Annotated in this window: 53 protein-coding genes (2 of these 53 running past the window's edge); 32 read left to right on the top strand and 21 right to left on the bottom strand. The window is 64.6% G+C overall.

What is annotated here, in order from left to right; all coding sequences use genetic code 11:
• Positions 1–986 carry the 3' portion of a M14 family metallopeptidase gene (locus NMB41_RS07715; RefSeq protein WP_494381885.1) on the top strand. 151 nt of this gene lie to the left of the window's left edge, so only the last 986 of its 1,137 coding nucleotides appear in the window; its start codon lies beyond the left edge, outside the window; its stop codon occupies positions 984–986.
• On the top strand, positions 976–1,452 hold the full coding sequence (locus NMB41_RS07720; protein ID WP_494381886.1) for a CYTH domain-containing protein: 477 nt from the start codon (positions 976–978) through the stop codon (positions 1,450–1,452). The genes NMB41_RS07715 and NMB41_RS07720 overlap by 11 nt, the downstream gene beginning before the upstream one ends.
• A 79-nt stretch (positions 1,453–1,531) precedes the next feature.
• On the opposite strand, the gene NMB41_RS07725 is transcribed toward NMB41_RS07720, so the two are convergent.
• Positions 1,532–2,794, bottom strand: coding sequence for a DUF2863 family protein (locus NMB41_RS07725; RefSeq protein WP_494381887.1), 1,263 nt, complete (start codon positions 2,792–2,794; stop codon positions 1,532–1,534).
• 301 nt (positions 2,795–3,095) lie between these two features.
• Here NMB41_RS07725 and NMB41_RS07730 point away from each other — a divergent pair, with 301 nt between their 5' ends.
• The 3 genes from NMB41_RS07730 to NMB41_RS07740 all read left to right on the top strand — a co-directional run bounded on the left by NMB41_RS07730 (position 3,096) and on the right by NMB41_RS07740 (position 6,717).
• Positions 3,096–5,429, top strand: coding sequence for a TonB-dependent receptor (locus NMB41_RS07730; RefSeq protein ID WP_494381888.1), 2,334 nt, complete (start codon positions 3,096–3,098; stop codon positions 5,427–5,429).
• A 77-nt stretch (positions 5,430–5,506) separates the two neighbouring features.
• The gene (locus tag NMB41_RS07735; RefSeq protein WP_494381889.1) at positions 5,507–6,187 is read left to right on the top strand and encodes a Fe2+-dependent dioxygenase; all 681 of its coding nucleotides are present in this window, start codon (positions 5,507–5,509) and stop codon (positions 6,185–6,187) included.
• Positions 6,187–6,717 (top strand): GNAT family N-acetyltransferase, encoded by a 531-nt coding sequence (locus tag NMB41_RS07740; RefSeq protein ID WP_494381890.1) that lies wholly within the window; start codon positions 6,187–6,189, stop codon positions 6,715–6,717. Before NMB41_RS07735 ends, NMB41_RS07740 begins: the two co-directional genes overlap by 1 nt.
• 220 nt (positions 6,718–6,937) lie before the next feature.
• Here NMB41_RS07740 and acnA read toward each other — a convergent pair whose 3' ends face one another.
• From acnA to NMB41_RS07760, 4 genes are all read right to left on the bottom strand, one after another.
• Positions 6,938–9,646 carry an aconitate hydratase AcnA gene (acnA, locus tag NMB41_RS07745; RefSeq protein ID WP_494381891.1) on the bottom strand — a complete coding sequence of 903 codons (2,709 nt, stop codon included), beginning with the start codon at positions 9,644–9,646 and terminating at the stop codon, positions 6,938–6,940.
• Between the two features lie 69 nt (positions 9,647–9,715).
• Complete coding sequence (locus NMB41_RS07750) at positions 9,716–10,258, bottom strand: hypothetical protein (RefSeq protein WP_494381892.1); 543 nt, start codon at positions 10,256–10,258, stop codon at positions 9,716–9,718.
• Positions 10,258–11,247: an HpcH/HpaI aldolase/citrate lyase family protein gene (locus tag NMB41_RS07755; protein WP_494381893.1), complete on the bottom strand. Its 990-nt coding sequence runs from the start codon at positions 11,245–11,247 to the stop codon at positions 10,258–10,260. The genes NMB41_RS07750 and NMB41_RS07755 overlap by 1 nt, the downstream gene beginning before the upstream one ends.
• Positions 11,248–11,359: 112 nt before the next feature.
• Entirely contained in the window at positions 11,360–12,349 is a 990-nt protein-coding gene (locus NMB41_RS07760; RefSeq protein WP_494381894.1) for a malate dehydrogenase, read from the bottom strand.
• A gap of 274 nt (positions 12,350–12,623) precedes the next feature.
• On the opposite strand from NMB41_RS07760, the gene NMB41_RS07765 reads away from it, so the two are divergent.
• From NMB41_RS07765 to rnk, 8 genes are all read left to right on the top strand, one after another.
• Positions 12,624–13,391 carry a GntR family transcriptional regulator gene (locus tag NMB41_RS07765; protein WP_494381895.1) on the top strand — a complete coding sequence of 256 codons (768 nt, stop codon included), beginning with the start codon at positions 12,624–12,626 and terminating at the stop codon, positions 13,389–13,391.
• Between the two features lie 192 nt (positions 13,392–13,583).
• Complete coding sequence (gene sdhC / locus NMB41_RS07770; RefSeq protein ID WP_494381896.1) at positions 13,584–14,009, top strand: succinate dehydrogenase, cytochrome b556 subunit; 426 nt, start codon at positions 13,584–13,586, stop codon at positions 14,007–14,009.
• A 1-nt stretch (position 14,010) separates the two neighbouring features.
• On the top strand, positions 14,011–14,379 hold the full coding sequence (gene sdhD, locus NMB41_RS07775) for a succinate dehydrogenase, hydrophobic membrane anchor protein (protein ID WP_494381897.1): 369 nt from the start codon (positions 14,011–14,013) through the stop codon (positions 14,377–14,379).
• Between the two features lie 2 nt (positions 14,380–14,381).
• Positions 14,382–16,163: a succinate dehydrogenase flavoprotein subunit gene (gene sdhA / locus NMB41_RS07780; RefSeq protein WP_494381898.1), complete on the top strand. Its 1,782-nt coding sequence runs from the start codon at positions 14,382–14,384 to the stop codon at positions 16,161–16,163.
• A 67-nt stretch (positions 16,164–16,230) separates the two neighbouring features.
• Positions 16,231–16,941 (top strand): succinate dehydrogenase iron-sulfur subunit, encoded by a 711-nt coding sequence (locus NMB41_RS07785; protein ID WP_494381899.1) that lies wholly within the window; start codon positions 16,231–16,233, stop codon positions 16,939–16,941.
• A gap of 206 nt (positions 16,942–17,147) precedes the next feature.
• Complete coding sequence (locus NMB41_RS07790; protein WP_494381900.1) at positions 17,148–17,414, top strand: FAD assembly factor SdhE; 267 nt, start codon at positions 17,148–17,150, stop codon at positions 17,412–17,414.
• A gap of 65 nt (positions 17,415–17,479) precedes the next feature.
• A complete protein-coding gene (gltA, locus tag NMB41_RS07795) occupies positions 17,480–18,781 on the top strand; it encodes a citrate synthase (protein ID WP_494381901.1) in 1,302 nt (433 codons plus the stop codon).
• Between the two features lie 449 nt (positions 18,782–19,230).
• Entirely contained in the window at positions 19,231–19,638 is a 408-nt protein-coding gene (gene rnk, locus NMB41_RS07800; RefSeq protein ID WP_494381902.1) for a nucleoside diphosphate kinase regulator, read from the top strand.
• A gap of 10 nt (positions 19,639–19,648) precedes the next feature.
• Here the strand turns inward: rnk and NMB41_RS07805 are convergent, their stop codons facing one another.
• The gene (locus tag NMB41_RS07805; protein ID WP_494381903.1) at positions 19,649–20,020 is read right to left on the bottom strand and encodes a hypothetical protein; all 372 of its coding nucleotides are present in this window, start codon (positions 20,018–20,020) and stop codon (positions 19,649–19,651) included.
• A gap of 6 nt (positions 20,021–20,026) precedes the next feature.
• On the bottom strand, positions 20,027–20,404 hold the full coding sequence (locus tag NMB41_RS07810; RefSeq protein ID WP_494381904.1) for a hypothetical protein: 378 nt from the start codon (positions 20,402–20,404) through the stop codon (positions 20,027–20,029).
• A gap of 123 nt (positions 20,405–20,527) precedes the next feature.
• On the opposite strand from NMB41_RS07810, the gene NMB41_RS07815 reads away from it, so the two are divergent.
• Positions 20,528–21,022, top strand: a complete 495-nt coding sequence (locus tag NMB41_RS07815) for a nuclear transport factor 2 family protein (RefSeq protein WP_494381905.1) — start codon at positions 20,528–20,530, stop codon at positions 21,020–21,022.
• 46 nt (positions 21,023–21,068) lie between these two features.
• Complete coding sequence (gene gluQRS, locus NMB41_RS07820) at positions 21,069–21,974, top strand: tRNA glutamyl-Q(34) synthetase GluQRS (protein WP_494381906.1); 906 nt, start codon at positions 21,069–21,071, stop codon at positions 21,972–21,974.
• On the opposite strand, the gene NMB41_RS07825 is transcribed toward gluQRS, so the two are convergent.
• The 3 genes from NMB41_RS07825 to NMB41_RS07835 all read right to left on the bottom strand — a co-directional run bounded on the left by NMB41_RS07825 (position 21,971) and on the right by NMB41_RS07835 (position 23,674).
• On the bottom strand, positions 21,971–22,399 hold the full coding sequence (locus NMB41_RS07825; protein ID WP_494382809.1) for a CHRD domain-containing protein: 429 nt from the start codon (positions 22,397–22,399) through the stop codon (positions 21,971–21,973). The genes gluQRS and NMB41_RS07825 overlap by 4 nt on opposite strands.
• A gap of 385 nt (positions 22,400–22,784) precedes the next feature.
• A complete protein-coding gene (locus NMB41_RS07830; RefSeq protein WP_494381907.1) occupies positions 22,785–23,246 on the bottom strand; it encodes a DUF421 domain-containing protein in 462 nt (153 codons plus the stop codon).
• 86 nt (positions 23,247–23,332) lie between these two features.
• Entirely contained in the window at positions 23,333–23,674 is a 342-nt protein-coding gene (locus NMB41_RS07835) for a hypothetical protein (RefSeq protein WP_494381908.1), read from the bottom strand.
• A 229-nt stretch (positions 23,675–23,903) separates the two neighbouring features.
• On the opposite strand from NMB41_RS07835, the gene NMB41_RS07840 reads away from it, so the two are divergent.
• Entirely contained in the window at positions 23,904–24,491 is a 588-nt protein-coding gene (locus NMB41_RS07840; RefSeq protein WP_494381909.1) for a PEP-CTERM sorting domain-containing protein, read from the top strand.
• Here NMB41_RS07840 and NMB41_RS07845 read toward each other — a convergent pair.
• From NMB41_RS07845 to NMB41_RS07880, 8 genes are all read right to left on the bottom strand, one after another.
• Complete coding sequence (locus NMB41_RS07845) at positions 24,473–25,126, bottom strand: response regulator (RefSeq protein ID WP_494381910.1); 654 nt, start codon at positions 25,124–25,126, stop codon at positions 24,473–24,475. The two genes, NMB41_RS07840 and NMB41_RS07845, sit on opposite strands and share 19 nt — an antisense overlap.
• The gene (locus tag NMB41_RS07850) at positions 25,123–26,658 is read right to left on the bottom strand and encodes an ATP-binding protein (protein ID WP_494381911.1); all 1,536 of its coding nucleotides are present in this window, start codon (positions 26,656–26,658) and stop codon (positions 25,123–25,125) included. The genes NMB41_RS07845 and NMB41_RS07850 overlap by 4 nt, the downstream gene beginning before the upstream one ends.
• Positions 26,659–26,774: 116 nt before the next feature.
• Positions 26,775–29,048 (bottom strand): catecholate siderophore receptor Fiu, encoded by a 2,274-nt coding sequence (locus NMB41_RS07855; protein ID WP_494381912.1) that lies wholly within the window; start codon positions 29,046–29,048, stop codon positions 26,775–26,777.
• A 386-nt stretch (positions 29,049–29,434) separates the two neighbouring features.
• Positions 29,435–30,772, bottom strand: coding sequence for a sulfite reductase subunit alpha (locus tag NMB41_RS07860; RefSeq protein WP_494381913.1), 1,338 nt, complete (start codon positions 30,770–30,772; stop codon positions 29,435–29,437).
• On the bottom strand, positions 30,769–31,770 hold the full coding sequence (locus NMB41_RS07865; RefSeq protein WP_494381914.1) for an FAD:protein FMN transferase: 1,002 nt from the start codon (positions 31,768–31,770) through the stop codon (positions 30,769–30,771). Before NMB41_RS07865 ends, NMB41_RS07860 begins: the two co-directional genes overlap by 4 nt.
• 7 nt (positions 31,771–31,777) lie before the next feature.
• Positions 31,778–32,608, bottom strand: coding sequence for a DUF4198 domain-containing protein (locus NMB41_RS07870; RefSeq protein ID WP_494381915.1), 831 nt, complete (start codon positions 32,606–32,608; stop codon positions 31,778–31,780).
• 13 nt (positions 32,609–32,621) lie between these two features.
• Positions 32,622–33,134, bottom strand: coding sequence for a DUF2271 domain-containing protein (locus tag NMB41_RS07875; RefSeq protein ID WP_494381916.1), 513 nt, complete (start codon positions 33,132–33,134; stop codon positions 32,622–32,624).
• Positions 33,135–33,160: 26 nt separating this feature from the next.
• Positions 33,161–33,853: a PepSY-associated TM helix domain-containing protein gene (locus tag NMB41_RS07880; protein ID WP_494381917.1), complete on the bottom strand. Its 693-nt coding sequence runs from the start codon at positions 33,851–33,853 to the stop codon at positions 33,161–33,163.
• A gap of 295 nt (positions 33,854–34,148) precedes the next feature.
• Here NMB41_RS07880 and NMB41_RS07885 point away from each other — a divergent pair, with 295 nt between their 5' ends.
• From NMB41_RS07885 to NMB41_RS07910, 6 genes are all read left to right on the top strand, one after another.
• Complete coding sequence (locus tag NMB41_RS07885; protein ID WP_494381918.1) at positions 34,149–37,010, top strand: 2-oxoglutarate dehydrogenase E1 component; 2,862 nt, start codon at positions 34,149–34,151, stop codon at positions 37,008–37,010.
• A 78-nt stretch (positions 37,011–37,088) separates the two neighbouring features.
• Entirely contained in the window at positions 37,089–38,366 is a 1,278-nt protein-coding gene (gene odhB, locus NMB41_RS07890) for a 2-oxoglutarate dehydrogenase complex dihydrolipoyllysine-residue succinyltransferase (RefSeq protein ID WP_494381919.1), read from the top strand.
• Between the two features lie 82 nt (positions 38,367–38,448).
• Positions 38,449–38,829, top strand: a complete 381-nt coding sequence (locus NMB41_RS07895) for a PspC domain-containing protein (RefSeq protein WP_494381920.1) — start codon at positions 38,449–38,451, stop codon at positions 38,827–38,829.
• 14 nt (positions 38,830–38,843) lie between these two features.
• Entirely contained in the window at positions 38,844–40,277 is a 1,434-nt protein-coding gene (gene lpdA, locus NMB41_RS07900; RefSeq protein WP_494381921.1) for a dihydrolipoyl dehydrogenase, read from the top strand.
• Between the two features lie 135 nt (positions 40,278–40,412).
• Positions 40,413–41,510, top strand: a complete 1,098-nt coding sequence (zapE, locus tag NMB41_RS07905; RefSeq protein ID WP_494381922.1) for a cell division protein ZapE — start codon at positions 40,413–40,415, stop codon at positions 41,508–41,510.
• A gap of 17 nt (positions 41,511–41,527) precedes the next feature.
• Positions 41,528–42,226, top strand: coding sequence for a hypothetical protein (locus tag NMB41_RS07910; protein WP_494381923.1), 699 nt, complete (start codon positions 41,528–41,530; stop codon positions 42,224–42,226).
• A gap of 40 nt (positions 42,227–42,266) precedes the next feature.
• Here the strand turns inward: NMB41_RS07910 and NMB41_RS07915 are convergent, their stop codons facing one another.
• The gene (locus NMB41_RS07915; RefSeq protein WP_494381924.1) at positions 42,267–43,067 is read right to left on the bottom strand and encodes a PP2C family protein-serine/threonine phosphatase; all 801 of its coding nucleotides are present in this window, start codon (positions 43,065–43,067) and stop codon (positions 42,267–42,269) included.
• A gap of 184 nt (positions 43,068–43,251) precedes the next feature.
• Here NMB41_RS07915 and NMB41_RS07920 point away from each other — a divergent pair, with 184 nt between their 5' ends.
• Positions 43,252–43,452 carry a YdcH family protein gene (locus NMB41_RS07920; protein ID WP_056333185.1) on the top strand — a complete coding sequence of 67 codons (201 nt, stop codon included), beginning with the start codon at positions 43,252–43,254 and terminating at the stop codon, positions 43,450–43,452.
• Positions 43,453–43,479: 27 nt separating this feature from the next.
• A complete protein-coding gene (gene yoaA / locus NMB41_RS07925) occupies positions 43,480–45,510 on the top strand; it encodes a DNA repair helicase YoaA (RefSeq protein ID WP_494381925.1) in 2,031 nt (676 codons plus the stop codon).
• 116 nt (positions 45,511–45,626) lie between these two features.
• Here the strand turns inward: yoaA and NMB41_RS07930 are convergent, their stop codons facing one another.
• Positions 45,627–46,601 carry an NADPH:quinone oxidoreductase family protein gene (locus NMB41_RS07930; RefSeq protein WP_494381926.1) on the bottom strand — a complete coding sequence of 325 codons (975 nt, stop codon included), beginning with the start codon at positions 46,599–46,601 and terminating at the stop codon, positions 45,627–45,629.
• 172 nt (positions 46,602–46,773) lie between these two features.
• Here NMB41_RS07930 and NMB41_RS07935 point away from each other — a divergent pair, with 172 nt between their 5' ends.
• The 7 genes from NMB41_RS07935 to rlmD all read left to right on the top strand — a co-directional run bounded on the left by NMB41_RS07935 (position 46,774) and on the right by rlmD (position 55,343).
• Positions 46,774–47,382, top strand: coding sequence for a toll/interleukin-1 receptor domain-containing protein (locus NMB41_RS07935; protein ID WP_494382810.1), 609 nt, complete (start codon positions 46,774–46,776; stop codon positions 47,380–47,382).
• 8 nt (positions 47,383–47,390) lie between these two features.
• Positions 47,391–50,042: a tetratricopeptide repeat protein gene (locus NMB41_RS07940; protein WP_494381927.1), complete on the top strand. Its 2,652-nt coding sequence runs from the start codon at positions 47,391–47,393 to the stop codon at positions 50,040–50,042.
• A gap of 178 nt (positions 50,043–50,220) precedes the next feature.
• Entirely contained in the window at positions 50,221–50,958 is a 738-nt protein-coding gene (gene surE, locus NMB41_RS07945; protein WP_494381928.1) for a 5'/3'-nucleotidase SurE, read from the top strand.
• Positions 50,955–51,845 (top strand): protein-L-isoaspartate(D-aspartate) O-methyltransferase, encoded by an 891-nt coding sequence (locus tag NMB41_RS07950; protein WP_494381929.1) that lies wholly within the window; start codon positions 50,955–50,957, stop codon positions 51,843–51,845. Before surE ends, NMB41_RS07950 begins: the two co-directional genes overlap by 4 nt.
• 34 nt (positions 51,846–51,879) lie before the next feature.
• On the top strand, positions 51,880–52,818 hold the full coding sequence (locus NMB41_RS07955) for a peptidoglycan DD-metalloendopeptidase family protein (protein ID WP_494381930.1): 939 nt from the start codon (positions 51,880–51,882) through the stop codon (positions 52,816–52,818).
• 9 nt (positions 52,819–52,827) lie between these two features.
• On the top strand, positions 52,828–53,838 hold the full coding sequence (gene rpoS / locus NMB41_RS07960) for an RNA polymerase sigma factor RpoS (protein WP_494381931.1): 1,011 nt from the start codon (positions 52,828–52,830) through the stop codon (positions 53,836–53,838).
• A gap of 158 nt (positions 53,839–53,996) precedes the next feature.
• Positions 53,997–55,343, top strand: a complete 1,347-nt coding sequence (rlmD, locus tag NMB41_RS07965; protein ID WP_494381932.1) for a 23S rRNA (uracil(1939)-C(5))-methyltransferase RlmD — start codon at positions 53,997–53,999, stop codon at positions 55,341–55,343.
• 74 nt (positions 55,344–55,417) lie between these two features.
• Here the strand turns inward: rlmD and NMB41_RS07970 are convergent, their stop codons facing one another.
• Positions 55,418–56,104, bottom strand: a complete 687-nt coding sequence (locus tag NMB41_RS07970; RefSeq protein ID WP_494381933.1) for a Bax inhibitor-1/YccA family protein — start codon at positions 56,102–56,104, stop codon at positions 55,418–55,420.
• Positions 56,105–56,360: 256 nt separating this feature from the next.
• On the opposite strand from NMB41_RS07970, the gene ndk reads away from it, so the two are divergent.
• A protein-coding gene (gene ndk, locus NMB41_RS07975; RefSeq protein WP_494381934.1) for a nucleoside-diphosphate kinase crosses the window boundary here: on the top strand, positions 56,361–56,541 show its 5' end (the start). It continues 233 nt past the right edge of the window; 181 of the gene's 414 nt are visible here — the first part of the coding sequence; it begins with the start codon at positions 56,361–56,363; its stop codon lies off the right edge, out of view.

The raw sequence follows: 56,541 nt of genomic DNA on the forward strand, positions 1-56,541 counted from the left end.
AGGCCTGCACGATCCGCTTCTTGAATGCCGGCCAGGCAACCTATCCGAAGGGCTTCGAGGACTACCAGGTCGCCGCCAGCTACGACACCGAGAACTGGTTCCGCGTGCCGACCAGTTTTGACGGGCAGGTGATGACGGTCAGTCATACGCCCGAGCTCGACAGCGTCTACTACGCCTATTTCGAGCCCTACACCTGGGAACGCCACCTGCGCCTCTTGGGCGAAGTAGCCGAAAACCCGATCGCGCGCGTGCACGACATCGGCACCACGATCGACGGCCGCGACATGAACCTGGTAGTGATCGGCAACCCTGCAGCCGAGAAAAAAATCTGGGTCATCGCACGCCAGCACCCGGGCGAGACGATGGCCGAATGGTATGTCGAAGGGCTGATGGATGCGCTGCTCGACGACGCGAATCCGATTGCGAGAAAACTCCTGCAGCGCGCCGTGTTCTACATCGTGCCGAACATGAACCCGGACGGCGCGGTGCGCGGCAACCTGCGCACCAATGCGGCCGGCGCCAACCTGAACCGCGAATGGATGACGCCGACCCTGGAACGCAGCCCGGAAGTGCTGTGCGTGAAGAACAAGATCCACGAAACCGGCGTCGACATGTTCTTCGATATCCATGGCGACGAGGCACTGCCGTACAACTTCGTCGCGGGCAACGAAATGCTGGCCGATTTCACGCCCGAGCGCGCAGCGCGCCAGAAGGCCTTCGTTGCGCAGTACATGGCGGCCAGCCCGGACTTCCAGAACGTGTATGGCTACGCCGCCAGCAAGTACAACGAAGAGCTGTTGACGCTGGCGTCGAAATACATCGGCCACACCTTCAAATGCCTGTCGCTGACCCTGGAAATGCCGTTCAAGGACAATGCCGATTTGCCCAACAGCTATACCGGCTGGAACGGCGCACGCAGCGCGGCCCTGGGCGCGGCACTGTTGCAGCCGATCCTGCAGTCGCTGGATTGCGCTGATGGGCGTTGAGATCGAGCGCAAGTTCCTGCTGGCCGGCGACGGCTGGCGGGAACTGGGCGAACCCGTCCTGCTGCGCCAGGGCTACCTCAGCGCCGACCCCGCGCGCGTGGTGCGCGTGCGCATCCAGGGCGAGGCCGCTTTCCTTACCATCAAGGGCAAGAGCCAGGGCGCCACACGCGGGGAGTGGGAATACCCGATTCCCGTGCTTGAAGCAGCCGAGCTGCTCGATACGCTGTGCCAGCAGCCTTTAGTCGAGAAATACCGCCGCCGTATTCCGGTCGGCGCGCACATCTGGGAAGTCGACGAGTTCCTCGGCGCGAATGCCGGGCTGGTCGTGGCCGAGATCGAACTGGCCAGCGAAGATGAAGCCTTCGAAAAGCCCGACTGGATCGGCGCGGAGGTCACGCACGAGGCGCGCTATTTTAATTCGAACCTGATTCGCCAGCCGTATTCCACCTGGACGGATAAAGGCTGACACGGCATCGGATTCAGATATAGGTAATATAAAACGGCACCAATTGGTGCCGTTTTTTCATCAATCCACGTTTAAAAAATCAGTGGAAGTGCTCGGTGCCGGCCGGCGTATCTTCCGGCATTTCCGCATGCACCAGTTCGCCGGTTGGATCGGCAAACAGGGGCGAGCCGCAATCGTCGCAATACTCGGCGACATACACCTCGTTGATGCGCTTGATGTGGGTGATGCCCGCTTCGTTCAGGTGCGCGGTGATCTCGTTGATCGGGCTCAAGGGGGCGGGCAGCAGGCCGCCGGCGCCGGGGCCGTCCATCGGCGTGCCTTCCTCGTCTTCCTGGCCGTACAGCGGCCAGACGATGCCGTAAACGACTTCGGCGCTCTGGCGCAGGGTGAAGCCGACGCGGTATTCGTCGATCTGGCCATCGGCTGCTTCCTCGCCGAAGCCGGCGATCACGGCGCGCAGGTCCGACGCTTCCAGGTCGAGGGTGTTGGTCAGGTAATGCACGGCGGCGCGGATCGAGATCGGGCGGATCGCCTTGTCGGCTTCGCGGCAAGCCACGTAATACGCTTCCGGCAGCAGCAGCTCGACGCCGCAGCCCGGCATCAGGCGCGCGACGTTGGCGGTGGCCTGGTCGCGCCAGGCGATGAGGGCGTTGCCGCGTTCGGCTTCGAAATTGATCTGGTGCTGGGGCTCCTGCCAGCGGAACAGCGGCGCGCCGACCGGGGCGACGATGGTTACCAGCAGATAGCGCGTATCGGCCAGGAAGGGCGCCGTTTCCGGAATGCGCACGGCCGCCTTGATGGGCGCGCCCTTGTGCGCCGCCTGCGCCAGCTTGTGGGTCAGGGCATAGGTTTCGGCATGGGTGCGCGGCAGCTGGTCGATCGCGTACAGCGTCGGCGCCATCGACATCTGCGTGCCTTCGGCCAGCAGGTGGGCCGAGAAATGGCTGGAGAGCGTGGTGAGCAGTTCGGCGGGAATCGTACCCGAGCCGATCGAGAAACGCGTCCACGCGAGAATCGGCGCGGCCACAAGCAGCGCCTGCCAGGTGACTTCGGCGCCGTCGTTGGCCTGCTCGACCATCGTCGATGATTCGCTCACCGCCTCGACACCATCCATCAGCACATCGTAGGCGGCCAGGTCGTCCTTGAACAGGGCGTTGAGCGCGGCGTCGATGCTTTCCTGATGATTGGTCTTGAGCAGTTTCTGCAGCTGCGCATCCAGTTGGCGCTCCCAGGTCCGCTCTTCGACGCGGCTGGCGGATTGCACGATAGCTTGGGCGATGCTGGAGAGACGCTGGCTTTCTGCGGAAAGTTTATTGGATGAATCTTTGGAAGGACGACGCATAGCGCTGAAGAGTCTCTTGTAAATAGGTGAGGATCAAAGTCCGAGGGGTCATGATAAACCCTTATCCCCGGTATTGTAGTTGATTCGGCCACATGCCATGAACACAACGGCCGGCGGGGCGCCCCGGGCGATGTGGCGGGAAGCGGACGTTGGAGCTTGCAGCGGGGCATGGTGGCGTCGAACAAGCCCAGCATAACTTGCCAAACTCGCCAATAGAAATCATAATGCGAATCGTTCTCATTTCTTCTCCGGTATCGCCAGTGCGGGCCGGCCGGACAGGCACACACATTCAACGATGACCATGACCACGACAGCAAGCCCAGCAGTCCAGAGCGCCACCTCCTTCATTCGCAGCCGCAAGCATGCGCGCACCAGCGCGCCTTGCCTCTCCGGCTCGGCGCTCGCAGTGCTGGCCACCCTGGTCTCGCCGCTGGCGCTGGCCGACGGCGGCAACAAGGACGTCGACCCGACGATCCCGAAAGTCGAAGTGACGGGCGCCGCGCGCCGCGACGTGCAGGCGCCGGTCGCATCAAACTCCGACAAGTTCACCGCGCCGCTGCTGGACACGCCGAAGTCGGTCACCGTCATCGGCCAGGAAGTGATCGCGCAAACGGCGGCCGTGTCCCTGACCGACGCCCTGCGTTCGGTGCCGGGCATCACCATCGGTGCGGGCGAGGGCGGCAATCCGGTCGGCGACAATGTCTTCATTCGCGGCTACAACGCCCAGACCGATACCTATGTCGACGGCATCCGCGACTCCGGCTCGCAATCGCGCGAAATCTTCAACCTCGAGCAGGTCGAAGTCGTGAAGGGCCCGAATTCGGCCTACGGCGGGCGTTCGTCGGCAGGCGGCGGCATCAACCTGATCAGCAAGTCGGCCCAGCTGGACAACTTCAGCAACGCCAGCATCGGCCTCGGTACCGACAAATACCGCCGCGTCACCGGCGACCTGAACCGCGCGCTGGGCAACAACGCCGCCTTCCGCCTGAACGTCATGGCGCACGAAGCGAACACGCCGGGCCGCGACGTCGTTGGCGGCGACCGTTGGGGCATCGCGCCAACGATGACCTTCGGCCTGAACGGTCCGACGAAAGCCATCCTCAGCTACTACCACATGCAATCAAACGAGATCCCGGACACCGGCATCCCGTTCAACAACCCCTTCGCAAGCGGCCCGAATGTCGCGCGCAACGGCGACGGCACCCCGATCAAGGTTGCCCGCGAAACCTTCTATGGCCTCGTGAACCGCGACTTCCGCGATACCGAGACCGACATCGGCACCATCGACCTGCGCCACGATTTCGGCAACAACCTGGTGCTGCGCAACGTCACGCGCTACGGCAAGTCGAAGAACGATTTCGTCTGGACCCAGCCCGACGATTCGAAGGGCAACGTGGCCCTGTACGGCACCGTCTGGCGCCGCGCCAACACCCGCGTGACCGACACCGAAACGATGGCGAATGCGACCAGCCTGTCCGGCAAGCTGACGACTGGCGGCATCAAGCACAGCTTCAACACCGGCGTGGAAATCAGCCGCGAGTCGACCGAGCGCAGTTCTTACCTGTTCACGCCGGGCACCAACAACCCGCTGACCAACACCTTTACCTGCCCGACTTCGGGCGCGGCCACGCTCTACAACTGCACGACGATCAATAACCCGAACCCGTACGACCCGTGGGTTTATACCCGCAGCGTGTCGCCGGCCCTCACCAACGTGAAGACGAATACCCGCGCCGTCTACGGTTTCGACACCATCGAATTCAATCCGCAGTGGATGCTGAACATCGGCCTGCGTTGGGACGAGTTCAAGACCGCGCTCGACACGCTGGCGGGCCCAACGACGGCCGCCACCCGCGCCCGCGTCGACACCAGCTTCACGACCTATCAGGCGGGCCTGGTCTACAAGCCAAGCACCAACGGCAGCATCTATGTCTCCTATGCCACCTCGGCCACGCCGCCGGGCAACGAGGGCGGCGACGGGCTGGATGCGCTGACGGTCGCCGTGCAGAACCTGCAGCCGCAGGAGAGCAAGAACTTCGAACTCGGCACCAAATGGGAAGTGCTCAACAGCCGCCTGTCGCTGAACGCTGCCGTGTTCAAGAGCGAGATGGACAATGCCCGCGTCACCGCACCGGACGGCACCAGCCAGAACGTCGGCCGCAAGGAATTGCAAGGCCTGGAACTGGGCTTCTCGGGCAAACTGACCAACGCCTGGCAAGTCTTCGGCGGCTATACCTTCCTGGATGGCGTGCTGGCGGACAATGGCTACCTGAACACCGGCACCACGGCCGCGCCCGTGTATGTGGTATCGCCCTACAACGGCAACGAGTTCCCGACCACGCCCAAGCACAGCGCCTCGCTCTGGACTTCATACGCGTTCAACAAGAGCCTGAGCGCAGGTCTCGGCATGAACTATGTCGACCGCGTCTATGCCAACATTAACAACACGAAATACGCGCCAAGCTATACGCGCTTCGATGCGATGGCCAGCTACACGCTCAACAAGAACGTGTCCTTCCAGCTGAACATCCAAAACCTGGGCGACAAGCTGTATTTCGACCGCGTCTCTTCGCCGCACTATGCGGGCGTTGGTCCGGGCCGTTCGGCGAGCCTGACGGCGAACCTGAAGTTCTAAGAGAATCGGATATGTTTTGCACGGCCCTCCTTGCTTGAAGCGGGGAGGGCCGTGCTTTTTGGGGGAGGAGTCAAACGATGATGCTGCACATCCCTGGCGTATTAAGCCAGGAACAGGTAACGCAAATGCGTACGCGCCTGGCGGCGACGGACTGGATCGACGGCCGCGCCAGCGTGGGCCCGCAAGGTGCGCAGGTGAAACGCAACCGCCAGCTGGCCGAAGGCTCGCCTCTCGCCCTCGAACTGGGGCAAATAGTCAGCGCAGCGCTGATGGCGCACCCGCTGTTCTTTTCCAGCGCGCTGCCGCTGCGCATCCTCGCGCCTTATTTCAACAGCTATGGCGGCGGCGAGCATTACGGCCTGCACGTGGACGGCGCGATCCGCGCCCAGCGGCCCGGCTTGCCGGCCATTCGCGCCGACGTCTCGACGACCGTCTTCCTGAGCGAGCCCGACGAATACGAGGGCGGCGAGCTGGTCGTGGTCGACGCCTACGGCACCCATGAAGTCAAACTGCCGGCAGGCGACGCCATCGTCTATCCCTCGGGCAGCCTGCACCAGGTGCTGCCGGTGACCAGCGGCGAACGCATCGCCTCCTTTCTCTGGACCCAGAGCATGGTGCGCGACGACGCCAAACGCGCCATGCTGTTCGAGCTCGACACCAACATCCAGGCGCTGCGCGCCGCGCACGGCGAGTCCGAAGCGACGGTCGGTTTGACCGGGCATTATCACAACCTGCTGCGCATGTGGGCCGAGGTCTGATGGCGCTCGTCTTGAGCCCGCCGACGCTGGCCGACGCCGAGGCCCTGTTCGCCTTTGAGCTGGAAAATCGCGCATTTTTCGAAGCCACGATCAACGCGCGGCCTGCCTCCTACTATTCGGCAGATGGCGTCGCGGAGGCGATAAAAAAGGCCATGCAGGATGCTGCGGACGATCTCGGCTACCAGTTCCTGGTGAAGGACGACGGGCAGATCGTCGGACGCATCAACCTCAGCAGCGTGCGGCGCGCCCATTTCCACAGCGCAGTGCTTGGCTACCGGATCGGGCAAGCTGCCTGCGGCAGGGGCCATGCGGGCGAAGCGGTGCGCCAGGTGCTGGGCATTGCCTTCGGCGCGCTGGGCCTGGCCAGGATCGAAGCCGATTGCCGGGTCGCGAACGCGGCCTCGGCACGTGTCCTGCTGCGCAATGGTTTTACGCAGTACGGACAGTCGCGGCGCAGTTTCGAGATGAAAGGCGTGTGGTATGACCGCCTGCATTTTGAATGCCACGCGACCCCAAGCGCAGGGACGTAGGGTGGGCGGGTTTCCCGCCCACGCGTTCAACGCACGGGTGATCTGTCGCGACGGATTACGGTTCGGTTGAACGCGTGGGCGGCAGAGCCGCCCACCCTACGTCCTGCCGCAAACGTCAGTGGAAAAATAAAAAGGGCTGGAACCCATCAAGGTTCCAGCCCTTTTTGTTGACTCTCAGGTTCGCCATCCGGCGCGCCTGAGAGTGCCTTTGCTTACTTCATTACGCAGCCAGCAGCTGGCGCAGCACGAACGGCAGGATGCCGCCATGCTTGTAGTAGTCGACTTCGATCGGGGTGTCGATACGCAGCAGGACTTGCACTTCCTGGGTGTCGCCGTTTTCGCGGTGGATCACCAGGGTGGCCAGTTGTTGCGGCTTGATCTCGCCTTCCAGGCCCTTCAGGTCGAAGATTTCCTTGCCGGTGATGCCCAGGGTTTCGACGCTGTCGGTGCCGATGAATTGCAGCGGCAGCACGCCCATGCCGACCAGGTTCGAGCGGTGGATGCGCTCGTACGAACGCACGACCACGGCCTTCACGCCCAGCAGCTGGGTGCCCTTGGCTGCCCAGTCGCGCGACGAGCCGGTGCCGTACTCTTCGCCGCCGAAGATCATGGTCGGGGTGCCGGCGGCCACGTACTGCATGGCTGCGTCATAGATCGACATCTGTTCGCCGCTCGGCTGGTGGATCGTGATGCCGCCTTCGACTGCCGAACCGTCAGGCTTGGCCGGGATCATCTTGTTCTTGATGCGCACGTTCGCAAACGTACCGCGCATCATGATCTCGTGGTTGCCGCGGCGCGAGCCGTAGGAGTTGAAGTCGGCCTTGAGTACGCCGTGATCCTTCAGCCACTTGCCTGCAGGACCGTCTTCCTTGATCGAACCGGCCGGGGAGATGTGGTCGGTGGTGATCGAGTCGCCGAACACGCCCAGTGCACGGGCGCCGGAGATGCCGGTGGCGGCCGCTTTCGGGGTCATCTCGAAGTCGGCGAAGAACGGTGGTTCGGCGATGTAGGTCGACTCAGGCCAGTTGTAGACCTGGCCTTCGGTCGTCGACACGCGCTCCCACAGTTCGCCCGGGTTGCCCTTGACGTCCGCGTAGTTCTTCTTGAACACTTCCGAGTTCATCGCGAAGCGCATCAGTGCGCCGATTTCCTGGCTGGTTGGCCAGATGTCGCCCAGGTAGACGTCGACACCGTTGGTGTCGCGGCCGACTGGTTCCGTCATCAGGTCGCGCGTCATGTTGCCGGCGATCGCGTAAGCGACGACCAGCGGTGGCGAGGCCAGGAAGTTCGAACGGATGTTCGGGTGGATACGTGCTTCGAAGTTACGGTTGCCCGACAGGACAGCCGACGCGACGATGTCGTTCTCGACGATCGTGGCGTTCAGTTCCGGGGTCAGGTCGCCGGCATTGCCGATGCAGGTGGTACAGCCGTAGGCGGTCACGCCAAAGCCCAGCTTGTCCAGGTAAGGCAGCAGGCCTGCGGCGGTCAGGTACTCGGTGACCACGCGCGAGCCAGGGGCCAGCGAGGACTTGATGTGCGGAGCGACCGTCAGGCCGCGCTCGACGGCTTTCTTGGCCAGCAGGCCCGCAGCCAGCAGCACGCTCGGGTTCGAGGTGTTGGTGCACGAGGTGATCGCGGCGATCAGGATGTCGCCATTCTTCACGCGCACGCCGTTGGTCGTCTCGTAGACCTTCGACAGGTCCTCGTGCGCCTTGTTGAAGCCGTTCTCGGTGGTCGGCTTGCTGAACAGTTCGGTGAAGTTGTTCTTCACGTTGCCCAGTTCAATACGGTCCTGTGGACGCTTGGGACCTGCCAGCGATGGCGTGACGGTCGACAGGTCGAGGTGGACGACGCGGGTGTAGTCGATCTCGCCGGCTTGCGGGATGCCGAACATGCCCTGCGCCTTGTAGTAGTTCTCGAAGGCGGCCAGTTCTTCTTCGGTACGGCCGGTGCCGCGGAAGTAGTCGACGGTCGCTTCGTCGACCGGGAAGAAGCCCATGGTCGCGCCGTATTCCGGCGCCATGTTGGCGATGGTCGCGCGGTCGGTGGTCGACAGCGAACGGGTGCCTTCGCCGAAGAACTCGACGAACTTGCCGACGACTTTCTCTTTACGCAGCAGTTCGGTGACGGTCAGCACCAGGTCGGTCGCGGTGCAGCCTTCGCGCAGCTTGCCGGTCAGGTTCACGCCGATGACGTCCGGGGTCAGGAAATAGACCGGCTGGCCCAGCATGCCGGCTTCGGCTTCGATGCCGCCCACGCCCCAGCCGACGACGCCGACGCCGTTGATCATGGTGGTGTGCGAGTCGGTGCCGACCAGGGTGTCAGGGTAATAGGTGTCGCCTTGCTTCATGACGCCGCGCGCCAGGTATTCCAGGTTGACCTGGTGGACGATGCCGAAGCCCGGCGGCACGACGCCGAAGGTGTCGAAGGCTTGCATGCCCCACTTCATGAACTGGTAGCGCTCGTTGTTGCGCGAGAATTCCAGCTTCATGTTCAGGTCGAGCGCGTTCGGCTCACGGAAGTGGTCGATCGTGACCGAGTGGTCGACGACCAGGTCGACCGGCACCAGCGGCTCGATCTTCTTGGCATCGACGCCCATCTTGTTGGCGACGTTGCGCATCGCGGCCAGGTCGGCCAGCAGTGGCACGCCGGTGAAATCCTGCAGCACGACGCGGGCAACGACGAAAGGAATCTCGTCGGTGCGCTCGGCGGTCGCGGCCCAGTTGGCTACCTGGCGGACGTGTTCTTCGGTGACCTTTTTGCCGTCGCAGTTACGCAGCACGGATTCGAGGACGATACGGATCGACACCGGCAGGCGCGACAGGTTCACGCCCAGGCTTTCGCCCAGCGCCGGCAGCGAATAGAACTGGCCGGACTGGCCCGCGCTCAGCGGGAAATCCTTCAGCGTGTTGAGGGTGTTGCGAGACATAAGCTCTCCTTCAGTGGGGTTTCTTGTTATTGCTTCAATAAACGAATATCGGGCAACGGGGTTGATGCGTCAGCTATTCTTCAGTTCCGACGCCGCCGATACCAGCGGCTTGCTTTGCTCGGCGCTCTTGCATTCATTGGCCAGCTGGCGGTTCAGGCGCGAGTCGAGCAGGATGCCCTTCGACGGGATGCCGATCCAGACCAGGCGGAAATTGGTGTTCTCGAAACGCAGCGCGCCGGTGGTCGTGCCGACCCGTTCCAGGCGGTGCAGGCGCTTCTTCCAACGCAGCGCGATGTGCGCGTCGTCTTTTTCGTTGGTGTAGATCGTGACCTTGTTATTGAGTTCGCACGTGTACTCGGTCACGACGGTGTCGGTGATGTCCGGTTCGGCTTCGTCGGCCGGGGCCCAGTTGTCTTCGGCTGCCGCGGCGGCCTTCTTTGGTTTGGCTTTCGACGCCGCTGCTTTTTTCGCCTTCAGGACGTCTTCGGCCTTCGGGTGGTTTTTCTCTGGAGCTGCGAACGCGGCGGCGGTCGCTACCGAGGCGTTGCACAGGCCGAGGGACGCAAGCACGAAGGCGCCGGCGGCGAGGATGGAGGTAGGGGAGGTGGCCATTAGTTCGATTCCGTTTGGTTGACGATTGCCGCCGCGGATTCGGGCAGCGCCAGGCCGGCCAGCTTCGCGCGCTGCAAAACGGTCCAATAATATCGGTAGCTGGCGCGGTCATGCAAGCGCCCATGTTGAGCGATCGGCCCCCAGTTCACCGCCATCGCCTCCTGCAAAATCGTGGTGGCTTCGTTTACTTCCGACAAGCGGGGCGTAAACGCCTTGACGACGGGTTTGATCTGGTCCGGATGGATGCTCCACATGCGCGTGAAACCGAATTCGGCGCCGGCGCGTTGTGCATCGTTTGCCACAATCGCGCTGTCTTTGATCTCGGTCGTCACATTATGGGAGGCCACCTTGCCGTGCGCATGACATGCCGCAACCATCTCCAGCTTGGCGCGGACAACTAATGGGTGAGTAAACTGTCCCGGCGTGCGCATCGCGCTGGCCGGAATCGCACCGAAGTGCGCGGAAACGAAATCCATGATGCCGAAGGACAGGCACTCGACCTGGGGCAGGGCGGCAATCTCGTAAGCATCGTGCAAGGCGCCGTGGGTTTCGATCAGCACGTGCACGGGCAGGGCCGGGCGGCCGTTCGGCACGGCGACGCGGTTAATTATCTCCAATGCGCGCCGCACGTCGTCGATGCCGTTCGGTTTTGGCAGGACGATATAGGCCAGGCGCGTGGCCGCGGCGCCGACGATGGCGACCACGTCCTGCACGAAGTGCGGGCTGTCGATGTCGTGCAGGCGTACGCCGATGCGGTTGTGGTGGTTGTCCTCGCTATTGACGAGCGCGGCGACCAGCTGCGCGTGCGCCGCTTCGGTACCGGCGGCGGCGCCGTCCTCGCAGTCGAAGGTGATGTCGAAGACGGGGCCAAGCTCTTGTTGCAGGGCCATCGACTTGCGCATCAGCTTCTCCGAGCCGCAATAGTGATCGCAGGCGGGAAGCAGGAGCGGCTGGCGTTTGCCCTGGAATAAAACCTCGGAAGGATGCATGGTTGTCAGTTGAAGACGGATATAAGCAAAAGCGAAAAAGCCGTGCCGCGAAAGGCGGCACGGCTTGGTCGGCGGATGGCCGGCTTGGCCGGTTTCATCCGCCGTTGGTAACTCAGGCCAGCAGGTGCGCCACGCCTTCGCGTTCTTCGGTCAGTTCCTTGAGCGTCAGGTTGATGCGCTCTTGCGAGAACGCGTCGATTTCCAGGCCCTGGACGATGGTGTACTCGCCGTTTTCAACGGTGACAGGGAAGCCGAACATGGTGTCCTTCGGGATGCCGTAGGAACCATCCGATGGGATGCCCATCGTGGTCCACTTGCCGCCCGTGCCGACGTGCCAGTCGTGCATGTGGTCGATCGCCGCGTTGGCGGCCGACGCTGCCGACGACAGGCCGCGCGCTTCGATGATCGCCGCGCCGCGCTTGCCGACGGTTGGCAGGAAGACGTCGCGGTTCCATGCGTCGTCGTTGATCATGTCCTTGACAGACTTGCCGTCGATGGTGGCGAAGCGGTAGTCGGCGTACATGGTTGGCGAGTGGTTGCCCCAGACGGCCAGCTTCTCGATCGACGACACAGGCTTGCCGGTCTTGGCAGCCACTTGCGACAGGGCGCGGTTGTGGTCCAGGCGCAGCATGGCAGTGAAGTTCTTCGCTGGCAGCGAAGGAGCCGATTTCATCGCGATATAGGCGTTGGTGTTGGCAGGGTTGCCGACCACCAGCACGCGCACGTTGCGCGAAGCGACGGCGTCGAGCGCCTTGCCCTGCACCGTGAAGATCTGGGCGTTCGCTTCCAGCAGGTCCTTGCGTTCCATGCCAGGGCCGCGTGGACGCGCGCCAACCAGCAGGGCGTAGTCGACGTCCTTGAAGGCTTCCATCGGGTCCGAGTGCGCGGTCATGCCGGCCAGCAGCGGGAAGGCGCAGTCGTCGATTTCCATCATGACGCCCTTCAGGGCCTTCTGTGCTTTTTCGTTGTCGATTTCGAGCAGTTGCAGGATGACCGGCTGGTCTTTGCCCAGCATGTCGCCGTTAGCGATACGGAACAGCAGCGAATAGCCGATCTGGCCGGCAGCGCCGGTAACGGCAACGCGCAGTGGGGTTTTAGCCATGATGAATCTCCAAAAGTGGGAATGAAAACGGTCGAAGCCGAGGATACGCCTGTCCCCGAGCGTCAGCCGGGGAAAACTCCAATGATACCAAAACCGGGCTCTCTTCTTGCGGGTGTCCGACGTGCAGCACGAGGCCTTCGCGGATACCCGGTCGACCGCGAGTGTAGTCCTCGCCCGTGCCGCCGTCAATCCATATCATATGTCTTATATAAGACACATGTGTTGCCACATGGTCACTGGACGGAAGGGGGCTTTTGTGGTGAAATCGTGGTCTATGAATTCCGTCCCGACCAACCCTGCCGGCGAGGGCCCAGGCAGCAATGCCTCGCCATCGTTCCGTCCGCTGTACCAGCAGATCAAGGCGCTCATCACGCAGAGCCTGCAATCCGGAGAATGGAAACCCGGCGAGCTGATGCCGAGCGAAGTCGAGCTTGCCGTGCGTTTCAAGGTCAGCCAGGGCACGGTGCGCAAAGCCATCGACGAGCTCGCGGCCGAGAACCTGGTCGTGCGCCGGCAGGGCAAGGGTACCTTTGTTGCCACCCATCACGAAGAGCGCGCCCACTTCCGTTTCCTCAAGCTCATGCCCGACGAGGGCGTGCCCCACCATCCCGACAACCGCATCATCGAAGTCAAGCGCATCCGTGCGCCGGCCGAGGTGACGCGCCTGCTCGAGCTGAAATCGGGCGACGCCGTGGTCTACATCAAGCGCCTGATGTCCTTCGACGGCGCGCCGACCATCCTCGAGGAGCTGTGGCTGCCGGGGCAGGTGTTCAAGGGGCTGACGGCCGAACGCCTGGTCGAGTACAAGGGTCCAATGTATGGCCTGTTCGAGTCGGAATTCGGCACGCGCATGATCCGCGCGACGGAAAAGATTCGCGCGGTCGGGGCCGATTCGGTGGCGGCGCAGTATCTGAACGTACCAGAGGGCACGCCCCTGCTGGTGGCGGACCGGGTGTCGTTCACCTACGGCGACCGGCCGGTCGAGCTGCGCCGGGGCTTGTACCTGACCGCGCAGCACCATTACCAGAACAATTTGTCGTAAGCGGCGCCGATCTGGGCGCCTTCGGCACGTTCCCAGCTATGCGTATAAAATATGTTGTTAGCAAGCAAGCGCCGAACAAAACCCGGTTCAGCATTTGTCCCGCCAATATTCCGCACACGGATCTTGGTGCGCCGCAAAAAATCGGCGAAAATTAAGGGTTAATCACATTTTGTCAGTTAAGGGAGGTGTTGTATGTCCGAAGCCGTGAGAGAGGCCACAAAAAAAGGACGGCCGGAGTTCCGTAACATCCACATTACGGATATCACTACGAAGTACAAGATGCCGCCGTCGGCGATCGTCTCGATCCTGCACCGCGTCAGCGGTTTCGGCATTTTCCTGATGTTGCCGTTCCTGCTGTACCTGCTGCAGGAAAGCCTGCGTTCGGAAATTTCGTACTACCACTTCGGTGGCATTGTTGACAACATCTTCACCAAGATCATCCTGCTCGGTTTGATTTGGGCCTACGCGCACCACTTCACCGCCGGCATCCGTCACCTGTTCATGGACAACCACATGGCCCTGGACAAGGACGCAGCCCAGAAGACCGCACGCTGGGTGCTGGTCATCAGCCTGGTCCTGACTGCGCTCTGCGGTCTGAAACTGTTCGGAGTTTTCTAACATGGCAAAGAAGAACAATATCGGCGTTAATCGCATGGTCGTCGGCGCGCACTATGGCGTGCGCGACTGGCTGGCACAGCGCGTCACCGCGATCGTCATGGTCGTCTATACCCTGGTCCTGCTGGGCACCTTCCTGACCGCACAGAATTTCACCTACGAAGGCTGGGCGTCGCTGTTCTCGCGCCAGTGGTTCAAGCTCTTCTCGCTCGTCACCTTCTTCGGCCTGTACTACCACGTCTGGGTCGGCATGCGTGATATCTGGATGGACTACGTCAAAAATGCCGGCATCAAGCTGGCCTTGCAGTTCGCTACCGTGCTCTGGCTGCTCGCCTGCGCCGCCTGGACTGTGCAAATTCTCTGGAGTGTGTAATCGTGGCAGCCATTAAAACTGCAATCCCTACCCGCCGCTTCGATGCGGTCATCGTCGGCGCCGGCGGTTCCGGCATGCGCGCCTCGCTGCAGCTGGCCGAAGCCGGCCTGAACGTCGCCGTGCTGTCGAAAGTCTTCCCGACCCGCTCGCACACGGTTGCCGCGCAGGGCGGTATCGGTGCTTCGCTGGGCAACATGAGCGAAGACGACTGGTACTGGCACATGTTCGACACCGTCAAGGGCGGCGACTACCTGGGCGACCAGGATGCGATCGAATTCATGTGCCGCGAAGCACCAAAGGTCGTCTACGAACTCGAACACTTCGGCATGCCGTTCGACCGTAACCCGGACGGCACGATTTACCAGCGTCCGTTCGGCGGCCACACCGCCAATTTCGGCGAGAAGCCGGTCCAGCGCGCCTGCGCCGCTGCCGACCGCACCGGCCACGCGCTGCTGCACACGCTGTACCAGCGTAACGTCCGCGCCCGCACCCACTTCTTCGTCGAATGGATGGCCCTGGACGTGGTGCGCGATGCCGACGGCGACGTCATCGGCGTGATCGCGCTGGAGATGGAAACCGGCGACACGATGATCCTGGAAGCGAAGACCACCATCTTCGCCACCGGTGGCGCCGGCCGCATCTTCGCCGCATCGACCAACGCCTTCATCAACACCGGCGACGGCATGGGCATGGCGGCACGCGCCGGCCTGCCTCTGCAGGACATGGAATTCTGGCAGTTCCACCCGACCGGCGTGTCCGGCGCGGGCGTCCTCATCACCGAGGGTGTGCGTGGCGAAGGCGGTATCCTGATCAACTCGCAGGGCGAACGCTTCATGGAGCGCTATGCGCCAACCCTGAAGGACCTGGCGCCACGCGACTTCGTCTCGCGTTCGATGGACCAGGAAATCAAGGAAGGCCGCGGCTGCGGTCCGAACAAGGACCACGTGCTGCTCGACCTGCGCCACATCGGCGCCGACACGATCAAGAAGCGCCTGCCTTCGATCCTGGAAATCGGCCACAAGTTCGCCAACGTCGACGCGACCAAGGAACCGATTCCTGTCGTGCCGACGATTCACTACCAGATGGGCGGCATCCCGACCAACATCCACGGCCAGGTCGTCACGCCTGACCTCGTGAATGGCGGCCAGAAGGTTGTCAACGGCCTCTACGCCATCGGCGAATGCGCCTGCGTCTCGGTCCACGGCGCCAACCGCCTCGGCACCAACTCGCTGCTCGACCTGCTGGTCTTCGGCCGCGCCGCCGGCAACCACGTCGTCGCGTCGAACCTGAAGGCGCAGTCGAACAAGCCGCTGCCAAGCGACGCTGCCGACTTCGCAATGGATCGCCTGAACCGCCTCGAGACCTCGACCGGCTCGGAAAAAGTGCAGGGCGTCGCCAACGACATCCGCGCCACGATGCAGAAGTACTGCGGCGTGTTCCGTACCGATGCGCTGCTGACCCAGGGCGTGAAGGAAATCATGGTCCTCGACGAGCGCCGCAAACACGTCTCGTTCAAGGACAAGTCGAAGGTCTTCAACACCGCGCGCGTCGAAGCGCTCGAACTGGACAACCTGATCGAGACCGCGAAAGCGACCATCGTTTCGGCCCAGGCTAGGAAAGAGTCGCGCGGCGCCCACGCGCACAGCGACTTCGAGACGCGCGACGACGCCAACTGGATGAAGCACACCCTGTTCTACTCGGAAGGCAACCGCCTCGAGTACAAGGAAGTGAGGCAGAAGCCGCTGACCGTCGACACCTTCAAGCCGAAGGCCCGTACTTTCTAATTAGTTTTTTAGCCCGGGAGGCGGGCTTTGACCTCCTTCCGGGCTTTAATAAAGACATAGGTAAAACATGGCACGCACAGTCCACCTGAAGATCTACCGCTACGATCCGGACAAGGATTCGAAGCCTTACATGCAAGACGTCACCGTCGAACTGCAAGACACCGACAAGATGCTGCTCGACGCACTGCAGCGCATCAAGTCGGACGTCGACGATTCGCTGGCCCTGCGCCGCTCGTGCCGCGAAGGCGTCTGCGGTTCGGACGCAATGAACATCAACGGCAAGAACGGCCTGGCCTGCACGACCAACCTGAACGAACTGACCCAGCCGATCGTGCTGCGTCCGCTGCCGGGCCTGCCGGTCGTGCGCGACCTGATCGTCGACATGACCCAGTTCTTCAAGCAGTACAACTCGGTCAAGCCTTACCTGATCAACGACTCGATCCGCCCTGAAAAAGAGCGCCTCCAGTCGCCGGAAGAGCGCGAAGAGCTCGACGGCCTGTACGAGTGCATCCTGTGCGCCTGCTGCTCGACCTCGTGCCCGTCGTTCTGGTGGAACCCGGACAAGTTCGTCGGCCCGGCCGGCCTGCTGCAGGCCTACCGCTTCATCGCCGACTCGCGCGACGAAGCCACCGCGGAGCGCCTGGACAACCTGGAAGACCCATACCGCCTGTTCCGCTGCCACTCGATCATGAACTGTACGGACGTCTGCCCGAAGGGCCTGAATCCGAACAAGGCGATTGGCAAGATCAAGGAATTGCTGGTTCGCCGGGCGATCTAAGGCGTTTGATTTGATGGTGAAACCGCGTGGGCGCGGAGTGCCCACCCTACGAAACCCGCGGCCGTCGCGTAACGTAGGGTGGGCACTTGTGCCCACGCGGTACAGCGCTCGCGTCACACCCAAAGTATTGACAGAAATACAGTAAAAGTACGGTACTGCCCTTTCGCGGCAACCCGAGTATAGTGTTGACCCAACAACGGACTCAAGTGACAACGCATCAATCCGATCCTGCCAACCGTGCCCGCCTGCGCTGGCGCGCGCGCCGTGGACTGCTCGAAAACGACCTGATCCTCACGCGTTTCCTCGATGCGCATGAGGCGGACCTGAGCGATGACGACGTCGATGCGCTGACCCGCTTGCTGGACCTGGCGGACAATCCGCTGATGGACCTGCTGCTCGGTCGCGCCGAACCCGAAGGGGATGTCGACCTGCCGCACGTGCACGCCTTGCTGGCGCGCCTGCGCCAGGCCTGAACGCGCCAGGGGCAACACCCTTTTCGTTTTATATTTTGTAGATCCACTCCCAAGAAGGAAGTGCCATGAATATCTCTGATACCAAAGCAACCCTGTCGTTCTCCGACGGCAGCCCATCGATCGACATGCCGATTTACAAGGGCACGATCGGACCGGACGTCGTCGACATCCGCAAGCTCTACGGCCAGACCGGCAAGTTCACCTACGACCCGGGCTTCATGTCGACCGCGGCATGTAACTCGAGCATCACCTACATCGACGGCGACAAGGGCGAGCTGCTGTACCGCGGCTACCCGATCGAGCAGCTGGCCGAGAACTGCGACTTCCTGGAAACCTGCTACCTGCTGCTGAACGGCGAACTGCCGAACGCCGAGCAGAAGGCAACCTTCAGCGACACCGTGACCAAGCACACGATGGTTCACGAGCAGATGCAATTCTTCTTCCGCGGTTTCCGCCGCGACGCGCACCCGATGTCGGTCCTGGTCGGCACCGTCGGCGCGCTGGCCTCGTTCTACCACGACTCGCTCGACATCAACGATCCGAAGCAGCGCGAAATCTCGGCGATCCGCCTGATCGCCAAGCTGCCGACCCTGGTCGCGATGGCCTACAAGTACACCGTTGGCCAGCCGTTCATGTACCCACGCAACGACCTCTCGTACAGCGCCAACTTCATGCACATGATGTTCGCGAACCCGTGCGAAGAGTACAAGGTCAACGACGTGCTGGTGCGCGCCCTGGACCGTATCCTGATCCTGCACGCGGATCACGAGCAGAACGCCTCGACCTCGACCGTCCGCCTGGCCGGCTCGTCGGGCGCGAACCCGTTCGCCTGTATCGCTGCCGGTATCGCCTGCCTGTGGGGTCCTGCCCACGGCGGCGCCAACGAAGCGGCCCTGACCATGCTGAAAGAAATCGGCTCGGTCGAGAACATCCCTGCCTTCATCGAGAAGGTCAAGGACAAGAACTCGGGCGTCAAGCTGATGGGCTTCGGTCACCGCGTGTACAAGAACTTCGACCCGCGCGCAAAACTGATGCGCGAAACCTGCCACGAAGTGCTGGAAGAGCTGGGCCTGCAGGAAGACCCGCTGTTCAAGCTGGCGATGGAACTGGAGCGCATCGCGCTGGAAGACGAATACTTCGTCTCGCGCAAGCTCTACCCGAACGTCGACTTCTACTCGGGTATCGTGCAGTCGGCCCTGGGCATCCCGGTCTCGCTGTTCACCGGTATCTTCGCGATGGCCCGTACCATCGGCTGGATCGCCCAGTGGAACGAGATGATTGCCGATCCTGAGCAGAAGATTGGCCGTCCGCGTCAGCTGTTCGTGGGTTCGCCGGTGCGTGATGTGCCGAGTATCGACAAGCGTTAATTCGGTTTAGATAGTTTCAAGGAAAGCGGGCTGCGGCCCGCTTTTTTCATTTCCAGGCGCGAGGTTGACGGATGGGGCAGGGGGGCTATACTGGGGTTTGCTTTCTGTGCGCGCTTTGCGGTGTGCATGTGTTGTACCGCGTGGGCAGAGCCCGGTGAACCCGTCCTTGAGGTCACTGGCCTCAAGGACCCCTACGTTTACCGGATTTCGACTTCCACCATGAATTCATCGAGCTACTGCTGCCGGCTTTGTGGTTCGTCCCTGAACGAGGGAGGTCGCGTCGCGTCCGTTCGTCTGCTCTCCGTGCGAGATCTCGCCTGGCTCTCCCGGGCTCGGTGAGGAAAAAACCCGGCCGGCCTCGCGCCATCCGTCCTCCCGAGCCTCCTCCACTGCATCGAACTTCTCCGCATCATGCGGGGATACCCTTTTTTGCCATACTGGAGTCACAAATGAGACCACCAATCGTCGTATCCTCGCTCGACATGGAGCGCATTGAACACATGCTCGATTCCCTGCCGGCCGCGCAGGCCGCAACGCGCGAGACCCTGCTGGCCGAGCTGGCGCGCGCCGAACTGGTTGAGCCGCAAGACATGCCGACGGACGTCGTCACGATGAATTCGCGCGTGCGCTTCGTCACCGGCGACGCGGCGCAGGAGTTCGACATGTCGCTTGCTTACCCGAAGGATGTCGATGGCGCGCCCGGCAAGCTGTCGGTGCTCACGCCCGTCGGCAGTGCGCTGCTGGGCCTGAAGGTGGGCGACAGCATCGACTGGACCGGGCCGAATGGGGCGCGCTTCGACGTCACGGTGCGCAAGATCGTGTACCAGCCGGAGAGTGCCGGCGACCTGCATCGCTAGGCTTCGCGCGCTACTTGCACTTTCCCTTGACGATGGCCGTGGCCCAGAAAGGCAACGCCATCAGCTCTTTGGCGGCGAAGTGCCAGTCCTTTGTGTAAATCTCGGCCGGCTGGAACTTGAGCGCATCCGATCCCATGCACGACGGCTTCTGCGCGTAGGTGAACGCGCGCGAGAACGCCTGGGCGCGGTCTCCACGCAACACCTGGCCGGAAGGGGCGGCTTCGCCCTCGGCAGGCTGCTCGTCCCGGGTGTCGCGTACCGCCTGCTTGATGACTTCGTCGGTCAGGCGCGCGCGCAGCGGCAGGCTGGCTGCCGGCCTGGCCGGCGCCGTGGCCTCGGCGGCGCCGGAGAACATCAACAGGGCGAGCAGGGTCGCTGTCATGGCGCTTCAGCGGCAGACGCCGCGCAGCTTGGCCACTGCAATGAAGGGCAGCGCGAGGAAACCGTTCAGGAAAAAGGTCGGCTGGTTACGCAGGCCTTCCGAGTGCAGGCAATCGGGTTTGCGCGCTTGCGCAAAATCTTTCGCGAAGTTTTCATGGACCGTGCCGCTCAGGGTGTCCGCATCAAGACGGCGCCGCTTGGCATCTGGCTCGGCCGGCGTGGCTGCGATGGCGGCGCGGATCGTGTCCTTGTCCAGGCGTGCCCGCAGCGGCAATTTTCCCTCTTCAACTACGCCGCCCGCCTTTTTCTGCGTCGATGTCGCCGGCAGCGTCTGCGCCTGGGCCAGGAGGGGCAAACTGAGCACACAGAGCAGGGAAGGGCGCATGGCGAAATGAGAAAAAGTAATGTTGCCAAATATATACCTGATCGTAAAATGTTTGGCAATTTGTACACTTGGTTACATATGGCTGTGTAGAATGTGATTTCTTAGTCAACAGTCTGCGATTCCATGAAACGTTTTTTGCTTGCCTGCTCGCTGCTGCTGTGCGCCCTCGCGGCGCAGGCCGATCCGCTGCTGAAGAAACAGGTCAATGCCTTTGTCGACCGCTGGCATAGCGACGCAGCCCACGCGCGTCCGGCCTATTTCGACAAGATCGCGAAAGACGGTGTCTATATCGGCACCGACAAGAGCGAGCACTGGCGGCGCGACGAGTTCAAGGCCTGGGCCAAACCCTACTTCAAGCGCAAGTCGGCCTGGGCCTTCAAGGCGCAACGCCGTAACGTGTATTTTTCCGAGGACCAGTCGATCATCTGGTTCGACGAACTGCTCGACACGCAAATGGGCGTCTGCCAGGCCAGCGGCGTCCTGCGCCGCAAGGGCGACAGTTTCGAGATCGTGCATTACCAGTTGTCGATGGCGGTGCCGAACGAGGTGGGCAGTCAGGTCACGCGCCTGATCAAGGACTTCGAGGAGAAGAACGGCTGGAAGGGCGGCCCAAAATAAGGGGCTGTGCTATCGTATTGCCCCGTCTTCGCCTTCCCGTCCCACCGTGAGCACCACCTACATCGGCCGTTTCGCGCCTTCTCCCACCGGGCCGCTGCATGCGGGCTCCCTGGTCGCCGCCGTCGCCAGCTATCTCGACGCGCGCGCCCACGACGGTCTGTGGCTGGTGCGCATCGAGGACATCGACGAAGGCCGCAGCGTGCCCGGCGCCGACACGGCCATCCTCGCACTGCTCGATTCGCTCGGCATGCATTCGGACCGCGACGTCGTCTGGCAGAGCCGGCGCAAGGACCTGTATGCGGCGGCCGCCGCAAAGCTCGGCGCGCACGCCTACCCCTGCGGCTGCAACCGCCGCGAAATCCAGGATTCGCGCCTGGGCGTCGGACCCGATGGTGCCGCGATCTATCCGGGTACCTGCCGCCCTGGCCTGGCCGAGGGTCGCACGATGCGCAGCCTGCGCCTGCGCGTACCCGATGCGGGGGAGGACACGATCACCTTCATCGACCGCTTCGCCGGCCCCACGACCCAGCACCTGGCGCATGAGTCGGGCGACTTCGTATTGAAGCGCGCCGACGGCTACTGGGCCTACCAGCTGGCGGTGGTGGTGGACGATGCCGAGCAGGGCGTGACCGATATCGTGCGCGGCTCTGATTTGATCGACTCAACCGCGCGCCAGATCTACCTGCAGCGCGTGCTGGGCGTGCCGACGCCGCGCTACCTGCACGTGCCGGTGGTGCGCAATGCCGATGGCGAAAAGCTTTCGAAGCAGACCGGCGCGCTGGCCGTGCTGCCGGGGGATGAAGCGGCGGCGATCGCTGCCCTGATGGAAGCCGCGCGCTTCCTCGGACTGCCGCTCGCGCAGCCGCCCTCGCTCGCCGCCTTCTGGCAGGCCGCGATTCCCGCCTGGCGCGTGCTGCTGGCCGAGCGGGAAACGCACGCCGCCATTACCTAGGCGCGCCGGCGCCGCGCCATCATCCCCACGCCCGCCATGCCGAGGGCGAGCATGCCCCAGGTTGCCGGTTCCGGAATCGGCGCGGCCACGATGAAGCCGCGGATCTCGCCGCCCGGGAACTCGGTCGTGTGGATGTTCAGGTAGGCCTCGCTGGAGTTGATCGCGTCGATCAGCGCCGCGCTGGCGCTCGCCGCCGTGCCGCCGAACGCGGTCAGGAAGGCCGGTGCGTAGACCGCGGCGTCGGTCAGGTCGAAAGCCTGGGAATACAGGCCATTCGTGACGCCGGTCGGGAAGTCCGCGAAGGGCAGGGCGATCGGGGCGGTGCCGGTGAAGGACTCGGTGGTGCAGCAGTGGATGTGGGCCGCGACCGTCGTACCCAGCAAGTCGCGGAAGGGCACTTCGGCGCGCAGCAGGTTGCCGTCGATTTCGAAGCTGGCGACGCTCGAGCCGGCCGAACCGTTCGGCGGCGCTTCCTACGGACCGCTCGCGACCGCCTTGATGATGGTCGTCTGGGCCTGGGCGGCAAATGGCGCGAACAGCGTTGCCGCCGCCAGCGCCAGGATGGACAAGATATGCTTCATGGCAAACCTCCTGATCAGGAAAGAATCCCGGGCGCCACGGCGTGGCGCTGCCAAAAAAATTAGCACATCGGTTGGGGGACGCTCACACGGTACGGATGGGCAGGAGCCGCTGAACAATAAACTCCGAGGGAAATTGAACAGGTGGAAGCGGGCCGCGCACTGGGGTCAATCTGATACAGATTTTGCGCCGATCTCCCCAGGGTGAATCATATTCACCGGCCGCAGCGGCTCACTTCCTGGTCTGGATCGTGATCTCGCCGTCTGCCTCGAGAAAGGCGGTCTGCATGTCGTGGAGTTCGCAGTCGGCGGTGCGCAGCGCCTGTTCCAGGTCAGACTCCGCGATGCGGCAACGTTTCACTTCCTTGTCGAAGAATTCGCCGTTGCGTCCGATCAGGACGGCGGTGCCGTCGAGCATGGTGGAGGCGCGCCGGCTGTAGGCCGAGAGCATGGCCACGCCCGTATTCAGCGCAATCAGGGTGGCGGCGATGATCAAGCCGCCGCCGAGCGAATTGTCGCCGCCGGTCAGCGAATTCGAGACCGCTTCCGACAGCAGCATCACCACCAGCAAGTCGAAAGGCGTGAGCTGGCCGACCGTACGGCGGCCGGACAGGCGCACCATGAGGAGCAGCGCCAGATAGACGACGGCGCCGCGCACGACGAGTTCCCACCACGCCAAATCCATATCGAACATAGCTGCCCCGAAGTTTGAAAGCCGATGCCCTGATTCTAATCATTTTGTCAACAGGAGGGCGTCCGCTACGGACGAGGCTGCCAGGCTCAATCGCGCTTGTGATAGCTGTGCAGCTGGAACTGCATGCGTCCATCGACGCGCCGGCACACCCCGCTCATGGTTTCGCCGGGGGCGGGCGTGAACGTGAGCGTGCTGCCGCTGGCCTTGCCGGCGCAGGCGGCATGCGCTTCGGCCGGGATCGCGGGCAGGGGCGGCGGGGCCGGCGGGGCGGGCGGGAGTGGTATCGACGGCAGCGCAGGCGGTGCCGGCGGCGCCGGGGGCGCGGTCCACTCCGTGCTCTGTGCGATGCCGGCGTCAATGCCGGCGGCGGCCTGGCTGCTGCCCGCTGCGAGCAGCAGGGCGGCGAAGGCGATGGACAGTAATTGCATGTTGTTCTCCTCGAAGTGCGGCGCGCGAACGTGGCGCCATTGAGCTCACTGTGCATGCCGAATGTGGAGAAACGATGGAGGTCCTGCACGTCGAAGCGCCCGCCAAGAGCGCAACGCCGAGTGCGCTAACGCAATATCGCTGAGTTTCATTTGAGCCCGATCAAAGGATAACTCTGCAATTCGTTGAGATTGAATAACTCCTACTGACAAATCAGATCAAGGAGAAATCATGAGTATGCGACTCTTGCTAGCGTCCGCAGCCGCGGCCCTCGCCTTCAGCCCCATGACGGGAGCGCAGGCGCAGAGCCTGACCGGGTCAACGGTCAATTTGGCGGGCTATTGCTGCACCGCGCCGACCGAGGACGACCGGGTCACGGCTTTGCTCACCGCAGTCGTCGGAACCGGCGTCGAATTCCCGGAAGGGAGCCTCACCAGCCTGGATCCCTTGCTCGACCCGGTGCCGGTAACGATCGATGTCGGCAGTTCGACGATCGACATCGACTATGCGGCGGGCGGCACCACGGACCCGGGAGGCTTCAACGGCTACGTGTTTTCCTTCACGGGCGCCCCTGCCATCCTGAGTGTATCGCTCGATCCGGCGAGTACCTATACCCCGGTGGTCACCTTTGAAGGCAACAGCATCTTCGTCAACGAGGCCGGGCTGACCCTCACCGCAACTTCGCGTGCGCTGATCAACGTGACGCCGGTTCCCGAACCGGAAACCTACGCGATGATGATGGGCGGGCTGGGCCTGGTCTCGCTGCTGGCCCGGCGCCGGCGCAAAGGAGGGCGCCCGGCTCAGGGCTCGAAGCAGTAGCCGACGCCGTAGATCGAACGGATCGGTTCCAGTCCGGGTGCGGCGGCATCGATCTTGCGCCGCAGGTTCTTGATGTGGCTGTCGATGGCGCGCTCGGTGACCTCGAGGTTGTCCTGGCGCGCCAGGTCGAGCAGCCGGGCGCGCGAGAACACCTGGCCCGGCTTCGATGCGAGCGCCGCCAGCAGGTCGAATTCGGTGCGGGTCAGGTCCAGCGCCTGGCCATGCACGCTGGCGCGGCGCGTCCCCGCGTCGATCGCCAGCGGCGTGCCTGGCGCGCTGCTGCGGCGCAGGATGGCCTTGATGCGCGCCACCAGCTCGCGCGGGCTGAAGGGTTTGCACAGGTAGTCGTCGGCGCCCAGTTCCAGTCCCAGCAGGCGGTCGATTTCCTCCACGCGCGCCGTCACCATCACGATTGGCACGCTTGAAAAGCTGCGCACCGCGCGGCACAGCGACAGGCCGTCGAGCCCGGGCAGCATCAGGTCGAGCACGATTAGCGCAGGAACGGCGGCGCGGATCGCAGCCAGCGCTTCGGCGCCGTCGCCGAAGACCGTGGCCGCATAGCCGGCCGCGCGTACATAGTCGGCGACCAGGGCGGCCAGTTCCGGTTCGTCTTCAACAATATAAATAGTATTCATGCTTGCAGCGCCATGGAGAGCGTCACGCGCAGGCCGCCCTGAGGCGAATGCGCGAAATTGAGTGTGCCTCCCTGCGCCTCGACCAGGCGCCGGCACAGCGCCAGGCCGATGCCGGCGCCGCCGCCCGCACGGCTGCGCGAGGCGTCGACCCGGTAGAAGCGCTCGCCCAGGCGCGCCAGGGCCGCATCGGGCACGCCGGGTGCGCTGTCGTCGATGTGCAGGGCCAGGCGGGTTCCCGTCACCTGTGCCGACAGCAGCACGCGTCCGGGCGAGCTCGTGTAGCGCAGGCTGTTCTCGAGCAGGTTGCGCAGCACCTGGCGCATGCGGTCGGGGTCGGCCAGCACGGTGGCGCGCGCCGGCGCGCTTGCCGGTTCCAGCGTCAACCCGGACGACTGCAGGCGTTCGGCAAACGCTTGGCCTTCCTCGAGCGCCAGCAGCCAGAGGTCGACCGGCTCGCGCCGGATTTCCAGGGCGCCGACATCGGCCCGCGCCAACGCATACAGCTCGTCGATCAGCTTCGACAGCGCCAGCACCTGGCGCAGCATCGCCGCCACATGGCTCGGGTCGGCGCTGCGCACGCCGTCCTGCACGGCTTCGAGCTGCGCGCGCAGGACCGCCAGCGGCGTGCGCAGCTCGTGCGAGGTGTCGGCCACCCACTGGCGGCGCGCATCCTCGAGGCCTTCCAGGCGCGCCGCCAGCTGGTTGAAGTGCTGCGCCAGTTCGCCCAGTTCGTCGCTGCGCTTGTCAAGCAGGCGGGTCTCGAAACGGCCCTCGGCCAAGGCGCGGGCGCCTTGCGCCAGGCGGCCGATGGGACGCCGGAAGTGCGCCGCGAGCAGCACGGCGACCAGGGCGCTGAGGGCTACGCCCGCCGCGCCGATCAGCCACAGGCTGGCGCCGAGCTGCTGCAGGAAGGCATAGGCCAGGGCGTCGGTTGGCCGCGCCGTGCGCGCCACCGCCAGCGCGCCCACGCTGCGGCCATCGACCAAAATAGCGCGCCTTGCCATGGGCAGGGCGCCGGGCGGGCGGCCGGCGATCGGCGTGCCCGCGGCGTCGAACAGGGTGATGCGCGACTGCAGCGGCGCGGTATCGATGGCGTCGGGCGCGGCAAAAGGCGCGTTGCCGATCGAGGGAGGGGGCAGGGGCGGCAGCGGTGGTGCCGGCGGAGCTGGCGGGGCAGGCGCGACGGGGCTGACAGGGGCAACGGGTTGTGCAGGCATGGCAGGCACGCGTTCCACGGGCGCAGCCGGCGCGGCCAGCGCACGCGCATCGCGCTCGGCCTGCAGCCGCCCGAGCTCCTGCGCGATCCAGTCGCGGCGGCCCGCGCTCGGCACGAAATTCCAGCTGCCATAACGCGCATAGCGGCGCGCCAGGTCGTTCGACAGTTCGTCCAGCCGGTCCAGTTCGATCTGGACGGCATAGTCGCCGAAACCCTCGAGCACGTTCTGGCGCAGCAGGTAGACGGCGCTCGCGGCCACCGCCAGGATGGCTAAGAGGACCGAGGCAAACAGGCGAAGGCCGATCGATATCTTCAAGGGGCGCGATGGTAGTAGTGGCACGCCATTCTAGCCAAGCTTGTAAAAGGCAGGGCGAAAAAAAACGCCCGCCGCCGCGAACGGCGAGGGGCGCAAACCTACCGGAGGAGTAGTTCTTAGAAGCGCAGGTTGGCCGTCAAGCTGGCCGCGCGCGGCGTGCCGGGCGTGTAGCGGTAGCCGCTCTTGTTGATCGCTGCGACATAGCGCTCGTCGCCCAGGTTGTAGACGTTCAGGCGGATGTCGAGATTGCGGCTGACCTGGTAGGAGGCCATGGCGTCGAACACCCAGTACGAATCGGTAGAGGCCGGGGTGCCGATGGCGCCGTCGGTACCGCGCAGCAGGCTGCCCGAATACCGCGCGCCGCCCCCGAGCTTCAGGCCGAAGGGCAGGTCGTAGGAGGTCCACAGCGTGAACGCGCTTTTCGGCGTATAGGTCAGGTGGTTTTCGCCCCCGGCCGTGATCACCTTGCCTGCTTCGACTTCCGTGTCCATGTACAGGTAGCCTGCGCTGACCAGCCAGTTGCGCGCCAGTGCGCCGGTGGCGCCCAATTCCACGCCCTGCACCTGCTTGCGGCCGGTCTGGTAATACTTCAGGTCGACCGGATCCTGCTCGACTTCGTTCTTCACTTCGGTGCGGAAGACGGCGGCCGTCAGGGCCAGCTTCTGCTTAAGCAAATCGAGCTTGCCGCCGATTTCGGTCGTCAGGGTTTCCTGCGGATCGTAGATCGGGTTCTGCGCACTGTTCACGTTGCCGGAGACGACGAAGCTGGCGCCCGGCGGCCGCTTCGAGCTGGCGGCCATCGCGTAGATGCTGCTGTTCGCGGTCGGCTTGTAGAGAGCCGAGAGCTTGCCATTGACCAGCGTGTCGCCGACGGTGAAGTGGGTCGGCACAAGTGCATTGTTGGTCAATGCCACGACCGTGTAGTCGCCGCTGAAGTGGTCGAGGCGCAGGCCGCCGTTGAAGATCCAGCGCTCGCCGACCTTGATCGTGTCGAAGGCGTACAGGCTCTGGGTGTCGATCACGCCCTGGTTGTAGGCGCCGGTGCGTGCCGGCGCCAGGCCCGTCACGGGGACGCCCGCATCGGGACGGTACAGGTTTGCCGCCGGCAGGGTGCCCAGGCCCGTGAGGCCGTAGCTGATCTGGCGCTCGTTGGACAGTTCCAGTCCTGTCACCAGCGTGTGGCGCAGGCTGCCGGTATCGAACTGCGAGGTCAGCGCGCTCTGGTTGGTGAGGATGCGGTTTTCCTGGTCTTTTACGGTGCGGGTGTTGCGCACCAGGGTCCAGGTCGAGGGGTCGGCCGCGTTGGGCGTCGCCAGGTTGGCGCTGGAATTGAGGAAGGCGCTCAGCAGGTAGTCCTGGCTGGTGCGGCCATAGCGCGTGATGTTGTGCAGCTTGAAGCCGGGTGCGAAATCGTGTTCGACGCGCACGGTGGCCATGTCGGCCTTGACCTTGTCGTAGTCGCTGTTCGAGCCGTAGAAGTTCTGCGGATCGACGGGCGCGGCGTCGGTGATGAAGGGACGGGCGCGGTCCGGGCTGGTGTAGCCGGGCAGGCCGATCGTCGGCACGCCGCCGTCGGGGATGTTGTCCTGGTCGACGTGCAGGTAGTCCAGCACCACGCGGGTCGGGCCGTTCAGGCCGAAGCCCAGGCTGGGCGCAATCGCCCAGCGCTTGTCGTTGACGACGTCGCGCGCCGGACGCCCTGCATCCTGCGCCATCGCGTTGAGGCGCAGCGCGATGCCGCGCTCTGCGTTCAGGACTTTGTTGGCATCAAAGGTCAGACGCTTCTGCGAGGCGCTGCCGACCGTCACGGAGCCGGAGACCGCGTCCTCCATCTGCGCTTTTTTCGACACCAGGTTGACCGAGCCGGTCGGCGCGCCGCGGCCGTTGTCGGTGCCGGCCGGGCCTTTCACGACGTCGATCTGTTCGAGGTTGAAGACGTCGCGCGAAATCGAACCGACGTCGCGTACGCCGTCCACAAAAATGCTGCCCGAGGTATCGAAGCCGCGCATGAAGATGGCATCGCCCGTATTCGTGTTGCCGTTCTCGCCGAGGAAGAAGGCGCCGACGCCCGGGGTGTTGCGCAGCGCTTCGGTCAGGGTGAGGGCGCCTTGCTGCTCGATCAGCTCCTTCTTGATGACCTGCACCGACTGGGCGGTGTCGACCAGCTTTTCCGTGTACTTCGGCGAGGATGCACGCTCGGCCTTGAATTCGTTCTCGGTCTTGCCCGTCACCCGGACCTTCGCTACCTGCACGCCGTTCATCTCGTCGAACACCGGCGGCGCGGCGTCGGCGGCGCTGGCGGCCAGCGGCAGCAGCATGGTCGCCAATGCGGCGCTCACGTGTTGGTTGAAACGGCTGGGGGCGTGCTTGCGGCTTTTGATCGGTTGCATGGTCTTCCTGATTTCTCTCGTTGGAGGACGCCCGCTGATGCGCGGGCGCTTCTTGTTGGACTGACCAGTATTCTAGTGAGCGTTTGCAGATATGTAAACGAGAATCGTTATCATTCGCGTTCTTATTTGGATCTATGGCCCGTTGCCGTAGGGTGGGCACTCCGTGCCCACGCGGACGCCAGCATCGTGTTCACAGAGTCAGCACCGCAGCGCCTGCACAACCGAGACGTATCCGGATGCTCCGCGATAACGTATCCGGTTCGAGGAAGCCATCGCCGCGCTCACGCGCCAACACGATGCAAGCGTTCGCGTGGGCACGGGTGCCCACCCTACGGTGCGCGGCCGTTCCGTAAAAAAGCCACCGCAGAGGGTGGCTTGGGATCGGGTCAGTAAACGTCGCGCCGGTACCGGCCTCCGGCGGCCAAGGCGTCAAGCGCCTCGGCGCCGAGCGCAGCCGACAGCGCCTCGTGCACGCCGCTGGCCATGCCCTGCAGGCTGCCGCAGACATACACCGCCGCCCCGCGCGCAATCCACGCGCGCAGGTCGTCGGCACGCTCGGCCAGCACGTGCTGCACGTAGCGCGGCCCGTCGCCGTCGCGCGAAAAGGCGAGGTCGAGGCGGGACAGCTGGCCGGCGTCATGCCAGGCTGACAGCTCTTCTCGCAGCAGGAAGTCGTGGCGGACATTGCGTTCGCCGAAGACCAGCCAGTTGTCAATCACGCCTGCGTCGATGCGCGATTTTAGAAGCGCACGCAGGCCGGCGAGACCCGTGCCGTTGCCGATGAAAATAATTGGCCGTGCCGCGTTCTCGCCTAAGCGGAAGCGTGCATGCGCACGTACCCGCAGCGCGATCGTGGCGTCCATGCCGGCGTCGAGACAGAGCCAGCCGGACGCCGCGCCGGCCGTGCCGTCGGCACGCTGCTGCAGGCGCACCAGCAAGTCGATGCGGCCTTCGTCCGGTGTCGATGCGATCGAGTATTCGCGCGGCTGGGCCGGGTCACCCGGGGCGCAGACCTGGACCAGGTCGCCAGCTTCCCAGCCGGGCAGGACGCCGTCGCGCGGGCTCAGGGCGATGCGATACAGGGGCGCGCCGGCGCTGCCGGAATTGAGCCGGGTGCGCTCAACGATGCGCCATTCGCCATAGCCGGGCGCTTCCCAGTCGGGCAGGTCGCTGGTGCCGGCCAGGTGGCTGAGCTGGTGCTGCCAGCGGGCGATCGCCTCCGGTTCGCCGCGGTCGACATCGATCCGTTCGAACAGCGCGGTCGCGCCGCGCGCGGCCAGCCAGGCGTCGAGCGAGCGGCCGAAACCGCAGTAGTGTAGGTACTTGCTGTCACCCAGGGCCAGCACGGCGTAGTGCAGGTGCGCCAGCGCTGGGGCGCCTGCCATCGTCACGCCGGCGAAACGGGCGGCAGTGTCGGGAGAGTCGCCTTCGCCGTAGGTGCTGGCAATGAAGAGGGCGCGCGTGGCGCCGGCCAGGGTCGCGGCATCAAGATCCGAGATGCACAAGGCCCGCGCAGACAGCCCGCCGGTGGACAGCCTGGCAGCGGTCTGCTGCGCCAGGTAGCCGGCGTTGCCGGTCTGGCTGGCGTAGACGACAAGCCAGTCGGCGTCGGCGTTGACCGCGGCGGCTTTCGGTTTGCGCAGCATGGCCGCGCACAGGCCGCCCCAGGCCGCGACCAGGGTGAGGGCGCTGGCCCAGCGTGCGGGATCGATGGTGAGCATCATTGCAGCATGGCTTGATAAGCGCGGGTGCTACGTTCTTCGAGGCCGCCCGCACGGCGCCGCAGCAGGCGCGCGGCCAGCTTGCGCTCTTCGGCAAAGGCCAGGCCCGCATCGAATCCGAGCACGGTGATGGTCGTCGACAGCGCATCGGCCGCCATGCAGCTTGCGTGCAGCACGGTGCAGGAGGCGACCTCGTTCGCAACCGGATAACCGCTGCGCGGATCGAGCGTGTGCGACGCGCGCCTGGCCCCGTGTTCGAAATAACGCCGGTAGTCACCCGAGGTGGCGACCGCCAAGCCGTGCAGGGCGGCAACCGTCGGCGTGGCGTCCAGACCGGGCACGCCTTCGAGCGTCACCCACCAGGGCTGGCTGTCCGGCTTCATGCCGGACCCGCGCAGTTCGCCGCCGATTTCGACGAGGTAATGGCGCACGCCGTGCTGTTCCAGGCACCAGGCCAGCCGGTCGACCGCATAGCCTTTGGCGATCGAGGAAAAATCGAGCAGGGCGCCGCCAGGCTGCAGCAGGCGCGCGCCGGCGCGATCGAATTCAGGTTGCAGCGCGCCGCGCTGCGCCAGCACGGCCTGCACCGCGCCAGGCGCCGGCGCATAGAAGCCCGGCTGGTTGTAGCGCCGTTCGGGACCGAAGCCCCACAGGTTCACAAGCGCCCCCGCGAAGGGATCATAGGCGCCGCCGCTCGCATCGAACATGTCGAGCGCGTGCTCGAGCACTTCGACGAAGCGCGGCGGCAGCACATGCCAGCTGCCGGCCGGGGCGCGGTTGTAGCGCCCGAGCGTCGAGTCGGGATCCCAGTGGCTCATCTCGGCATTGATGCCGTCGAGTTCGCGCTGCAGCTGCTGCCCGAGATGGCTGCGTACGCCGGGCGGCAGCAGCAGGCGCGCCGACCAGCTGGTGCCCATGGTCGCGCCGGAGGCTTCATGGAGCTTGCTGCCGTCGGGTGCGACGGCAGGATCGATCACCAGCGGGACGAGGACCTGACGCAAAGACTGTTTACTCCGGCAGGGCTTCGAGCGTGGCCGTATAGGCGTAGCGGCGCGTCTCGGCAGGCCCGTTGTCTGGACCCGGACCCTTGCCTGGATTGGGCGGATAGGCCGCGTTCATCCAGTACATGTTCGCCGCCGGCAGCTTGAAGCTCGCTTCGCCTTTCGCATCGGTGCTCAAGCGGATTTCGCCGGCCACGCCGCGATAGCGCACGCCGCCCGGCACCAGGGAAAACGGCAGGTTCGGCAGCGGTTTACCGTCGAGCAGGAAGCGCACGCGCATGGTCTCGTTGGCGCGCAGGTCGTTCGGGTGCGTCAGCGGCACCATCTCCAGGCCCGTATTGGTCGGCTTCAGGGCGCCGTCGCTGGTCTTGTGGGCCGATACAAAAGTTTCGATGCGCTGGTGGGTGAGCGTCTTGCGGACCTCAAGCGCACCGGCCGGCACCTGTTTGGCGAAATCGGCCTCGCTGCCGCGGAAGCGTTTTACTTCGTTGCCGACCTTGTAGCTGCCCATCGCATTGTTGCTGACCAGGGCGATGCGGTAGGTGCCTTCCTTCGGCAGCGGAATGTCGACCGAGGCGCGCATCTTGCCGGTCACGCCTTCCGGAGCTGGGGCGGTCGTGCCGTCCGGCGCGGTGACGGTAAGGCCGTTCATCCGCAACGCCATGTGGTCGAAGTCGAACAGGCCTTCCGAGACGGCGCCGTCGATCATGACCCAGGCGTCCTTGTTCTCGACGATGGTCGAACTCGGGAGCATCCACGGGCGGTGGGCGCTGGCGGCGCCTGCGGTGGCGGCCAGGATCAGGGTCAGGACGCCGTGCTTGATGAAGGGGTTATGCATGTTGGGTCTCGCTTTATTGGATGTTGAGGGAGACAGCGCCGAGTTCTTCCTGGCCCTTGGTATTGGCCGCGACCTTGCCTTTTGCCGGCAGGGTGAAGGGCACGCGCACCAGTTCGCGTCCGCCCGCTTCACGCGCCGCTTCCACGACCAGCTTGTAGTCGCCGGCCGGCAGCTTGTCGATGCCGGTGCGTGCCGGGCCAAAGCTCAGCGTGTGGGTGCCGGCCGCGCGCGTGGCGCCCGAGACGCCGTCGATCGGCAGCGTCGCTTCGCGGCCGGCCTTCCTCCACCAGGTGCGCATGTCCTTGACCCACTTCTCGCCGGCGTTGTCCTTTTTCTTGACGTCGTAGAGCACGGACAGCGTGGAAGCGATGGAGCCGTCGGCCTTTTCGATCCACATGGCGACGTAGGGCTTGTGGTACTCGGCGACGTTCAGTTGCGGCAGTTCGAACTTCACCGACAGGTCGGCGGCGATGGCGCCGGTCGACAGCAATGGCAGGGTCAGGGCGAGCGCGGGAGACAGTTTCATGCAATGCCTTCTATATAGAGTGCGAATTAATGGATGAACAGCAGCGCCAGTACGGCTGGCAGCACGATGCCGAAGCCGATCACGGGCCAGGTCGACGGCCGGTTGGACGCATGGATCTTCATGATGAGGAAACCGGTGATGCAGAAGACGAGGCAGGCGATGGCGAAGATGTCGATGAACCAGCTCCATACCACCCCGGTATTGCGGCCCTTGTGCAGGTCGTTGAGCCAGGAAATGGCGCCGCGCGAGGTGAGTTCGTATTCGGCATTGCCGTCGACGCTGATGCGCAGCCAGGCGTCGCCGCCGGGACGGGGCAGGGCGACATAGGCGTCTTCCTCGCTCCATTCGGCGCTGCGCCCGCGCAGGTCGACCGGGAAGGCGCCATTCGCCCATTCGGCCAGCTGGGCCGGCACGGGTGCTTCGCCATCGGCGTGCTTTTCGGCGTGGCTGCGCAGCACGGGCAGCAGGGAAGGGGGCACGGCCGCCTTGATGCGGGTGACTTGCGGCTTCGATTCGATTTGCGCCGCATGGTTCAGGGTGAAGCCGGTGATGCTAAAAAGCAACATCGACATCAGGCAGATCGCCGAACTGATCCAGTGCCACTGGTGCAGCGTCCTGAGCCAGAGCGAACGCCGCACGCCGGGAAGGCCGGCGGGCGCTGCTGGGGCGGACGGGACAGCCGGGCTCGAAACGGGCCCCGGCGGGTTCTGGACAGACATGCAAGCTTCCTGTTGAGTACACAACGCAAATGATAACCATTATCATTTAGGCGGTCAACAAAATTCAGCCTGCCCCTGATGCACCCCGTATGTTGCGTTACAATACCCCGGCTATTGCGGAGGATCAGGATGGTCTTCTTCAATAACATGGGGTCTTCGGGAACCGTAGGTTTGATAAGACCCCATCTGTCCTTCCCCACAACTTGATGTGCGATCCGCTAACCGGTCAGGCCGTGTCGCGGAAGGTTAGATTAACCCGCCATACTCGCGAAGCGCGAAGAAAAGGTGAGCAAGAATGATGCAACAACAAACTGCGAACTCCTACCTGTTCGGCGGTAATGCGCCGTATGTGGAAGAGTTGTACGAAGCCTACCTGAACAATCCAGGCTCGGTGCCGGACAACTGGCGCGCCTATTTCGACAGCATGCAGAACGTGCCCGCCGTCGACGGCAGCGCCCGCCCTGACGTGATCCACTCGTCGGTCATCGCCTCCTTCGCCGAGCGCGCGAAACAGGGCCCGATCCGCACCGTCAGCGCCGCTGTCGAAGCCGATCCGGAAATGGCGCGCAAGCGCGTCGCCGTGACCCAGCTGGTCGCCGCCTACCGCTACCTCGGTTCGCGCTGGGCCAACCTGGACCCGCTGCAGCGCCAGGAACGTCCGCCAATCCCAGAACTCGATCCGTCGTTCTATGGCTTCACCGATGCCGACCTCGACACCAAGTTCAACATCTCGAATACCTATTTCGGCGGCGAGAGCGCGTCCCTGCGCGACCTGCTGCAAATGCTGCGCGATACCTACTGCCGCTCCATCGGTGCGGAGTTCATGTACGTCAGCGACCCGACCGAAAAACGCTGGATCCAGGAGCGCCTCGAGTCGATCCGTTCGACCCCGACCTTCTCGGCCGAGAAAAAGCGCCACATCCTCGAGCGCCTGACGGCTGCCGAAGGCCTGGAACGCTACCTCCATACCAAATACGTCGGCGCCAAGCGCTTCTCGCTCGAAGGCGGCGAGTCCTTCATCGCCTCGATGGATGAAACCATCCAGCGCGCCGGCGAGCAGGGCGTCCAGGAAATCGTGATCGGCATGGCCCACCGCGGCCGCCTGAACGTGCTGGTCAACACCCTGGGCAAGGCACCGTCGGAACTGTTCGAAGAGTTCGAAGGCAAGCACGCCGACGACCTGCCGTCGGGCGACGTCAAATACCACCAGGGCTTCTCGAGCGATATCTCGACCCCGGGCGGCCCGGTCCACCTGTCGCTGGCCTTCAATCCGTCGCACCTCGAGATCGTCAACCCAGTGGTTGAAGGTTCGGTCAAGGCGCGCATGGAACGCCGCGGCGACCGCAAGGGCAAGGAAGTGCTGCCGATCCTGGTGCACGGCGACGCCGCATTCGCAGGTCAAGGCGTGGTCATGGAAACCCTGAACCTGGCGCAGACCCGCGGCTACGGCACGGGCGGCACGATGCACATCGTGATCAACAACCAGATCGGTTTCACCACCTCCGACCCGCGCGACGCCCGTTCGACGCTGTACTGCTCGGACGTTGTGAAGATGATCGAAGCGCCTGTGCTGCACGTGAACGCGGACGACCCTGAAGCGGTCGTGCTGGCCACGCAAATCGCGATGGACTACCGCACGGAGTTCCACAAGGACGTCGTCGTCGACATCATCTGCTACCGCAAACTGGGCCACAACGAGCAGGACACGCCTGCGCTGACCCAGCCGCTGATGTACAAGAAGATCGCCAAGCACCCTGGCACCCGCAAGCTGTACGCGGAAAAGCTGGCTACGCAAGGCACCATCCCGGCTGACGAAGGCGACAAGCTGGTCGCTGCCTTCCGCGACGCGATGGACGCCGGCAAGCACACGGTCGACCCTGTGCTGACCGACTTCAAGAACAAGTACGCCGTCGACTGGGCGCCCTTCCTGAACAAGAAGTGGACCGACGCGGCCGATACCGCCGTGCCGATGACGGAACTCAAACGCCTGGCCGAGCGCATCACCAAGGTGCCGGAAGACTTCAAGCCGCACTCGCTGGTCGAGAAGGTGCTGAACGACCGCGCCAACATGGGCAAGGGCGAGATGAACCTCGACTGGGGCATGGGCGAACACCTGGCCTACGCCTCGCTGCTGTCATCGGGCTATGCGATCCGCCTGTCGGGCCAGGACGCAGGGCGCGGCACGTTTGTCCACCGCCACGCCGTGCTGCACGACCAGAACCGCGAGCGCTGGGACCAGGGCATCTACCTGCCGCTGGCCAACGTGTCGGACAACCAGGCGCAGTTCACGGTCATCGACTCGGTGCTGTCGGAAGAAGCGGTGCTCGGTTTCGAGTACGGCTATTCGACCGCCGAGCCGAACACGCTGACGATCTGGGAAGCCCAGTTCGGCGACTTCGTCAACGGCGCGCAAGTGGTCATCGACCAGTTCATCGCCTCGGGCGAAGTGAAGTGGGGCCGCGCCTCGGGCCTGGTCATGATGCTGCCGCACGGTTACGAAGGCCAGGGTCCGGAGCACTCGTCGGGCCGTATCGAGCGCTTCCTGCAGCTGTGCGCGGACAACAACATGCAAGTCGTGCAGCCGACCACCGCCGCCCAGATCTTCCACCTGCTGCGCCGCCAGATGGTGCGCCAGTTCAGGAAGCCGCTGGTCATCTTCACGCCGAAGTCGCTGCTGCGTAACAAGGACGCCGGTTCGCCGCTGACCGACCTGTCGAAAGGCGCCTTCCAGACCGTCATCGGCGAGTGCGACGACAAGATCGAAGCGTCGAAGGTCAAGCGCGTGATCGTCTGCTCGGGCAAGGTCTACTTCGACCTGGTCGGCGCACGCAAGACGCGCGGCATCAGCGACGTGGCGATCATCCGCATGGAACAGATGTACCCGTTCCCGCACAAGTCGTTCGGCGCCGAACTGAAAAAGTTCAGCAACGCGACCGAAGTCGTGTGGGCACAGGACGAGCCGCAGAACCAGGGCCCGTGGTTCCAGATCCAGCACAACATCTTCGAAAACATGGACGAAGGCCAGCGCCTGGCATACGCCGGCCGCCCAGCCTCGGCAGCACCTGCTGTCGGCTACTCGGACAAGCACGTGGCGCAGCAGAAGGAATTGCTCGACACGGCGTTCTCGAAGCTCAAGGGCTTCATCCTGACCAAATAAGCATCGTCCGCGCCCGACCGGCCTTCATGCCGGCCGGGCGTTTTTCGAAGACTACAGAATAATTTAACGGAGTTTTACATGGCACAAATCGAAGTCAAGGTCCCGCAACTGTCGGAATCGGTCGCTGAAGCAACCCTGCTGTCGTGGCACAAGAAGGTCGGCGAGCCGGTCGGCCGCGACGAAAACATGATCGACATCGAAACCGACAAGGTGGTCCTTGAGCTGCCGGCGCCAAGCGCTGGCGTGATCGTGCAACTGCTCAAAGCCGACGGCGCCACCGTCGTCGCCGGCGAAGTCATCGCCATCATCGACACCGACGCCTCGGCCCAGGTGAGCCCGCTGGAAGTCAAAGCTCTCCCGTCGGCCGCGCCGAACGCAGCGATCGAACAGCCTGCCGCAGCGCCAGCCGCCACCGGCGCCGGATCGCCGGCCGGTTCGATGTCGGGCGTGGCCATGCCGGCCGCCGCCAAGATCCTGGCTGACAACAGCATGAGCCCTGCCGGTATCGACGGCTCGGGCCGCGACGGCCGCGTGACCAAGGGCGACGCCCTGTCCGCAGTCGCCAACAAGCCGGCCGGCGCTCCTGCACCGGCACCTGCCGCCGCTCCTAAAGCAGCACTGCAGCAAGTGGCCGCACCGGTCGCGCAACTGGGCGACCGTCCGGAAGAGCGCGTGCCGATGAGCCGCCTGCGCGCCCGTATCGCCGAGCGCCTGCTGCAGTCGCAGTCGACCAACGCCATCCTGACCACGTTCAACGAAGTGAACATGGCACCTGTGATGGAACTGCGCGCCAAGTACAAGGACAAGTTCGAGAAAGAACACGGCGTCAAGCTGGGCTTCATGTCCTTCTTCGTCAAGGCCGCTGTCGCCGCGCTGAAGAAGTACCCGATCGTGAACGCCTCGGTCGACGGTAACGACATCGTCTACCACGGCTACTTCGACATCGGTATCGCTGTCGGTTCGCCACGCGGCCTGGTGGTGCCGATCCTGCGCAACGCCGACCAGATGTCGATCGCCGAGATCGAAAAGAAGATCGGTGAATTCGGCCAGAAAGCCAAGGACGGCAAGCTGACCCTGGAAGACCTGTCGGGCGGTACCTTCTCGATCTCGAACGGCGGCACCTTCGGTTCGATGCTGTCGACCCCGATCATCAACCCACCGCAGTCGGCCATCCTGGGCGTGCACGCAACGAAGGACCGCGCTGTCGTCGAAAACGGCCAGATCGTCATCCGTCCGATGAACTACCTGGCGATGTCCTACGACCACCGCATCATCGACGGCCGCGAAGCCGTGCTGGCGCTGGTCACGATGAAGGATGCGCTGGAAGATCCGGCACGCCTGCTGCTGGACCTGTAATTAAGCTGTAACTGAGCTGTAATCATCAGGGCGTGGACGCGCCCGTTTTGCGGCGCGTCCACCACACATTGGGAGCACGACCATGATCTCCGATGAAATCCGTCGTTTGCATGAACTGCACCAGGCCGGCGCACTGACGCTCGAGGAATTCGAACGGGCCAAGGCGAAGGTCCTGGCCGGCGCTGGCCCGAATGAGCGCATAAATGAGCGAGTGAGTCTGAACAAGGATGGCGGCAGCACGGGCAACTTCGACGCCCGTCCCACGCCCGGCGTGACCAGCTTCCAGTCGCTGCGCCGCTCGCGCGCCGACCGCTGGCTGGGCGGCGTTTGCGGTGGCCTGGCCGGTACCTTCGGCCTGGACACATGGGTCTGGCGCCTGCTGTTTGCCGTGCTCACCATCCTCACCTCCGGATTCGGCGCACTGGTCTACCTCCTGATGTGGATTTTTGTCCCAGAAGAATAAATAAGGAATCATTCATGAGTAACGAGAAACAATTCGACGTCGTCGTCATTGGCGGCGGTCCTGGCGGCTATATCGCGGCGATCCGCGCGGCCCAGCTGGGCTTCAAGGTTGCCTGTATCGACGAGTGGAGCAACGCAGCCGGTAAACCTGCACCAGGCGGCACCTGCACCAACGTCGGCTGCATCCCGTCGAAAGCGCTGCTGCAGTCGTCGGAACACTTCGAGCACGCCGGTCACGCCTTCGCCGAGCACGGCATCAACGTGTCGGGCCTGGAACTGAACCTGCCGCAGATGCTCAAGCGCAAAGACGTCATCGTCAAGCAGAACAACGACGGCATCCTGTTCCTGTTCAAGAAGAACAAAGTCTCCTTCTTCCACGGCCGCGGCTCGTTCGCGGGCAAGGCTGAAGGCGGCTACACCATCAACGTGACCGGTCCAACTACCGACACGCTCACCGCCAAGAACGTCGTCGTCGCCACCGGCTCGAACGCACGCCAGCTCCCAGGCGCGGAATTCGACGAGAAGCTGATCCTGTCGAACACCGGCGCACTGGCCATCGAAGCGGTGCCGGGCAAGCTCGGCGTGATCGGCGCCGGCGTCATCGGCCTGGAAATGGGTTCCGTGTGGCGCCGTGTCGGCGCCGACGTGACCGTGCTGGAAGGTCTGCCGACTTTCCTGGGCGCCGTCGACGAGCAGATCGCCAAGGAAGCGCATAAACTGTTTACCAAGCAGGGCCTGAAGATCAACCTCGGTTGCAAGATCGGCGCGATCACCAAGGGCGCGAACAACGTCACCGTCGCTTATGCAGACAGCACCGGCGCCGAGCAGACCGCCGTGTTTGACCGCCTGATCATTTCGATCGGCCGCGTGCCGAACACGATCGGTCTCGGTGGCGAGAGCGTCGGCCTGCAGCTGGACGAGCGTGGCTTCGTGGTCGTCGACGACGAGTGCCGCACCAGCCTGCCGGGCGTGTGGGCAGTGGGCGACGTCGTGCGCGGTCCGATGCTGGCGCACAAGGCCGAGGAAGAGGGCGTTGCGGTCGCCGAGCGTATCGCCGGCCAGCACGGCCACGTCAACTTCAACACGATTCCATGGGTGATCTACACCTCGCCGGAAATCGCGTGGGTCGGCAAGACCGAGCAGCAGCTGAAAGCCGAAGGCGTCGCCTACAAGGCCGGCACCTTCCCCTTCATGGCCAACGGCCGTGCACGCGCACTGGGCGACACCTCGGGCATGGTGAAATTCCTGGCCGATGCCACGACCGACGAAATCCTGGGCGTGCACATTGTCGGTCCGATGGCTTCGGAACTGATCTCGGAAGCCGTCGTCGCGATGGAATTCAAGGCTTCGTCGGAAGACATCGCCCGCATTTGCCACGCGCACCCGTCGCTGTCGGAAGCGGTGAAGGAAGCGGCGCTGGCGGTTGACAAGCGTTCGTTGAATTTCTAAGTAGGACCGTAGGGTGGGCGGGTCCCCCGCCCACGCGTTCAAATCACGTAATCTGGCCCGCTCCGTGGCTTGCAAACGTGCGTTGAACGCGTGGGCGGGAGACCCGCCCACCCTACTTTTAAAGCCATATATCTGATGAACGTCCAAGAGTACTACCAGCACGCCCTCACCGAGCGCGGCTTCACTAGCGATCCTGCCCAGCAGGCAGCGGTCGACCGCCTCCAGCAGGCGTACGACGACTGGGTCCAGTACAAGGCCCAGCGGTCGTCCGCTTTCAGGCGTCTCATCAACCGTCCGGACGTGCCGCGCGGCGTCTACATGTGGGGCGGGGTAGGGCGCGGCAAGTCCTTCCTGATGGACTCCTTCTATTCCGTGGTCCCGGTGGTGCGCAAGACGCGCCTGCACTTCCACGAATTCATGCGCGCCGTGCACGGCCAGCTCGATGAACTGAAAGGCGTGGCCGATCCGCTCGACGAAGTGGCCAAGCGCATCGCCAAAAAATACCGCCTGATCTGCTTCGACGAATTCCACGTCTCCGACATCGCCGACGCGATGATCCTGTACAACCTGCTGACGGCCCTGTTCAACAACGGTGTCAGTTTCGTGATGACCTCGAACTACGAGCCGTCCACGCTATATCCGGACGGCCTGCACCGCGACCGCATGCTGCCGACGATCGCGCTCCTGAAAGACAAGCTCGACGTCATCAACGTCGACGCCGGCAACGACTACCGCAAGCGCGCCATGGAGCAGGTCCAGGCCTATTACACGCCGATCAACGCCGCAGCGGACCAGATGCTGCGCGAGGCCTATGCGAAAGTCGCCGACACTGCCGACGAAAGCCCGATCGTGCACATCGAGAACCGCGAGATCCGCGCGCTGCGCCATGCGGGCGGCGTGATCTGGTTCGATTTCGCGACCCTCTGCGGCGGCCCGCGCTCGCAGAACGACTACCTGGAACTGGCCACGCGTTTCCACACCGTGATCCTGTCGGGCATACCGGCGATGTCGGCCGGCCAGTCGTCCGAAGCGCGCCGTTTTACCTGGCTGATCGACGTGTTCTACGACCACAAGGTCAAGCTCATCATGTCGGCCGCGGTCGAACCGGAGCAGCTCTACACGCAAGGCATGCTGGCGAACGAATTCCACCGCACCGTCTCGCGTATCATTGAGATGCAGTCGCGCGAATACATGCTCGCCGAACGGCGCGGCGCGGCCGACGCCATCGCTTGAAAAAAACAGGAAACGAGATGACCAGAGCACAGTCCACGTTGCGCCATGCCGGCGCCTTGACCATCGCGGCCTTGCTGGCCGCCTGCGGCACCCAGCGTCCCGCTGCGGTCAGCACGGTCGTTACGCCCAGCACCTCGGTAGCCCAGGCCGATGCGCGCCTGGCCGACGTCGCCCTTGAACGCGCGGCGATCGAGTCGCGCTTCGCCGAGCGCGAAGTGGTCTGCTACGGCAAATTCTTTGTGAATAACTGCCTCGACGAAGCGAAGGAACGGCGCCGCCTGGCGCTGACCGCCCAGCGCGCGATCGAGGTCGAAGCCGAATACTTCAAGCGCAAGAACACGGTCGAGGAGCGCGACAAGGCGATTGCCGCATCCGAAGCCAAGTTCCAGGCCGAGGAAGCCGCCGCCGCGGCCCAGCCGACTGCGCCGCCGAAGACCATCAGCCCGGTGCCGCCGCCGCGGCCATCTTCGGTACCCGGCCGCATCGCCAAGCGCGACGCGCGCGCCGCGCAAGAGGCGGCGGCAGAACCGGCGAATGCCGCGACCCGCGCCGCGAACGCCGCCGCTTTCGAGGAGCGCCGCCGCAAATCCGAAGAGCGCCAGCGTGAAGTAGCCAAGCGCAAGGCCGAACGCGAAGCCAAGCGCGCCGCCGACCAGGCCAAGAAGGACAAGGAAAAAGCCGGCGTGGTGCAACCGGCACCCGTTCCGGCGAAATAAGGCGGAGGGGGCATTGCGGCCAAGCGCCGCAATGCGGGCTTTACGGCCGGCCCGGCGCCGCCCCGAACACGCTCGTGCCTTCCGGCAGGGCCTTCACCAGCTTCACGATCGCCATCGAACAATTCCCCCCTTTGCCCTGGGACCGTTCCGACGCCTTGTTGATCAGCATCTCGGACGCCTGCCTTGGCGTCGAACGCGCCAGCGCCGCCCCCAGCTCCGCATCGGTGAAGAAATGCCACAAGCCGTCCGAGCAGAGCAGGAACTGGTCGCCCGGCGCCATGCCCATCTGCCAGCCGACCGTCACGAAGGGCTCCTTGCGGCTGTTGCCCAGCACGTTGAGCAGGAATTTCGAGCGCCGGTGATTGCGCGCCGCCTCCAGCGCCAACTTGTCGGTGCCGACCAGGTGCTCGATATACGCTTCGTCGTTGGTGCGCAGCACCGGCTCGCCATTTTCAAAGCGGTACAGGCGCGAATCGCCCACGTGCGCCCAGACCGCCTCGCCATGCGGGGAGAGCAGCAGGCCGACGAAACTGGCGTGGGCTTCCTCGCCGGTGGTGACGGCGTTCATCTTGATGACCAGGTGGGTCTCCTGCACGATCTCGCGCAGCAGCTCGGCCAGGCGCTCGGGGTTGGGCGTGTCGCCCGGCTTGAAGCTGTCGAAGACCTGCTTGGCCGTGTGCAGCACCTGTTCGGCGCCGGCCGGCCCATTCAGGCCATCGGACAAGATCGCCAGCACATGACCCGGCGCACGGGCGCCGGTGAGCACAGCGACCCGGTCGTTCTGGCGCGGACGGTTGCCGATGTGTTGCGCGGTTCCCGCTTCGATCTTGAAGAGATTCATAAACTTTGATGCTTTCCGTGGCTCAGAGGCCATTCTTTGTTGGCGGCAACCTCATGGTAGATTAAACTATGCACCGAGAAGCGCCCGTGTTGCAAGCCGTAAGCTCCATCCCGGACCAGCCGGCTCCCGCTGTTCCGCCTCCGCCCCACCTTCGTTGTTGAAAAACTCGTTTGGAACCGCCATCATGACCGATGTCCAAGACATCCAGCGCCGCATTATTGAACTCGACGTCGAACACCGCGACCTGGACGCAGTCATTGCCATGCTGACCGCGGACGGCCATGCCGACCAGCTCCAGCTGCGCCGCCTGAAAAAGCGTAAACTGCAGCTCAAAGACCATATCACCCTGCTGAAAATGCAACTCGTGCCGGACGTGCCGGCCTGATTGCCTTCGCACTCTAAAGCACCCATTTTGACCGATCACCTTCCCGTGCCCGGCGCCGCCGGCGCCGACCTGCCTGCCGACGACACTCCCCTGGCGCCGCCCGGCAAGTACGATGCCGAGCTCGAGCGCCTGTTCGGGTTCGGCGGCCCGCTCGCGCCCGCCGTCGGCACCTTCAAGCCGCGCGTGGCCCAGACCGAGATGGCGAAAGCCATCGCCACCGCCATCGACGGCCAGAAAGTCCTCATGGCCGAGGCCGGCACCGGCACCGGCAAGACCTTCGCCTATCTCGTGCCGGCGCTGCTCTGGGGTGGCAAGACCATCGTCTCGACCGGCACCAAGAACTTGCAGGACCAGCTGTTCCTGCGCGATATCCCGACCATCCGCAAGGCCCTGAAGGCCCCGGTCTCGGTGGCCTTGCTGAAAGGCCGCTCGAATTACGTCTGCCATTATCACCTCGAACGCACGCTGCAGAACGGTCGCCTGACTTCGCGCGACGACGTCGGCCACCTGCGCGAAATCTCGCGCTTCATCAAGATGACCACTTCCGGCGACAAGGCGGAACTGGCCAAGGTGCCGGAAACGGCCTCGGTCTGGAATCTTGTCACCTCCACGCGCGACAGCTGCATGGGCGCCGAGTGCCAGTACTACCAGGATTGCTTCGTGATGAAGGCGCGGCGGGAAGCGCAGCAGGCCGACGTGGTCGTGGTCAACCACCACCTGTTCTTCGCCGACGTCGCCCTGAAAGACACGGGCGTGGCCGAATTGCTGCCGTCCGCGAACACCATCATCTTCGACGAGGCGCACCAGCTGCCTGATACCGCGACGCTCTTCTTCGGCACCTCGGTCTCGACTTCGCAAGTGCTGGAACTGTGCCGCGACGTGCTGGCCGAGGGCCTGGCCCATGCGCGTGGTCCCGACTGGGCCAAGACCGTGACGGTCGTCGAAAAGGCCGCGCGCGACCTGCGCCTGACCTTCCCGGAAGGCGGCACGCGCATGTCGCTGCCGCAGGTACCGCCGACGTCCGCCTTTTTCCCGGCCGTGCAGACCCTGAAAGACGAACTCGATGGCCTGATCGACGTGCTGGAAGAACAGGCCCAGCGCGCCGAAACCCTGGAAGCCTGCCGCGTGCGCGCGGTCGAACTGAAAGCGGCCTACGACGCCTGGAAGGCTGACGCCAAGGGCAAGGTCGTCGAAGGCGACCAGGCCGTGCTCTGGGTCGAGGCGTTTAACTCTTCGCTCCAGCTGCACAAGACGCCGCTGTCGATCGCGCCGATCTTCTCGAACCAACGCGAAGGCACGCCGCGCACCTGGATCTTCACGTCGGCCACGCTGGCGGTGAAGAACGACTTCAAACATTTCGCCGACCAGATGGGCCTCACGGGCGAACCGGCCCTGACCTGGCCGAGCCCCTTCAATTACGCCGAGCAGGGCGTGCTCTACGTGCCGACCGGGATGCCGGAACCGAATTCGATGGGCTATACCGACGCTGTGGTCGACGCCGCGCTGCCGGTCATCGAAGCGGCCGGCGGGCGCACCTTCTTCCTGTGCACGACGATTCGCGCCGTGAACCGCGTGGCCGAACGCCTGCGCACCGAGTTCGCCGACCGCGGGCTCGACTACCCGCTGTTCGTGCAGGGCGAGCGCGGACGCACCGAGCTGCTCGACTCGTTCAGGAATGCCGGCAACGCCGTGCTGGTGGGCAGCCAGAGTTTCTGGGAAGGCGTCGACGTGCGCGGCGAGGCTTTATCGCTCGTCATCATCGACAAGCTGCCCTTCGCCCCGCCGGACGACCCGGTGCTGGCGGCGCGCATCGAGGTGATGGAAAAGCAGGGGATGAACGGCTTCATGCACCACCAGCTGCCGGAAGCGATCATCACCCTGAAGCAGGGCGCGGGACGTTTGATCCGCGACGTCGATGACCGGGGCGTGCTGATGATTTGCGATCCGCGCTTGATCAGCAAGCCGTATGGGCGCCGGATCTGGCAGAGTTTGCCGCCGTTCAAGCGGACCAGGTTGCAGGAAGAAGTACTGGCGTTTTTTAAGCCTCCAGCGGAATAGACCGTAGCGGCTTTGCCGCCCACGCGTTCAACGCACGTTCGCTAACCACGGAGCGGGCCGGGAGGCGTGATTTGAACGCGTGGGCGGCAAAGCCGCCCACCCTACATCCCTTCGTTTTACGGAACGATGACAACCTTGCCCGTCACCTTGCGCTCGGCCATGTCATTCAAGGCCTGCGCGGTCTCCGCCAGCGCATAGCGCTTCGACACCAGCGGCTTCAGTTTGCCCTCCGCCATCCACCCCAGCATCTCGCGCATCGCCGCCACATTCGCCTGCGGTTCGCGGCGCGCGAAATCGCCCCAGAACACGCCGACCACCGACGCGCTTTTCAGGAGCATCAGGTTCCACGGCAGCTTCGGGATTTCGCCCGCCGCAAAGCCGATCACCAGGTGGCGGCCGCGGTAGGCGATCGAGCGCAGCGCAGGCTCGCTGTAGGCGCCGCCGACCGGATCGTAGATCACGTCAGGGCCCTTACCACCGGTGGCCGCCTTGATCGCCTCGCGCAGGTCTTCCTTGCTGTAGTCGATCAGCACGTCCGCGCCATGCGCGCGGCACACTTCCAGCTTTTCCGCGTTCGATGCCGCCGCGATCACGCGTGCGCCGAGCGCCTTGCCGATCTCGATCGCCGCCAGTCCCACGCCGCCGGCCGCGCCCAGCACCAGCATCGTTTCGCCGGCTTTTAACTGGCCGCGGTCGACCACCGCGTGGTGCGAGGTGCCGTAGGTGAGGGTGATGGCGGCGGCGGTGTCGAAATCCATCCCGGGCGGCATCGGCATCAGGGCCGCTGCTGGTGCGAGCGCCTGCTGCGCAAAAGCCCCGGTCTGGGTGAAGCCGATCACGCGGTCGCCGACTTTCACGCCCTGCACGCCTTCGCCGAGCGCGCGCACCACGCCGGCGAACTCGTTGCCGGGCGTGAAGGGCAGCGGTGGGCGTACCTGGTACTTGCCTTGGACCGTGAGCACGTCGGGGAAATTCACCCCGGCCGCGCGCACGTCGACGGCAACCTGGCCCGGGCCCGGTTCGAGGTCGGGCAGGTCCTGCAGTTCCAGACTGTCCGGCGGACCCCATTGCTTGCAGACGATTGCTTTCATGTTCATCTCCTGTTGGTTTTATTCGGTGGCTAATTATGCCTCACAGAACGGGAATGCTGACAATGGCCCCGCGAGACGGACCCGTTTGTGCGCCCGCAAAATGAGGAGGGAACACGGCGCTAGAGTGATGGATGCGCAGGCGGGCCGGCGGCGTATTGATGAGGGGAATGCAATGGCGATTCGGTACGGCTGCTTCTTCAGTTACGCCCACGGAAAACATGCCTTGATGCAGCGCTTCAAGACCGCGCTGGCGGAGGCATTGCACTGCTATCTCGAGCCCTATTTCGACACCGAGGACGAACTCTTCGTCGATACCGAGCAGCTCGGCGGCGGAGACGACCTCGACCAGAAAATTGCGCGCGCGATGTGCGAGAGCGTGTGCATGGTCCTGATCTACACACCCAAATACGAAGCGCATGCCTACACGCGGCGCGAATACGAGGCGATGCGCCGCATCGAATCCGAGCGCAGCCAGTGGTACACGCTGCCCAGTCACCTGATCATTCCGGTGATCATGACCCAGCATCCCGACCGGCTGCCGCCGCAGATCGCGTCCTCGTCCTTTTACGTGGATTTTTCGCATTTCACGATGGCGACGGCCGACCTGAAATCCAACCCAGAATTCCTACCCGATATCGGCAAGATGGTGAAGCGGATCGCTACCCACTATCAGTACCAAAAAAAGTACATGCCGCCCGGGCATGACTGCAACCAATTCGTGCTCCCCGATGTCCCACCGGAGTGGCGTGCGGTCCCGGATCTCACTTTCCCGAAAAAATGAGGAGCTCCATGGAAATCAACCGTTTGACCCTGCCGCCGATTGGCGGCCCGGGCGAAGTCACCACCTTCTATAGTTTCGAAAGCGGCGCAGCGCGCAGCATCGCGCTGGCCGACAGCGCCGTCCTGCTGGCGGGGCGCCAGAATGCCACCACGCCGGTGCTGATGATCGACTGGGATACCGAGGCGCCCGGCCTGCACCACCTGTTTCCGACCCGCGACGAACGCTATGCGGGCCACGAGCATGCGCGTGGCGACGACAGCCGCGGGGCCGCAGCACGCAGCGGCGGCGCAGGCGGCGCGCGTGCGCTGCCGGCCCGGCACGACGCGGCGCGCAACGACATCCGTCCCGAGGCCGCCCGTCCAGGCCTGCTCGAATACTTCGAGGCCTGCCGCGAACAGCTCAAGGCGCTCGGGCGCACCGGCGGCGACGACCACGAGGAGCGCGCCCGCCTGGTGCTCGAAGCGATCGACTGGGAAGCCTATGTCGAACGCGTCGACCAGAGCCGCACGCTCTATTTGATGCGCGCCGGCTGCTTCGACGACAGCTTCGGCGAGCGCGCCGACCGCATGGACTGGGACGGCCTGTTCACCGCCTGCCCGGCCCTGTTCCGGGCCTTCGCGGCCCACCTGACGCGCCACTTCCGCCACGTCCTGATCGACTGCCGCGGCGGGCGCTCGGCGGCGGTGAGCGTCTGCACCACGCTGCTGCCCGACCGCCTGGTGGGCCTGTTCACACCGAACAGCCGCAGCCTCGAGGGCCTGGCCGGCGTCGTCACGCGCGCCATCGACTACCGCTGCAGCCACGAGGAAGCCCAGCGCCCGCTGCTGGTGTATCCGGTGCCCTGCGGCGTCGACGGCTTCGATCCCGAACGGCGCCTGCAGTGGCGCCGGGGCGACCCGAACAAGGGCATGCCCGGCTACCAGCCCCGGCTCGAACAACTGCTGCGCAACAGCTACGGCCTGGCCCAGCTCTCGCTCGACAGCTATTTCGACGAAGTCCAGCTGCACGGCGCACTGGCGGCCGGCGCCGCCCGGCACCTGGGCACCTTGCCCGAGCGCGACGGCGACCGCCTCTCGCAGACGCGCGCAATCGAGGCCTTGCTCGGCTGGGCCGCGGCGGGGCGCTTCCCGTGGCAGTCGCGCCTTGAAATCGACCTGCTCGACGCGGTCGAGGCCGCGCGGGCGCGCCTGGCCCTGGGCGAGCACCAGGGCAGCGCGCTGCCGGCCTTCGATCCAAATGCCGTGCTGCTGGCGCGCGAGCTGCTGCGCCTGGGCGAGCTGTACCTGCACGCGGGACGGGTCCCGGCGGCCTGCGACTGCTTCGCCGAAAGCACCGCGCTGCGCCAGCGCCTGCTGGGCGACGACCATCCCGATACGCGCGCCAGCCGGGCCGCGCTGGCGGCCCTGCTGCGCGACAGCGGCCGGCTGCGCGAGGCGCGCCAGCAGTACGAGGTGCTGCTCGAGCACAGCCTGGGCGTGGCCGGCGCCGACCATCCCGAAACCCTGGCCGCGCGCTCCGGGCTGGCCGCCACGCTGGCCAGGCTCGACGAGTTCGGCGCCGCGCTCGGCCTGCACGAGCTGGTGCTCGAGGCCTGCGAGCGCCTGTACGGGCCCGATCACATCGCCACCCTCGACGCGGTGGCCGGCCAGGCCCGCACCCTGGCGCTGCAGGGCGAGTATTCGCGCGCACGCATGCTCTACGAGCGCGTGCTCGAGGGGCGCCAGCGCGTGCTCGGCACCGAACACGAAGACACCCTGCGCTGCACCCAGCAGCTGGCCACGCTGCTGCGCGACATGGGCGACCTGGGCAACGCGCGCAAGCTCCAGGAAAGCGTGGTGCGGGTGCGCGAGCGCCAGGCCGGGCTCGATGCGGCGCTCACCTTGCAGGCGCGCGAGGCGCTGGCCGAGATCTTCGCCGCCCAGGGCGACCTGGGTGCGGTGCGCGACATGCAGCAGTCGCTCGCCACGGCGCGCGAGCGGCGCCTCGGCTCCGAGCATCCCGATACTTTGGGCGTGCTGCTGCGGCTGGCCTCCACCCTGAGCCAGCAGGGCGAGCTCGAAGAAGCGCGCCGCCTGCAGCAGCACGTGGTCAGCCTGCACGAGCGCCTGCGCGGCATGGACGACCAGGAAACCCTGCGCAGCAAGCAGATGCTGGCCCAGACCCTGTCGAGCCAGGGCAACAGCGCCGACGCGCGCCGCCTCGAGCAAAGCGTGGAGGAGGGCGGCCACCGCCTGAGGCAGCTGCGCGCGATGTCGGCCGGGCCCTATGACGGGCCGGGCGAGGCCGCGCCGGACGAAGCGCCGCACAGTGGCTTGCCGGGTGCGGCGGGGCAGGGCATGGGCCGGCACGCGGGCGCGCGGCCCGGGTCCGGCCAGCCGGCGCCGCACGAGCCGATCGAGCACAAGCTCGGGCAATTGCACAAGCTGCTGGAAGGGGGCAGGGCACGCGAAGCGCGCCAGCTGGCCGACAGCCTGCGCGAACTCATCCTGCGCCCGACGGTGGCCCAGCCGCTGCGCCGGCGCGGGGTGGCGCTGATCAAGCAGGTGTACCAGGACGACGGCGACAAGGATGCGCTGCTGGCCTTTGCCGAAGACGAGGTCGCCTCGCTCGAGGGGGCGCTGATCGAGGCGGCCGGCGGGCGTCCGCTGGCGCTGCGCTAGCGCCGTGACGGGTCCGCTTCGAAGCGTGCTTGCCTGATAACTCCGGGCCTGGCGGCGTCGCTTCACTGCAACGCCGCCACGCTTGGCCGAATTGGAACAGCGGGCGCCATGCCCCGTGGCCCAGAATTTATGTCCCCGGAATGCGCGTTAAAAGCGTTGCTTCAGGTAAAATCCCCGGATGCGAATTCTTATCAGTAACGACGACGGCTACCTCGCCCCAGGTATCAACGCCCTGGCGGAAGCCCTGGCGAGCATCGCCGAAATCATCGTGGTCGCGCCCGACAGCAATCGCTCGGGCGCGTCGAACTCGCTATCGCTCGACCGTCCGCTGACGGTCAACCGCGCCGCCAACGGTTTTTATTTTGTTAACGGCACGCCCACCGATTGCGTCCACATCGCCCTGACGGGCATGGGCGACGCGCTGCCCGACCTCGTGGTGTCCGGCATCAATAATGGCCAGAACATGGGCGACGACACCCTGTATTCCGGCACCGTCGCCGCCGCCACCGAAGCTTATCTGTTCGGCATTCCAGCCATTGCGTTTTCCCAGGTCAATCACGGCTGGGAGCACCTCGACGCCGCGGCCAAAGTGGCGCGCGACGTCGTCCAGCGCCGCTTCGACATGCTGCCCGCGCCGTATTTGCTGAACGTGAACATTCCGAACCTGCCTTACGAGGCGCTCGGACCCCTGACCCCGACCCGCCTCGGGCGCCGCCACCAGGCCGAACCCGTGATCCGCTCGCAGGATCCGCGCGGGCGCGAGATTTTCTGGATCGGCGCGCCGGGCGCCTGCCGCGACGCCGGCGAGGGCACCGATTTCCACGCCACCCTGCAGGGGCAAGTCTCGATTACGCCGCTCCAGGTGGACCTGACGCATAAAACGCAGCTGGCCTTGCTGGCCCAGGGACTCGCATGAACGACCGCAGCAAGGCGCCCGAGCGCAGCACCTTCCCCTTGCCGCTGTCGTCGGTCACCGGCGCCGGCGTGCGCAAACCCGGTGCGCCGGCGCCGGTCGCCACGCCCCAGACCGCCACCCGCAACGCGGCAGGCGCAGTCGGCGGCCCGCAGGCGCCCAGGGCGCCCCAGCCCGGCCCGAAGCTGCCCGGCTATGCGCCGTCCGCCACGCAGAGCGCGCCCACCGCGCAGCGTTCGGAGCTGATGGCCACCGAAGCGATCCGGCGCGCCATGGTGGCGCGCGTTGCAGCGCAGGGCGTGCGCGACCGGTTCGTGCTGGCGGCCCTGGAAGCCGTGCCGCGCCACCTCTTCATTGAGCCGGCGCTGTCGAGCCAGGCGTATATCGACGCCTCGCTGCCGATCGGCCACCACCAGACGATTTCCCAGCCCTATATCGTGGCGCGCATGATCGAAGCCATGCGCGAAGGCATGCCCGAGGGGAAAACCATGAACCGCGTCCTCGAAATCGGCACCGGCTGCGGCTACCAGGCCGCCGTGCTGGCGAAGGTCGCGCAAGACGTGTATTCGATCGAACGCATCAAGCCCCTGCACGAGCTGGCGAAGGCCAATCTGCGCTCCCTGCGCCTGTCCAACCTGCGTTTGCATTACGGAGATGGTATGCTCGGGCTCGCACAGGTTGCGCCATTCGACGGAATCATCCTCGCCGCGGCCGGGATGGAAGTGCCGCGCGCCCTCCTTGAACAGCTCGCCATCGGCGCGCGCCTGGTGGCCCCCGTCGGCGGCCAGGTCCAACATCTGCAGCGCATCACCCGCACCGGCAAGTCGGAGTGGACCAGCGAAACCCTGGAATCCTGCCATTTCGTGCCGCTGCGCCCGGGCACGGCTTGAGCGCTGCAAAGTACGTAATAAATATTAGATGAGAATGAATCAAACACCCCGTTTAGTCCTCCTGACGCTCACGCTCGGCCTGGTTGCCGGCTGCACCACCTCCTCCCGCCAGGCGCCGATCGTCGAGCGTCCCGTTGGTTCCTCGACCGCCAAAGCACGTCCGGCCCCTGCACGCACGGAAGAGCCGCGCCAGGACGCAAAAGGCACCTACACCGTGCGCCGCGGCGACACGCTGCTGCGCATTGCCTTCGACCACGGCCAGAGCTACCGCGACCTGGTGACCTGGAACAACCTGGCCGACCCGGACGACATCAAGGTGGGCCAGGTGCTGCGCGTGACCCCTGCTGAGCGCGCTGCCGGCACGGCCGTCGTGACCCAGCCGGTGCCGATGCCGCCGGACAGCCGTCCGTCCGTGCCGCGCAAGACCACGCCACGCGCTGACAAGAAAACCGTCGGCGAAGACATGGCCGAGGCGCCGCGCAGCGACAAGGCCGGCGAACGCGCCGAAACCGTTGCCGCCGCGGCCGCCACGACGCCTGCCGCCGCCGCTGCCGTGGCCGCGAACGGCTCGCGCGTGGGCACGACCGTGACCGCGCTTGACGACGAGAAATTGAGCTGGATGTGGCCGTCGGACGGGCGCATCATCGCCACTTTCGATGAGGGCAAGAACAAGGGAATCGACATCGCAGGGCGCGCGGGACAGCAAGTCATGGCGGCGGGCGCCGGCAAAGTAATGTACGCTGGTAGCGGAATCCGAGGTTATGGTAACCTCGTCATCGTCAAACACAGCAACAGCTTGCTGTCGGCATATGCCCACAACCGCGCGATCGTCGTCAAGGAAGGCGACAACGTGGCCAAGGGCCAGGTGATCGCTGAGATGGGCGACTCCGATGCCGAGACGGTGAAGCTGCATTTCGAAATTCGCCAGCAGGGTAAACCAGTCGATCCGTCGAGGTTCCTGCCCAGCCGTTAAAGAGGGCCAATGACGCTGCCACACTCCAGGGAAGACGAACTGCCTGACGAACTGGAGGGCGAGGGCGCGTCAGGTTACGATACCACCTCGGGGCGCGACGGTGCCGAGGGCGAAGCGCTGCTGCCCGGCGCCGTCGCCGAGGTCGACAGCGTCGACGAACTCAAGAAAGTACTTGCGGCCGAGCTCTCGACCGACACCACCCAGCATTACCTGAACCAGATCGGCACCCGGCCGCTCCTGACGGCCCAGCAGGAATCGCATTACGCGACCCTGGCCAAGGCGGGCGACTTCGACTCCCGCCAGAAGATGATCGAGCACAATCTGCGGCTCGTCGTCTCGATCGCCAAGCACTACATCAACCGCGGCGTCGTCCTGCTCGACCTGATCGAGGAGGGCAACATCGGCCTGATGCGCGCCATCGACAAGTTCGAACCCGAGCGCGGCTTCCGTTTTTCTACTTACGCCACCTGGTGGATTCGCCAGAGCATCGAGCGCGCCATCATGAACCAGGCGCGCACCGTGCGCTTGCCGGTGCACATGGTGCGCGAACTCAATGGCGTGCTGCGCGCCAAATACCACCTGGAAGCCCAGCACCACGACGGCAAGGATGCCAGCGTCGAGGACATCGCCAGCCTGGTCGGCCGTCCGCCGGAAGAGGTGCAGGACATCCTGGCCCTGTCCGAGCACGCCGCCTCGCTCGATGCGCCGCTCGACAACGACCCCGGCTCGAGCCTGATGGACATGCTGCCGGGCGAGATCGACGACGGCCCGGATGCGCGCGCCGAGCAGCACGAGATGACCGAACTGGTGCGCGACTGGCTCACGCGCCTGCCGGAAAAGCAGCGCTTGGTCGTGATGCGCCGCTTTGGCCTGGACAACGACGATCCGGCCACGCTCGAGACCCTGGCCGAGGAGATGGGCGTGACGCGCGAACGCGTGCGCCAGATCCAGCAGGAGGCGCTGGTCAAGCTCAAGCGGGCGATGGCGGCCCGTGGCGTGGTGCGCGATTCCTTGTTATGATGCCGCCGGTCTTGTGAGCTGATCAGGCGGGTTCTTTGCTGCTGCGGCCGGGCTTTTCGCCGCTGGCCCGCTGTCTGATCTGCTATCACCATGCACGCTTTCGCGTGGGCACGGAGTGCCCACCCTACGCCGTTCCGTTCCGTCTCGTCACCATGCACATGCAAGAAACTTTCATCGAAATTAAATCCCTCGACGCGGATGCGCGCGGTGTCGGCCACCTCGAGAACGAGGACGGCAGCCAGGGCAAGGTTGTCTTCGTCGAAGACGCGCTGCCGGGCGAGCGTGTCAGCTACGAGGTCAAGAAGAAAAAGAAGAACTGGGAAGCGGGGCGCATGCTCACCCTGCAGCGCGCCACGTCGATGCGGGTCGAGCCGCGCTGCGAGCATTTCGGCTATTGCGGCGGCTGCTCGATGCAGCACCTCGAGCCGACGGCGCAGGTGGCGATCAAGGGCCGCACGCTGGAAGACAACCTGTGGCATTTGTCGAAGGTGAAGGCGGAAAACATCATGCGCCCGATGGTCGGTCCGACCTGGGGCTACCGTTTCCGCGCGCGCCTGTCGGTGCGCTGGGTGGCCAAGAAGGGGACCGTGCTGGTGGGCTTTCACGAGCGCGCCTCGGCCCTGGTCGCCGATATCCGTTTCTGCCACATCCTGCCGCCCCACCTCGGTGCGATGCTGATGCCGCTGCGCGAACTGATCAAGGCGCTGTCGATCTACGACCAGGTGCCGCAGATCGAAGTGGCCGTCGGCGAAGAGAGCACGGTGCTGGTCTTGCGCATCATGGCGCCCCTGAAAGGGAAGGACGAGGAGCTGCTGAAAGCCTTTGCCGACCAGTGGGGCATCCAGTGGTGGCTGCAGACCAAGGGGCCGGAGACGGTGACGCCGTTCTACCCGCTCGGCAAAGACCTGTACTACACCTTGCCCGAGTTCGGCGTGCGCATGCCATTCAAGCCGACCGATTTCACCCAGGTGAACCACCAGATCAACCGCGCGCTGGTGCACAAGGCGCTTAGCCTGCTGGAAGTACAGCCGAACGAGCGCGTGGCGGACCTGTTCTGCGGCCTGGGCAACTTCACGCTGCCGCTGGCCACCCAGGCGCGCGAAGTGGTCGGTATCGAAGGCAGCAGCACCTTGACCACGCGCGCGCTGGAAAACGCGCAAGCGAACGGCTTGTCGGAAAAGACGACCTTCTACACGCGCAACCTGTTCGAAGCCACCGCCGCCGACCTGGTTGCGCTGGGCCGCTTCGACCGCATGCTGATCGACCCGCCGCGCGACGGCGCCATTGCGCTGGCCGAGGCCCTGGCCGAGCTGCGCGAAAGCGGGAAAGTGGAATACCTGCCGAAGCGTATCGTCTACGTCTCGTGCAGCCCCTCGACGTTGGCGCGCGACGCCGGCGTGCTGGTGCACCGCGCGGGGTACGTCATGAAGAAGGCGGGCGTGGTGAACATGTTCCCGCATACCTCGCACGTCGAGTCGATCGGCGTGTTCGAGTTGCAAGCTTAGGGCAGGGAATCACACAGCGCCAGACGCAAAAAAGCCGACCCGCGGGTCGGCTTTTTCGTTGGAGCAACTACCGGTCAGTCGTCGCCGCCGACGATGCCCAGCAGGCGCAGCAGGGCGGTGAAGACGTTGAACACATCGAGGTAGATCGCCAGGGTGGCGGTGATGTAGTTCGTTTCGCCGCCGTTCACGACACGCTGCACGTCGTACAGGATGAAGGCCGAGAAGACCGCAATCATCATCACCGAGATCACGATCGACAGGACCGACATCTGCAGGAAGATGTTGGCGACAATCGCCAGCAGGATCACGACCGCGCCGGCCGTCAGCCAGCTGCCCATGCCCGAGAAGTCGCGCTTGGTCGTGGTGGCGATGCTGGCCATCACGGCGAACACGACCGCGGTGCCGCCGAAGGCGGTCATGATCAGCGAGCCGCCGTTGCTGTATCCGAGGGTATGGCGCAGCAGCGGGGTGAGCATCAGGCCCATGAAGAAGGTGAAGCCGAGCAGCACGGCCACGCCGACCGCGGACTCCTTGGTCTTTTCGATCGCGTACATGAAGCCGAAGGCGATCGCCATGAAGAGGATGAAGCCCATGAAGCCGGACGGCATCGGGACGCCCATCGTCACGCCGACAAAAGCGCCGAGCACGGTCGGGATCATCGACAGCGCGAGCAGCCAGAAGGTGTTGCGCAGGACTTTGTTGCGCGTGACCTGGCCTACGGCCACGTCGTAAGCGGGTTGCTTTTGCAGGATGGGATTCATGTTGCCTCCGGTTGGATAAATAGTAATACCACTCAAGCATAGCATGGCGCCGTCGCGGCGGGATCATCCTTAAGCGATCCCTAAGCCAGGGCGCAAGCGGAACGCTGCGTTGACAAGGCGGTTTTTCGCCGCCACTCTACCACTTTGGCTGCCACCGCCGCAATATCGGTTATATGGGGAGAGGTATGGTAAAATCAAAGGTTGATTGAGTTCCCTTCTTCTCGATTTAAACCTTTCTTTTTATTGGAGTTTTTACATGGCAATCGAACGCACCCTGTCGATCATCAAACCAGACGCAGTTGCAAAAAACGTCATCGGCCAAATCTACAGCCGCTTCGAGCAGGCTGGCCTGAAGATCGTCGCAGCCCGCATGACCCAGCTGTCGCGCGAGCAGGCTGAAGGTTTCTACGCTGCCCACAAAGAGCGCGGCTTCTTCA

This window comes from Massilia sp. FBCC-B171 (assembly GCF_059134155.1).

What these genes read in the sequence shown, in the direction of transcription:
- NMB41_RS07720 (WP_494381886.1), top strand. Translation starts at nt 976, where the DNA reads ATGGGCGTTGAGATCGAGCGCAAGTTCCTGCTGGCCGGCGACGGCTGG.
- NMB41_RS07725 (WP_494381887.1), bottom strand. Translation starts at nt 2,794, where the DNA reads ATGCGTCGTCCTTCCAAAGATTCATCCAATAAACTTTCCGCAGAAAGC.
- NMB41_RS07730 (WP_494381888.1), top strand. Translation starts at nt 3,096, where the DNA reads ATGACCACGACAGCAAGCCCAGCAGTCCAGAGCGCCACCTCCTTCATT.
- NMB41_RS07735 (WP_494381889.1), top strand. Translation starts at nt 5,507, where the DNA reads ATGATGCTGCACATCCCTGGCGTATTAAGCCAGGAACAGGTAACGCAA.
- NMB41_RS07740 (WP_494381890.1), top strand. Translation starts at nt 6,187, where the DNA reads ATGGCGCTCGTCTTGAGCCCGCCGACGCTGGCCGACGCCGAGGCCCTG.
- acnA (WP_494381891.1), bottom strand. Translation starts at nt 9,646, where the DNA reads ATGTCTCGCAACACCCTCAACACGCTGAAGGATTTCCCGCTGAGCGCG.
- NMB41_RS07750 (WP_494381892.1), bottom strand. Translation starts at nt 10,258, where the DNA reads ATGGCCACCTCCCCTACCTCCATCCTCGCCGCCGGCGCCTTCGTGCTT.
- NMB41_RS07755 (WP_494381893.1), bottom strand. Translation starts at nt 11,247, where the DNA reads ATGCATCCTTCCGAGGTTTTATTCCAGGGCAAACGCCAGCCGCTCCTG.
- NMB41_RS07760 (WP_494381894.1), bottom strand. Translation starts at nt 12,349, where the DNA reads ATGGCTAAAACCCCACTGCGCGTTGCCGTTACCGGCGCTGCCGGCCAG.
- NMB41_RS07765 (WP_494381895.1), top strand. Translation starts at nt 12,624, where the DNA reads ATGAATTCCGTCCCGACCAACCCTGCCGGCGAGGGCCCAGGCAGCAAT.
- sdhC (WP_494381896.1), top strand. Translation starts at nt 13,584, where the DNA reads ATGTCCGAAGCCGTGAGAGAGGCCACAAAAAAAGGACGGCCGGAGTTC.
- sdhD (WP_494381897.1), top strand. Translation starts at nt 14,011, where the DNA reads ATGGCAAAGAAGAACAATATCGGCGTTAATCGCATGGTCGTCGGCGCG.
- NMB41_RS07785 (WP_494381899.1), top strand. Translation starts at nt 16,231, where the DNA reads ATGGCACGCACAGTCCACCTGAAGATCTACCGCTACGATCCGGACAAG.
- gltA (WP_494381901.1), top strand. Translation starts at nt 17,480, where the DNA reads ATGAATATCTCTGATACCAAAGCAACCCTGTCGTTCTCCGACGGCAGC.
- rnk (WP_494381902.1), top strand. Translation starts at nt 19,231, where the DNA reads ATGAGACCACCAATCGTCGTATCCTCGCTCGACATGGAGCGCATTGAA.
- NMB41_RS07805 (WP_494381903.1), bottom strand. Translation starts at nt 20,020, where the DNA reads ATGACAGCGACCCTGCTCGCCCTGTTGATGTTCTCCGGCGCCGCCGAG.
- NMB41_RS07810 (WP_494381904.1), bottom strand. Translation starts at nt 20,404, where the DNA reads ATGCGCCCTTCCCTGCTCTGTGTGCTCAGTTTGCCCCTCCTGGCCCAG.
- NMB41_RS07815 (WP_494381905.1), top strand. Translation starts at nt 20,528, where the DNA reads ATGAAACGTTTTTTGCTTGCCTGCTCGCTGCTGCTGTGCGCCCTCGCG.
- NMB41_RS07830 (WP_494381907.1), bottom strand. Translation starts at nt 23,246, where the DNA reads ATGTTCGATATGGATTTGGCGTGGTGGGAACTCGTCGTGCGCGGCGCC.
- NMB41_RS07835 (WP_494381908.1), bottom strand. Translation starts at nt 23,674, where the DNA reads ATGCAATTACTGTCCATCGCCTTCGCCGCCCTGCTGCTCGCAGCGGGC.
- NMB41_RS07840 (WP_494381909.1), top strand. Translation starts at nt 23,904, where the DNA reads ATGAGTATGCGACTCTTGCTAGCGTCCGCAGCCGCGGCCCTCGCCTTC.
- NMB41_RS07845 (WP_494381910.1), bottom strand. Translation starts at nt 25,126, where the DNA reads ATGAATACTATTTATATTGTTGAAGACGAACCGGAACTGGCCGCCCTG.
- NMB41_RS07855 (WP_494381912.1), bottom strand. Translation starts at nt 29,048, where the DNA reads ATGCAACCGATCAAAAGCCGCAAGCACGCCCCCAGCCGTTTCAACCAA.
- NMB41_RS07860 (WP_494381913.1), bottom strand. Translation starts at nt 30,772, where the DNA reads ATGATGCTCACCATCGATCCCGCACGCTGGGCCAGCGCCCTCACCCTG.
- NMB41_RS07870 (WP_494381915.1), bottom strand. Translation starts at nt 32,608, where the DNA reads ATGCATAACCCCTTCATCAAGCACGGCGTCCTGACCCTGATCCTGGCC.
- NMB41_RS07875 (WP_494381916.1), bottom strand. Translation starts at nt 33,134, where the DNA reads ATGAAACTGTCTCCCGCGCTCGCCCTGACCCTGCCATTGCTGTCGACC.
- NMB41_RS07880 (WP_494381917.1), bottom strand. Translation starts at nt 33,853, where the DNA reads ATGTCTGTCCAGAACCCGCCGGGGCCCGTTTCGAGCCCGGCTGTCCCG.
- NMB41_RS07885 (WP_494381918.1), top strand. Translation starts at nt 34,149, where the DNA reads ATGATGCAACAACAAACTGCGAACTCCTACCTGTTCGGCGGTAATGCG.
- odhB (WP_494381919.1), top strand. Translation starts at nt 37,089, where the DNA reads ATGGCACAAATCGAAGTCAAGGTCCCGCAACTGTCGGAATCGGTCGCT.
- NMB41_RS07895 (WP_494381920.1), top strand. Translation starts at nt 38,449, where the DNA reads ATGATCTCCGATGAAATCCGTCGTTTGCATGAACTGCACCAGGCCGGC.
- lpdA (WP_494381921.1), top strand. Translation starts at nt 38,844, where the DNA reads ATGAGTAACGAGAAACAATTCGACGTCGTCGTCATTGGCGGCGGTCCT.
- zapE (WP_494381922.1), top strand. Translation starts at nt 40,413, where the DNA reads ATGAACGTCCAAGAGTACTACCAGCACGCCCTCACCGAGCGCGGCTTC.
- NMB41_RS07910 (WP_494381923.1), top strand. Translation starts at nt 41,528, where the DNA reads ATGACCAGAGCACAGTCCACGTTGCGCCATGCCGGCGCCTTGACCATC.
- NMB41_RS07915 (WP_494381924.1), bottom strand. Translation starts at nt 43,067, where the DNA reads ATGAATCTCTTCAAGATCGAAGCGGGAACCGCGCAACACATCGGCAAC.
- NMB41_RS07920 (WP_056333185.1), top strand. Translation starts at nt 43,252, where the DNA reads ATGACCGATGTCCAAGACATCCAGCGCCGCATTATTGAACTCGACGTC.
- NMB41_RS07930 (WP_494381926.1), bottom strand. Translation starts at nt 46,601, where the DNA reads ATGAAAGCAATCGTCTGCAAGCAATGGGGTCCGCCGGACAGTCTGGAA.
- NMB41_RS07935 (WP_494382810.1), top strand. Translation starts at nt 46,774, where the DNA reads ATGGCGATTCGGTACGGCTGCTTCTTCAGTTACGCCCACGGAAAACAT.
- NMB41_RS07940 (WP_494381927.1), top strand. Translation starts at nt 47,391, where the DNA reads ATGGAAATCAACCGTTTGACCCTGCCGCCGATTGGCGGCCCGGGCGAA.
- surE (WP_494381928.1), top strand. Translation starts at nt 50,221, where the DNA reads ATGCGAATTCTTATCAGTAACGACGACGGCTACCTCGCCCCAGGTATC.
- NMB41_RS07950 (WP_494381929.1), top strand. Translation starts at nt 50,955, where the DNA reads ATGAACGACCGCAGCAAGGCGCCCGAGCGCAGCACCTTCCCCTTGCCG.
- NMB41_RS07955 (WP_494381930.1), top strand. Translation starts at nt 51,880, where the DNA reads ATGAATCAAACACCCCGTTTAGTCCTCCTGACGCTCACGCTCGGCCTG.
- rpoS (WP_494381931.1), top strand. Translation starts at nt 52,828, where the DNA reads ATGACGCTGCCACACTCCAGGGAAGACGAACTGCCTGACGAACTGGAG.
- rlmD (WP_494381932.1), top strand. Translation starts at nt 53,997, where the DNA reads ATGCAAGAAACTTTCATCGAAATTAAATCCCTCGACGCGGATGCGCGC.
- NMB41_RS07970 (WP_494381933.1), bottom strand. Translation starts at nt 56,104, where the DNA reads ATGAATCCCATCCTGCAAAAGCAACCCGCTTACGACGTGGCCGTAGGC.